Below are 56,556 nucleotides of genomic sequence, written 5' to 3' on the forward strand. Positions count from 1 at the left end.
CAGGCGGAAGATGTTATCCAGGATCTTGGCGTTGTTCGGCTCCTGCTCGAACTTCACCAGTTGGTTGTCGACGGTGTCCAGGCTCTCGCTGGTCTCCGTCAAAAACTCCCGCAACAGATCATCCATGAAAACAGGCCTTCATACAGGGAGGGCGCGCACGAGTTGCGACGCGCCATTTCGGAATGAGGCCAGCTTCACCGCAAAGCGTTTAATAATGGTTGAGTATGTGCAAAAGAACGGAACCAACAAAGAGATAAGGCGCTCCGGACAAGCCGAAGCGCCTCGTAAAGAATCGATTAACGTTTTGAGGACGGCGCGCGCGTTTACGAAGCGGTAACGATGATGGCTTCGCCTTCGGGCTTGAGCGTCACCGTCAGCCCGCAGGCCTGCGCCAGCAGCCGCGTATAATAAGGCTGGATCGCGTGCGCATCCGCAGCAGGCCCGCGCTCACCGCTCAGGAGCTCGGCGATGTTCTGCGGCAGGCGCGCATTGTGGCCTGTCGCGGTGATGCGGAAGCTCATCGTCTCGCCCTCGCCGATCGGATCGATCGTCAGCATGCCGCCGCGCGGAATCGTGTGCTGGGCGACGACCAGCATGTTGAGCAGCAGCTTGACGCGATTCTTCGGCAGCAGCAGGCGCGGCAGATTCCACGTGATCGAGCACTTGCCGTCCTCGATATGGCCCTTCGCCATGGTCTGGGCATCGCCGAGGTCGATCTGGGCGCCGGAGGAGCCGGCCGCGCCGAAGGCGAGACGGCAGAACTGGAGACGGGCGGAGGCCGTCTTGGCGCTCTTGCGAATCAGGTCGAGCGCGAATTCGCGGTCTTCCGGCTTGGGATCGTCGTCGAGCACTTCGAGCCCGTTGACGATGGCGCCGACGGGGCTGATGAGATCGTGGCAGACCCGCGAGCACAGCAGCGCGGCGAGTTCGAGCATATCGGGAGCAGTAGCGGTCGCGGGCGACGAGGCGTCAGACATAGAAAGGGGTCCTGGAGGGTTCCTGGAATTGCACGGCACTGGACGCCGCGAATCACGCATGCTTGACGGATGCTGCGGGTTCTAACATTCGCCAGCCTGTGGCAGCTAGCTTGCGATAGGTTTCGAAGCGGCCATAAAGCCCCCGGTCGAATCGACCGGGGCGAATCAACTGAGAGGGGCGAGAATTGCCGATGAATGAGGCATGCAGGTGAGGATCATCGAGGCCGAGGCCGCATCCCGATTGATGGAGCCGCTCACCGCATTGGTGGTCAAGGCAGGCCAAGCGATCCTTGCGGTCAACCGCGGGGCGATGCGGGTCGACGGCAAGCAGGACGGCTCGCCGGTGACCGAGGCCGATCTTGCCGCCGACCGCATCATCGCCGACGGCCTGGCGCAGCTTGCCGCCGACGTGCCGACGCTCTCGGAAGAGCGGACCCAGCTCGCCGCAGCGCCGTTTCACGGCAGTTTCTTCCTGATCGATCCGCTCGACGGCACCAAGGAGTTCGTCGCTGGCCGTGACGAGTTCACCGTCAATCTCGCCCTCATCACCCAAGGCGTGCCGCTGCTCGGCATCGTCAGCGCGCCCGCGCTCGGGCTGCTCTGGCGCGGCATCGTCGGCCGCGGCGCCGAGCGCGTGAGGTTCGATGGCACCACCATCGGTGCGGCGGAGCCGATCCGCACCCGGACGCTGCCGAAGCCGGGCGAGCCCTGGGTCGCGGCGGTCAGCCGCTCGCACGGCGATGCCAAGAGCGAGGCGTTCATCGACAGCCGGCCCAATGCGGTCAGAAAGACCTGCGGCTCGGCGGTCAAGTTCGGCCGGATCGCCGAAGGCAGCGCCGACATCTATCCCCGCTTCGGGCCCACCTGCGAATGGGATGTCGGGGCGGGCTGTGCGGTCGTGACCGCGGCCGGCGGCAAGGTGACCGACGACAAGGGCAATGACATCGTCTTCGGCCACCGCCAGGACACCGGCTTCATCATCCCGGCGTTCGTCGCCTGGGGCGACCCGCAGCAGGCGGTCGGCTGCTACTGACTGAGCTGCTGCTGCAGCGCCGGCCAGCGCTTACCGACCTCGTAGAGGAAGCGTTCCGGATTGGCGGCGAAGGCATCGCGGTTGTCTTCCCGGCTGAACAGATAAAGTCGCTGCGCCGAGATCACGTAGAAGCGGGGGTTGCCGGCAACGGTGACGCCCCGGGCGATGTCGGCGGGGTCATAGCCGCCGTATTGCGGTCCATAGATTTCGGGATGGGCCAGGAAAGAGGCCCGGTTGCCCTCGTTGCGGAAGCGCCAGACCGCGCCCCACAGGTTGGCCTCGAACTCGGCCGTGCCTTGCACAGCCGCGCCATCGACGAAATAGGCCACGGGGTCGAACCCCTCGATGGCGACGCCCGAGAAGCGGTTGACGACGATCCGCTCGGTGGTGGCCGCGCCTGCCGGCAACCAGGAGCAGGCCAGCCAGATGCCCGCCAGCAGGCCGACGAGCCGGCCGATCAAGGCAATTCCGGGGCGCAAAGGGCTATCTTCCTGCCGTTGTGCCGTCATAGTTGCTGCGGATAACATCCGAGTCGAGGGGACATCCGGCGCAACCTAGAGCCGTGCCTGTTGGCGTCAGGTTAAGGAAGCGACCGGGATCGATACCAGGGGTTCTTTTATGACTTTCGCATCACGCCTTGCTGCGGTCGCGCTCGCCGCGATGGTCGGCTGGATCGTGCCGGCCTCGGCCCAGCAGGCGCCGCCGCCCAATCTGCCGCCGCCGCAGCGGAGCCCGACGCCCAACACCTACGGGCCGGACGAGCTCGTGACCGCCGGTCACCGCTTCTTCGGCAACGTCTCGCGCGGGCTTGCCTCGATCATCGAGAAGGCGGTCAGCCAATGGGGCCTGCCGAACGGCTATATCCTGGGCGAGGAAGGCTCCGGCGCCTTCGTCGCCGGCCTGCGCTACGGCGAGGGCACGCTCTACACCAAGAACGCCGGCGACCTGCGCGTCTACTGGCAGGGTCCCTCGCTCGGCTTCGACTGGGGCGGCGACGGCGCGCGCACCATGACGCTGGTCTATAACCTGCCCGCCACCAACGCGATCTACCAGCGCTTCGCCGGGATCGACGGCTCGGCCTATATCATCGGCGGCTTCGGCATGACGGCGCTCACCGCCAACAACATCGTGCTGGTGCCGATCCGCTCGGGCCTCGGCCTGCGGCTGGGCGCCAATATCGGCTATCTCAAGTTCACGCCGCGCGCGACCTGGAACCCGTTCTAAAGCGCGGCTGCGCTTTAGATTCCTGTTTGAGCATGATCTTTCCGGAAAACCGCTGCGCACTTTTCCGGATCAGGCTCTAAGCTCCCTCCCCGGACAAGTTCAGGATTCACGTTAACGACAGGGCGGGGCTGGCTTTTTGCCGGCCCGCCATGCATTGTCGTTGGTAAATTTTTCCTTAGCTCTCGGAGTTCCGGCCCATGGTCGAACCGATCATGTACCTGGCGATCGGCTTCCTGCTTTCGATGCTGTGCGGGCTTGCCATCGTGCCGCTGGTGCATAATCGCGCGGTCCGCCTGACCACGCGCCGGCTCGAGGCCGCGACCCCGCTGTCGATGGCCGAGATCCAGGCCGACAAGGACCAGCTCCGCGCCGAATTCGCGATGTCCGCGCGCCGGCTCGAGATGAGCGTCGAGCAGCTCAAGAACAAGACCACGAGCCAGCTCGCCGAGCTCGGCAAGAAGAGCGACGCCATCAACCGCATGAAGATCGAGCTCGGCGAGAAGAACGCCACGATCTTCGCGCTGGAGGCACGCGAGAAGGCGGTGAAGGAGCAGCTCCGCGCCACCGAAGAGGAATTCAGCGCCAGGACCGCAGCCTTGCGCGAGGCCGAGATTGCGCTGAGCGACAAGCAGGGCGAGCTCGCCAAGATCAACTCCGAACTGTCCAACCGCTCGATGATGGCCGAGAGCCGCCAGGTCGAGCTGGTCGCGGTGCGTGCGCAGATCGAGGAATTGAAGAACCGCGTCGGCGATGCCGAGAAGGAGTTCGCCGCCACCCACGCGCGGCTGACGCATGAGCGCAGCGAATCCGAGACCGCCTCGCGCGAGCTCGGCGATGCCCGCGGCCGCGTCGAGAATCTGAGCCAGCGCGTCACCGACCTCGACCGCCAGCTCATCGTGCAGGTCAAAGAGGCCGAGATGCTCTCGGGCCGCGTCGCCGACCTCGAGGGACGGCTCTCGACGCAAGGCAAGCTGCTGGCCGAGCGCGACTACGAGAACAACCAGCTTCGCCAGGCCAACGAGGGAAATGAGCGCACCATCAAGGAGCTGCGCGTCGAGATCGCCGCGCTGAGCGGCGGCAAGTCCTCGGCGGCGTTCGAAGCTATCCGCGCCGAAAAGGCCGCGCTGGAGGAACAGCTCGGCACCGCCCGCGACGAGCGCGCCAAACTTCAGCGCGACATCAACGCGATCCAGCAGCAGGCGGAAAGCTCCTGGGCGACCGAGCGGATGGAGAATGCGCTGCTGCGCGAGCGCATCAACGACATCGCCGCCGAGGTGGCAAAGCTCGCGATGCAGCTCGAAGGCCCGAACTCGCCGATCGAGGCCTTGCTTGCGGCCGAAGCCGGCCAGCCGCCGAAGCCGGCGCCGCGCCCGGCCAACGACGCCGCGACCAATGGCACCCCGAACCTGCCCGAGGGCGGTGGAACACTCGCTGAGCGCATCCGCGCGCTCCAGGCCCACGCCTCCCGCGCCCGCCAGCAGGGCGCGTAAGCGGCCCGAAACGCGGCCTCGCGGCCGGATTGCCTGATTGGCCCAAGGTTTTCGCTCCCGTAAGCCACCGCGAAACTTGACACCTCGGGCCCGCACTTCTAAATCGCGGGCTCCAATGCACCGGCCGGCCGAAAGTCCGGCCGCCTGCATGATGGTCCCGGGCGCATAGCTCAGCGGGAGAGCGTTCCCTTCACACGGGAGAGGTCCAAGGTTCGATCCCTTGTGCGCCCACCATCCATCCTGAACCCCACCGGTTACGGACGATCATCGATGGCCTTTGGCTGCCTTTCGGGCCGGCTCGATCAAAAAAGTCGAAAACAACCCCATGCACAGTAGCCGACGTCAGTCGGATCAATGGGTTACGAATTTTCCGAATATGACTTGCTCCGTCGGGCAAAACAGGGGCATGATGGCATCGTCGGGGATGTCCCACTTGCTGTCATCGCGAGCCAACGGGTCCGCGCAACGCGCGGCCCGATGACAGGCTCCGCGAAGCAATCCAGAGTCCCTCCGCGCACAGATTCTGGATTGCTTCGTCGCTGCGCTCCTCGCAATGACGGAGCGACGGTCGTCGTGGTCGTGGCGATCTCCCAACGGCTTCTGGTGATGTCTTTACGCCCGGCCGCTCCTCGTGTGCACGATGATCGACAGCTTCTCTTCGGTCGCCTTGGCCAGCACAGTGCCAGTGGTGCGGCCAAGCTCCTTGGCGATTTGCGTGATCGGCACGGTCCCCGCGAGCGATCTCAGGCGCTCCAGTTCGCTTTCAGTCCACCCCTGCTTCCAGCGTGCCATTTTCTCCAATCCTGCGCGAAGCGCCCCACCGCCTCTACATACTGTGGTTGAAAACCCTTCGGTTTTCACCTGTTCCATTGAATTCATCCGCGGCACGCGGCGTTCCGTTTGCGGCATAGCTGGCACAAACTGCACTTGCCGGTGAATGACAATGTTCTCAGGATCGCAAGCGCTCTCTGTCGCCGGATGTCCTACCTCCAATAGCTCTGTTTGACGGTGGGGAGTGCAACGGCCCCGGCACCCTGATCGGCCCCCAGCCCCAGTGTCGGGGCCGCCGCTTGCTCTGGCGATGATGGCATTGCGATCCATCTGGCTTGCGTTGCGACCTGTAGCTTGCCCACGGCACGGGGGGCGGCCTCGAAAGCGCACAGCGAAGCAATTCAGAACCCCTCCGCGGAAAGATTCTGGATTGCTTCGTCGCTGCGCTCCTCGCAATGACGGAGCGAGAGGCGACCGCTTCAACCAGCCCGCTGCGGCCGCAAGGCCGCGTAGAGGCCGACGAGGGTGCCGATGGCGACGAGGCCTGCCGCCAGCAGCACCTGCAATTCGCCGTCGTCGGTGGCGCCGACGGATGACACGAGCCTGGTCACGATGACGAACAAAATGCCCACGGCGGCCGCGGCGCCGGCGCAGAGATAGGCGAGCTCGCGCGTCAGGTTGCGGCCGAGAAGTCCGAGAGCCGTAAAGTACATCGCGGACGCGTTGGGATGAACGAACAAGGCGACGCGCGCATAAGGGCCGTAGGCGTCGAACAGCGACTCGCACCGGCTCAGGGCCGCCTTCGAGGCGACCCGCTGCAGGAACGGTCTGAAGAAACGCGCCTGTCCGTAACTTAAGACTGCGCCGGCGATGATGGCGAGCCACGCCCCGATGAAAACGGGAGCATCCGCGGGCTTCGGATTGAGCGCGACGGACATCAGGACGAGGGCGGTGCCGGGAAAATAGCCGAAATACGGGAACACCGACTCCAGGAGCACGCAGAGGAACATGAAGGCCGGAAACCACCATGACCCGGTTGCACTCTGGACGACGGCGTTCAGGTCGAAGAGGTCAGCCTTGTACATGAGGAGGTACATGCACATGGCCAGTCCCGCCAGCGCGTAGAACGGCAGCGCTCCCGACAGAAATCGTCTCATCCAACCATCGATCCTTGTTTCGCGGACACGGAGACCATCGATATCAGGACAAGACAACGGAAACGCATGGCTGATGCTTTAGGCGAATGAGACCGCTCCTGTCGATAGCGCTCTTTGCCACGCAATCCTCAAAACACCGAGAGGATGGAGGCATGACACAAACAAGACATGGAGCAGCCCCGCGTCCTACTTGCCGCGGTAACGCAGCGCCTCGACCAGCAGCGAGAACGCCGGAGACGGTTGGCGCCGGCTCGCATAGTAGAGATGATATCCGGAGAATGGCGGGCACCAGTCCGAGAGCACACGGACAAGGCGGCCTTGTGACAGATAGGGCTGCACATGTCCCTCGGTGAGATAGGCAAGGCCCAGCCCCTTCAGCGCGCCCTCCAGCAGAAGCCCCGCGCTGTTGAACACGAGCTGGCCCTCCACCCGCACATTGAGCTCCCGCCCGTTCTTCTCGAATTCCCAGGCATAGAGACTGCCGCCATGCGTCGGCAGGCGCAGATTGAGGCAATTATGCTGGGTCAATTCCTGCGGCGTTTTCGGCCGCTTGCGTTCGGCGAAGTAGGACGGAGAGCCAACGACCGCCATCCGGAGATCGGGGCTGACGCGCACCGCGATCATGTCCTTGGCGACGAGCTCGCCGGGACGTATGCCGGCATCGACCTGCTGTGCGACGATATTGGTGAGCCCGTAGTCGATGATGATTTCGACGTTGATGTCGGGGTATTTGGGCAGGACCTTTCCGAGCGCCGGCAGCAGAATTTCGCTGGCGGCATATTCCGTCGCGGTCAGCCGAACGGTGCCTGCAGGTTTCTCGCGAAACTCGCCGAGGGCTGCGAGATCGTTGTCCATCTCGGTGAATTTGGGGCCGATGCTCTGGAACAACCGCTCGCCGGCCTGGGTGGGCGTGACGCTGCGCGTCGTTCGATTGAGCAGCCGGACACCGAGCCGCTCCTCCAGATTGCGGATGATCTGGCTCAGCGCAGACTGCGTCATGCCGAGCTTGGCGGCGGCGCGCGTAAAGTTGCGCTCCCGCGCGACGGCCAGGAAGGCCAGAAGGTCGCTCGCGTCGTCCCGGTGCATTGATTAGTGATCCTAATAAGCGCATTCGAAATCTATCATCTAATCACGGGTCAGCGAAGGTCCTAGGTTCGGGGCAGCCACTCAAGCGCGATGAGATCGAGATGAATCGTCATCGCGCTTGGGGTTGTTGTTTGAGCATGATCTTTTCGGAAAACCGCTACGCACTTTTCCGGATCATGCTTTGGGAGCCCTGACTCAGCATGCCGGTTACAGCCATGCAGCCCCTCGCCTCGCCTCGCGTCACGGCGACGTTGCTGCCGATCATGGCGGTGGTGTTCCTCGCCTTCCTCGTCATCGGCGTGGCGATGCCCGTGCTTCCGCTCCACGTCCACGACGGATTGAGATTCGGCACCTTCGTGGTCGGCCTGGTCGCCGGCAGCCAGTTCGCGGCATCCCTGGTGTCGCGGCCGTGGGCCGGTCACTTCTCGGATCGACGCGGAGCGAAGCGCGGTGTCATCGCCGGTCTCGTCACAGCCGCAGCGTCCGGGCTGCTGTACCTGCTCTCGCTCGACTTCACTGATGCCCCGCTGGCCTCGGTGACCATTCTGTTGCTGGGCCGTGGTCTGCTCGGCGCCGCCGAGAGCTTCATCATCACGGCCGCGGTCGGCTGGGGTCTGGCGCTCGTCGAGAGCGGCAACACCGGCAAGGTGATCGCCTGGGTCGGCTCGGCCATGTTCGCGGCCTTCGCCATCGGCGCGCCGGCGGGCGCCGCGCTCTACGCCGCCTACGGCTTTGCGGCGATCGCGCTCGCGACGATTGCGGCGCCGCTGCTGGCGCTGCTGTTCGTTGCGCAGCTTCCCGCGGTGGCGCCGGTGCAGCAGGTGCGCCTGTCGTTCGCCAAGGTGCTCGGCGCCGTCTGGGTGCCGGGCTTCGGATCGGCCCTCGGCAGCGTCGGCTTCGGCGCGGTGACGACATTCGTCACCTTGCTGTTCGCCAACCGGGGATGGGCCGATGGATGGCTGGCTTATACGGCCTATGCCGTCGCCTTCATCCTGGCGCGCGTGTTCTTCAGTCACCTCGCCGACACGATCGGCGGCGCCAGAGTTGCGCTTGTCTGTGCGTTGATCGAAGCCGCCGGACAGGCGCTGATCTGGCTCGCGACACGACCCGAGATGGCGCTGCTCGGCGCCGCACTCACTGGCTTCGGCTTCTCACTGATCTATCCCAGCTTCGGTGTGGAAGCAGTACGCCGCGTTCCCGCGCAGAGCCGCGGCCTCGCCATGGGCGCCTACACCGCCTTTCTCGACCTCGCCCAGGGGATCGCCAGCCCCGCGCTCGGATTGATCGCGACGGGCGCGAGGCTGAACCTGCTGTTTCTCGCGAGCGCCCTCACCGTGCTCTGCGCCGCACTGGTCGCCTGGTGGCTGCTCGCGCACCCGTTCACCCCCGAAGGACATCCGCAATGAGAGCACTCGCCTCCACCTTATTGTCGTTCTGGCTGGTCGCCGGCGGCCCGGCCGCTGCGGGCCCGACATCCGTCAAAGGAGCAAACCCCATGTCGACATCGGAAGACATCCGCGCCGTTGCGCCGGCGCTCGAAGCCTACGCGCAGAAATTCGTCATCGGCGATCTCTGGAAGCGATCTGGACTTTCGCCGCGAGACCGCAGCATCGTCACGGTCGCAGCGCTGATCGCGCGCAATCAGACCGTGGAGCTGCCGGACTATCTCGCCCGCTCACTCGACAACGGCGTGAAGCCGTCGGAGATCTCGGAGATCATCACGCACCTTGCCTTCTACACCGGCTGGGCCAACGCGATGAATGCGATCCCGGCTGCGCGCGACGTCTTCAGGAGCCGCAACATCGGGGCGGATCAGCTTCCGCCGGACTCAGCGCCGCAACTGCCGCTCGACGAAGCCGCGGAGAAGCAGCGGGCGACACGTGTCGGCGAGCAGTTCGGACAGATCACACCGAGCCTCGTCCAGTACACGACCGACGTGCTGTTCCGCGATCTCTGGCTGAGGCCGGCGCTGGCGCCGCGCGACCGCAGCCTCGTCACCGTGAGCGCGCTCATCGCGACCGGTCAGGTCGCGCAGATCACCTATCATTTGAACCGCGCGATGGATAACGGGTTGACGCGGGAGGAAGCCGGCGAGGTGCTCGGCCATCTCGCCTTCTACGCCGGCTGGCCCAACGCATTTTCTGCGGCGCCGGTCGTCAAGGACGTCATCGACAAGCGGCCGCGCTGAGACGTGCCGTGATCAGGCGCAGGGACGTCCTCACTGGCGGCAGCGCGGCCGCTGTCATCGGAATCCGCCGCGCGCAGGCACGCGCGCCGGAACCACAGGAGAGTCACATGGACATCGACATCAAGCGAAACGGATCGCGTCCGTCCCAAAAGGGATCGCAGGACTGGTTCACCGGGACGGTACGCGTCGATCCGCTGTTCCAGGCCCCTGAGCCTGCCCGGGTGGGGGCGGGCCAGGTCACCTTCGAGCCGGGCGCCCGCACCGCCTGGCACACCCATCCGCTCGGGCAGACGCTGATCGTCACCGCGGGATTGGGATGGGTTCAGCGGGACGGCGGACCGATCGAGGAGATCCGGCCCGGCGACGTCGTGTGGTTCCCGCCGGGGCTGAAGCACTGGCATGGCGCCTCGCCGACGACTGCGATGACCCATATCGCCATCCAGGAAGCCTCCGGCGGCAGGAACGTCGACTGGATGGAGAAAGTGAGCGACGAACAGTATCGGAAGTGATGCGCGCTCGCTGTAGAATGCGTTCCGAAACATCGGGAGAAGCAGCGCATGGCGATCATCTTCATCACCGGCAGCACCGACGGTCTCGGCCGCGCGGCGGCGCAATCGCTCGTCGATCGAGGTCATCGCGTGGTGCTGCACGCGCGATCCGCGGGCCGCGCCAAGGAGATCGGCGAATTCGCCTCGCGTGCCGGCGGAATCGTGGTCGGCGATCTCGGCAGTGCCGCGGATGTGAGGCGCATCGCGGACCAGGTCAACGCGATCGGACGGATGGATGCGATCATCCACAATGCCGGCGTCTATACGCGGCCGGGCCGCGGCGCGACGCCGGAAGGCCATGCCGAGACGCTGGCGATCAACACGCTTGCGCCGTACCTGCTGACGGCGCTGATCGAGCGGCCCGACCGGTTGGTGTATCTCAGCAGTGGATTGCACAGGGGTGGAGAGGGTTCGCTCGACGACCTCGATTGGACCAAGCGTCCCTGGGATTCGGGCAAGGCCTACGCGGAGAGCAAGCTGCACGCCGTCGCACTCGCTTTCGCGCTGGCAAGGCGCTGGCCCAAGGTCCTCTGCAACGCCGTCGATCCCGGCTGGGCACGCACGAAGATGGGTGGCTCCGGCGCGCCGGTCGATATCGACACGGGACAGCGGACCCAGACCTGGCTGGCCGCAAGCACGGATCCCGCCGCCTTGGTCAGCGGGCGCTACTGGCATCAGCTCCAGCAGCAGCAGCCGGCCAGCGAGGCGGCCGATCCGGAGTTTCAGGACAAGCTGATCGAGAAATTGCGTAGGCTGACCGGAGTGGAGCTGCCGCAGGTCTAGAGCGGAATGGCTTTAGGTGAAATCGAGTCTGGCTCACAGCAGCGCTCTCTCCGTTCCCTCCCCCCTTGTGGGGGAGGGACAGGGAGGGGGGTGCCGCACGGGGATTCTTTCCGTTCGGACGCTCGCTTTCGCTGCATCATCAACAACCAGCACCTTTTCCTGGGCTACCCCTCTCCCTAGCCCTCCCCCACAAGGGGGGAGGGAACGTACCTCCGCCGGCGCGCCGTCGAGGCTCATCCCATCGGGTCTTATGCAGGCAATGCGCACCACTCGCTACGCGATCGAGAGGATCTCGATCTCCTGCGCGCCTGAACCGACGACGTCGCCGACCGCTTTCCCCATCAACGACCGCGCGACCGGCGCGACGAACGAGATCGAGCCGGCTTTCGGATCGGCTTCGTCCTCGCCGACGATGCGATAGGTCTGCACGCGGCCGTCGGCGCGGCTGAAGGTGACCGTGCTGCCGAATGCGACCGTATCGTTTGACTCAGGCTTCGCAACGAGCTGCGCCGTGCGCAGCCGCTCGGTCAGATAGCGGGCGTCGCGCAAGGGCACGGCCGATTGCCGGCGCTTTTCGTTGGCGTCCTCGATGGCTTGCGCGACCTCATAGGCCTCGCGCGCCTCCTGGAGCTGCGATTGCAACGCCTGCAGGCCGGCTTCGGTCACGAGGTTCGGGTGCGGCGAGATCGGGCGATCCGGCAACAACGTCTCGGAGGCGGTCTCGGCGCTCTCTTCTTTGGTAAAGGCGACGCTCAACTCGAAAATCCCATCGAACTGTTGGGGGGCACCAGGCGTGCCTTCAGGCCGCGATCTCCTGACTGGGAACCGCGCCGGGCCGCCGCTGGTGATTTCTAGGACTATATCTCAAGTTCGACGAAACGACGGAGCTTGAACACGAGATCCGGCAGGGCCTGGCGGAACCGGGTCGCGTTCTGGAAGCTGGTCGAGAACGGCGCGAAGGTGATCATCGCGTTCCATTGCCGGTAGCCGTAGACCGTGACCGAGGCGCCGTTGGCCGGAAAATCCTCCAGCTTGCGCAGCTCGCCGAGCACGAGATCGGCAATGGCTTCCGCCGGCAGCAGCCGCTTGCCGTCCGGCGTCGTGGCGATTTTTGCAGGCTGTTGGACCGGCGGAGCTGCCGGCGCCGTGCTGGGCGCATCCACGCTCTTGAGCGGCGGCGCGTCCGGAGCGGGCGGCTCGATCGGTTCAAACCCCTTCGGCGGAGCGGTGGGCGGAACCTCCGCAAGCGGCGGCGGCGTGACGCTGTCCGCGCGCTTGTTGCCTCCCAGGATGCTACTGATCATGGCCACAAGGCCAGCATCCTTCGCGTCGTCACTCATTACTCCCCCCGGGCTTCGGCCTACTCTAGCACCGCTCACACAGACCGCCACAAGGGGTGTATCGCCCGATTCCGCGAGGCGAAAGTCCACTTTCGCCGGCACGGCGGCGCGACGCCTCGTCGTCGCGCCGGGCCGCCGCGCGATCTCTCACTGCTTCTCGAACGGAATATATCGCTGGTACTGCTTGGGCACCGAGCTGCGGTAGCGCGCCGGCACGGTACCGGTGTCGACGGAATGGTCGATCTCCTGCTGCCGCGTCATCTTCTTCTTCGCCGGCTTCTTCGATGCGCCCTTCTTGGAGTCGGATTGCTGGCCGGACGTGTCGGTGGTTGCGGCCGGCGCAGCCGTCGTTGTTGCCGGCGCGGCCGTAGTCGTTGCCGGCGCGGCCGTGGTCGTCGCCGGCGCAGCATTCGTCGTCGCGGGCGCCGCGGCTGGCGCGCCCTGAGCCAGCGCGAGCGGTGTCTGCATGAGAAGCGCCAGCGCTGCTGTCGCAGCCAGCAAATATGACCTTTGCATCAGAACCTCCAAAATGACCTGATCCGAATGAGATGAGCCTCGACGAGACGAAGACCTGATGAGACGAAGACTCGGCGTCCGGGATCGGCGCGTACAAGTCTGCGCAGGCTAGGCTCGAACCCGGTCGCCAACTGTGGCCGAGATCACATAGTTCGTCGCGGCCTGGCTCATCATAGGCGCATGTCGAACGCCGTGCCCAGCGCGGACACCAGGACGAGCACGACAAAGTGTCGGGCAAATCCCGGAACACGCACACTGAGCTGGTGTTCCACATCTTGCCTTCCTTGCATCCGTTCTCGACAGGAGACTGAAATGCGTCGCACGATCCTCACTCTCGCATCACTTGCGGCCCTGATGGCCGCAATCGCCCCGGCGGCCCAAGCCCACGCCGCAAACGACAGATATTGCCTGCAGGGGCGCATCTGGGGCTATCCCGGCAACTGCCAGTTCTCGAGCTATCAGCAATGTCAGGCGAGCGCCTCCGGCACGTCGGCCTATTGCGGCGTCAATCCGCGCTACGCGTACTCGCAGCAGCGCGACTACTGACGACGTTGTGGCGGCGTGCGCGTGAGTGCGCCGCCACACTTTTCGCGTGAAGACGATACGCTTCGCCGACAGCACGGCGAACCGAGACGACGCGAAGCGGCCTCTCCCCATCGATGACGAGAATGTTATCCGTCATCGCTTCGGGAAAAATTTGCAAAGCGCGGCCGCAGCTTGCGCAGGCGCCCTCCTCCGGAACAACGGCAATCGCGCACAGTGTGTGAAGCTGCGGCTTGTGGCGCCGGATTCCCTGATCTAGCTTCGCCTGCATATTCTGTTGCGAACAACTTTAGCTTTATTCGATTTCCAGCGCGATATTTCATGGAGGTGATTTCAATGAGCAACCGGCACGCTGTAATTCCGCGCGGATTGAATGTCCCGCGTTCCGCACTTTCCCAGGGCCGCTTCGGCCGCATGTTCCGCAAGCTTGCGCCGGCAAAATTCGGCGTGAACGCTTCCGACAATGTCGCTAACCTTTCGGCGCTCGCCGACAAGATGGTCGCCGGGTTCGATCCGCCGAAGGACGGACCGGACGCGGAGGAGAGCGGCATTCCCGCGCTCTACACCTATCTCGGCCAGTTCATCGATCATGACATCACCTTCGATCCCGTGAGCTCGCTGACCAAGCAGCAGGATCCCGACGGGCTCGTCGATTTCCGCACGCCGTCGTTTGACCTCGACAATCTCTACGGCCGCGGCCCGAACGACCAGCCCTACATGTATGACGGCATCAAGCTCCGCCTCGGCGAGACGCTGAGCGGCGCGGGCGTGCCCGACAGCAGCGACCTGCCGCGCTTCAAGGGGCGCGCGCTGATCGGCGATCCCCGCAACGATGAGAACAGCATCGTCTCGCAGTTCCAGGGGTTGATGCTGCGCTTCCACAACCGCATGGTCGACGACAATGACAGCCTGTCGTTCGACGAGGTGCAGCAGCGCGTCCGCTTCCACTATCAATACGTGGTGCTGAACGACTTCCTGCCGCGCATCGTCAACGCCGACGTGCTGAACTCGCTGAAGAACGCCGCGGGCAGCTATGACCGCAGCAAGCTCGCCTATTACCACTGGAAGACCTATCCGTTCATGCCGGTCGAATTCTCGGTCGCGGCCTACCGGCTCGGGCACTCCATGATCCGCCCCGGCTACCGGCTGAACGATGACGACAAGATGCTGCTGCAGATCTTCCCCGATCCCAGCAATCCCGACAAGAACGCGCTGACCGGCTTCCGCGCCATGGGCCCGGGGCGCGCGATCGACTGGGGCCGCTTCATCGATCTCGACACGCGCGCCTATGGCGTCGAGGACGATCCCAACAATCCCGACAACAAGCGGCGGCTGCAGTTCGCCTATCGCATCGATGCTTCGCTGGTGGATCCGCTGCGCAGGCTGCCGCCGGAGGTCGCGTCCAATCCGGCTTCGCTGGCGCTGCGCAATCTCGAGCGCGGCTGGCGGCTCGGCCTGCCCTCAGGCCAGGCCGTCGCCAGGGCGATGAACCTGACGCCTCTGGCCGACGCGGATATCGTCATCGGCAAGGCCGTCGACGAGCCCGGCAAGGGCGATCCGCAGACCAAGATCGCGACCATCGCGAACGGCGTGTTTGCCGACAATTGCCCGCTCTGGACCTACATCCTGGCCGAGGCCGCGCAGTTGAGGGCCGACGTCCCGATCCCCGTCACCGGCGGCCCCGGCACCGTCAAGACGCCGCAGCTCGGCCCCGTCGGCGGACGCATCGTTGCCGAGGTCTTCCTCGGCATGATGTTCGGCGACAATTCCTCCGTGCTGTCGCTCGACCCGCAATGGACGCCGGTGACCGGCTCCGGCTTCGCACTGAAGGACCTCGTCGCCTACGCGCTCGGCCAGGGCGATCCCCTGCACTGAGCTTGCGATCATCGACGATGCGAAGGCCGCCCACGCTCCCGGGCGGCCTTTTGCCGTGGCGTGCTCAGTGCGGCGTGCCTAATCCGCTCTCCGCAAGGCGCGCGGCGAACCAGAGCGACAGCGGCTGATCGACGACGCCGCTGACATAGACCTCCGACATCGTCACATGCTGCTTGTCCAGCACCAGCAGCACGCCGATCCAGAAGGGAAACCAGACATGCACGTCGGTGAGCGCCCTCAGCTTGTGCTGGTCGTGCTCGAGCGGCGTGTGATTGCTCGCCTTGCGGATTTCAACGGCGAGCAGGTTGTTCGGAATCTCGCGCTGATGCACGACGACATCGGGATAGATCGACTTGCCGAGATGATCGTCGGTCGAGATGATGGTGCCGTGTGGCAGATGCAGCGTGCGCTCGCCGAGCCGGTCGTAATTGCAATCGACGGCCCAGCCCGGGAACTGCGGCTCAAGATAGACGGCGAAGCGGTGCGTGACCGCGCGCTCGCCGATGTCCTTCTCGAACAGGAATCCTTCGTGGGCGTAGAAGTCCCGGAGCGCCGCGATCACCTTGTTCAGCTCGGTCTGCATCGTGCCTCCCGACCATATCGGCGCTCCGTTGTTTGCGCGCCCCTTACATCTGGACTTCGATCAGCCGCGGCCCCGGCTCGGCGACGGCTTCGGCCAGCGCCTTGTTGAACTCGTCGGCATTGGTGACGGCGCGGCCGGGCACGCCCATGCCCTTGGCCAGCGCGACGAAATCCAGCGTCGGACGGTCGAGGCGGAGCATGTCGTTGGCACGCTGGCCGGGCTCGCCGGCGCCGACATTGTCGAACTCGCCGCGCAGGATCTGGTAGATGCGGTTGGCGAACACGATGGTGACGATGTTGAGATTCTCGCGGGCCTGCGTCCACAGCGACTGGATCGTGTACATCGCGCTGCCGTCGCCGACCATGGTGAGGACCTTGCGGTCGGGGCAGGCGATCGCCGCGCCGATCGAGAGCGGGGTCGAGAAACCGATCGAGCCGCCCATGTTCTGCAGCCAGTCGTGCGGCGCTGCCGCGGCCGTCGGCGGGAAGAAGCCGCGGCCGGTGGTGAGGGACTCGTCCACCATGATCGCGTTCTCGGGAATCGCACAGGCGATCGCCTGCGCGATCGAGGCGAAGGTGAGCGCGCCGGTCGGCTTGACCAGTTCCTGCAGCGCCTGCGGTTTGACGTCCTTGGCGCTGGCCTTCACGGCGCCGGCGAGCGCTTCCAGCGCTGCGACCGAGTTCTCGCCCCAGGAGGTCATGCGATGGACGTCGCAGCCCTCGGGCTTGAGCATGCTCGGCTTGTTCGGATAGGCGAAGAACGCCACGGGATCGTCGGACTCGACCAGCACGATGTGACGGAACTTCGCCAGCATCGGCAGCGCGTTCTCGATCACGTAATGGATGCGGTCGATCGAGTAGCGGCCGCGGCCGCGCGCCATTTTCGGGCGGAAGGTCGGACCCATCACGGTGCAGCCGGTCTTGGCGGCGATGCGCTCGGCCAGCGCCAGGCCATGCTCGCTCAGCGCGCTGCCGGTCATCAGCAGCAGCGTGCCTTCGCCGTCGCCGTGCAGGATCCTGGCGGCCCGCTCGACCGCCTGCGGCGAGTAGCTGGCGCGCTGCTGCTCGGCCGGGACCTCGGCAATGCCGTCGGCCTCGTTCCAGGCGGTGTCGGCGGGCAGGATCAGGGTCGCGATCTGCCCCGGCGCGCTCTTGGCAGCGGCAATCGCCGCGGCGCCGTCGGCGGCAACCGATTTGGAATTCGGCGAGGTCCGGACCCAGGACGACATCGGCCGGGCCAGGCCCTCGATGTCGGAGGTCAGCGGCGCGTTGTAATCGATGTGGTAGACGGCATGCTGGCCGACGATGTTGACGATGCCGGAATTGGCCTTCTTGGCGTTGTGCAGATTGGCAAGGCCGTTGGCGAGGCCGGGGCCGAGATGCAGCAGGGTCGAGGCCGGCGTACCCTTCATGCGGTAATAGCCGTCGGCAGCGCCCGTCACCACGCCCTCGAACAGGCCGAGCACGCAGCGCATGCCGGGCACGCGGTCGAGTGCTGCGACAAAATGCATCTCGGAGGTGCCCGGGTTGGAGAAGCAAATGTCCACCCCGCCCTTGACCATCGTCCGCACCAGGCTTTCCGCACCGTTCATTCTGTCTGCTCCCGCAACCGGCGATTTCCAGTGATCCGTCCGATCAATCATTGTTCGCCGCCTCGGTCAAAGCAATAGCGGCCATCGCGGCCCTGCCCCGCAGGGCGATGCACCGGTTTGGATAACGCTTTCCAGCAAATTGGCGCGGTTGCCGATTTGGTAACGGCAATCGTTAAGCATGGCGTCCCTCACGGGGCCGTGGCTTGCGGAACGCCCGCAAATATGGCCTGTGGCTTCATTGAAGAGATTTTTTGCTGGGGGAAACAATGATCCGGTTTTTTGCCGCACCGATTGCCGCCATCGCGCTCCTGACCGCCACGGCCGGCGGCGCCTTCGCCGAGGAGTTCGACTCCCGCGACATCATGGGCGGCGGTCCGAACTTCTTCCGCGGCGGCTCCAGCCCGATCCCCCGCACCACCGTCATGTACAACGGTAATTACGCCCCCGGCACGATCGTGGTGAACACCTCCGAGCGCCGGCTGTATCTGGTGCTCCAGAACGGCCAGGCGCTGCGCTACGGCATCGGCGTCGGCCGCGACGGCTTCCGCTGGGGCGGGGTGCACAAGATCACCGCCAAGAAGGAATGGCCGGATTGGACGCCGCCCTCGCAGATGCTGGCCCGCCGGCCCGACCTGCCGCGCCACATGAAGGGCGGCATCGAGAATCCGCTCGGCGCGCGCGCGATGTATCTGGGCTCGACGCTGTATCGCATCCACGGCTCCAACGAGCCGGAGACGATCGGCCAGGCGGTTTCGTCCGGCTGCTTCCGCATGACCAATGAAGACGTCAGCGACCTCTATGGCCGCGTCGGGGTCGGCACCACCGTGGTGGTGCTCAACAACTAAGTCCACGCAAGCTTCCGTAGGGTGGGCAAAGCCGCAGGCGTGCCCACCATCCGTCAGCGATCATGGAAAAATCGTGGGCACGCCGCTTCGCGCCTTTGCCCACGCTACGGCACCTGAAAGTGGCAGGAACCCGCAGGGCGCGTGAATATGCGGACTTGTGTACGCGGCGCGAATACGGCAGCGTTGCGTAACGATGAGCGCATTCAATCCGCCCTCGGCTGTTGTCCGCTTCGCCCTGCTGGGGTTCGCCGCGCTCACATGTGTGCCTGACACCGCTACCATCGCGGTGGCGGGCGAGTTGCCCGCGATCGCCTCGCGTCAGCGCGCCGAGAAGAAGAGCTTTACCGACGGCGAGATTGTCGAGGGCTTCTTCAAGACCGCCTTCGGCGCCGAATACCATCTCGCCGGCCGCGTCGATCGCATCCGCAAATTCGACGGGCCGGTGCGCGTGTTCGCCGAGAGCGACCGCGCCGACCGCAAGACGCAACTGGCAAAGGTCGTCGCCGACATCGCCGCACGCGTGCAGCATCTCGACATCGCCATGACCACGACCAGCGAGGCCGCGAATGTGCGGGTCAAGCTGGTGCGCGACCGCGACCTGTTCCGCACCATCGCGAGCTTCTACGGCGTGGACAAGGCGCGCGAGATCCGCACCTCGCTCGATCCGCAATGCCTGTCCGGCTTCCGCAAGAACGACAATTTCGAGATCGAGCATTCCGACGTCATCCTCACCGTCGACAATGGCGACTTCACCTTCCTGGACTGCGCCTATGAGGAGCTGCTGCAATCGCTCGGGCCCATCAACGACACCACGAGCGTGCCGTGGACGATGTTCAACGACAACGTCTCGATGGGCTATTTCGACGTCTACGACCAGTACATCCTCAACCTGCTCTACGACCCCCGCATCAAGCCCGGCATGACCGTGCCGGAGGTCAAGGCCGTGCTGCCCGCCGTGCTCGCGGATGTCCGGGCGTGGGTGAAGCGGGTGAATGATCTGAAGGATTAGGTGATCCGTCATCCTGAGGTGCGAGCTGCGCGGTGCGAAGCACCGTGCAGGAAGCCTCGAAGGATGGGCGGCCGAGATGCAGCCGGGCCGTCGTCCCTCGAGGCCTCCGCTTCGCTCCGGCACCTCAGGATGACGGTGATATATTTTCGCGCGTTGCTTCCACCGCTCCCATCGCCCCATCCTACCCCACGAGATCGGCGACGGTGCTCGCGGCCTTCAGCCCGGTGCCGGTGAGGACCGCAACCGTGGTCTCGTTCGCCTTGATGGCGCCGCTGGCAGAAAGTTTCTCCAACGCCGCGGCCGCGCTGGCGCTGGTCGGCTCGGCGAACAGGCCTTGCCGTGCGAGACGCCGCAGGGCGGCGACGATCTCGTCCTCGGTGAGCGCGACGGTGCCGCCGCCGCTCTCGCGCAAGGCGGCGATGATCTCGCGCAGGCGCAGCGGGGCCTTGATCGCGGTGCCCTCGGCAATGGTCTTGCTCACCTCGCGCGCGACAGGCGTGTCGACGCCGGCCTTGAAGCTGGCATCGATCGGCGAACAGTTCAGCGGCTGCGCGGCGAACAGGCGCGGCAGCTTTGCGATCTGCCCGGCCTTCAACAGCACGCGGAAGCCGAAGGCGCAGCCGAGCAGGCTGCTGCCGGCGCCGACGGGAACGATGACGTTGTCGGGCGCGCGAAAACCGAGATCTTCCCAGATCTCATAGGCGAACGATTTGGTGCCTTCGAGGAAGAACGGCTGCCAATTGTGGCTGGCATAGAACGTCTGGCTCGACTGGCGGATGGCCTCGGCCTCCGACTCCTCGCGCGGCCCCTCGACGAGCTGCACTTCGGCGCCGTAAGCGCGGACCTGCGCGATCTTGGCCGGCGAGGTCGAGGCCGGCGCCAGGATCTTCACGCGCATGCCGCCGGAAGCGCCAAGCCCTGCCATGGACGAGCCGCCATTGCCGGACGAGTCCTCCAGAATGGCGTTGACGCCGATCTGTCGGAGGAACGACAGCATCACCGCCGAACCGCGGTCCTTGAAGCTGCCGGTCGGGTTGAACCATTCGAGCTTGAAGAACGGGCGCAGGTCGCCCCAACCCTGCTGCACCAGCGGCGTGCAGCCCACACCGAGCGAAATCGGATCCTTGATCTCGACCGGCAGCGCCGCCCGGTAGCGCCAGAGCGATCGCGTACGGCTGTCGATGTCCTCACGCGAGATCCCGGCCCCCGGCGTCACCAGCAGCGGCGTGCGCTCGTCCGAGCACCAGCGCGGCTGGTCGAGCGGATAGAGCTTTCCATTGCGGGGGTCGATGTAGCTGGCGGCAGGCATTGGCGTTCTCCGGGGCGATCCGCCCGATATGTCCGAATCTGCAGCTTTTATCCAGTCGCCTGTTTCGGGGCAGCTGGAAGCCCCCCTTCAAAAATTCAAATGATTACATAGATATAAGGCACGTTTTGGCGCCGTTCGCCCATCCGGACGAGCGGAGAAGGCGGCCACTGGCCCCGCCGCACGATTAACTTGTCTGTCGTGCCTCGCCGCTACAATATGTTGGATTGAGCTTGCGTCGCCGGCGTTCGGCATTGGCTGTGCAGGTGAGCCAGGCCCGTCCGAGCGGCGGGCCGTTGGCTTTTTGGGAGCCTGGACATGAGCCGCGCGAACCGTACCGACCACATCCGCCTCACCTCCCATCCGGAGCCGGGCCGGAAGGCCGCCTTCCCGATCCATTGGGGCGCCGCGGATGCCCGCGCCCGCGGACCGATCATCGGCACGGTATCCCGCGCCGGGGATCGCAACGTGATCGGCAGCCATGGCGGCTCCTATGCGATGTACCGCGCCCTCGCCGTCTCCGCCGGCGCGCTCGATCCCATCAGGCGTCCCGATCTCACCAACACCTTCCCGGCCGCGACCATCGGCCCGTTCGAGCAGTGGCGCGATCCCGCAAAGATCGTCGCCCTCGATCCCTGGGGGCACCTGGTCGCGGAGAATTTCGGCAAGGACATCGCCGAGGGCGTCGATATCCGCCCGAGCATCGCGGTGACGCGCGCGCGGCTCGACCTGCCGGAGATCCGCGAAGCGCTGGCCGCCAAGCGGCTGCGCGCGGACGGCGAGGTCGTGCATGCCAATGGCAGCGTCTCCGTGGTGAAGATCGCGATCGATCCGGTCTGGTATCTGCCCGGCCTTGCCGAGCGGTTCGGGACCAGCGAAACCGAGCTGCGCCGCACGCTGTTCGAGCAGACCGCCGGCATGTTCCCCGAGCTCGTCACGCGCCCGGACCTGAAGGTGTTTTTGCCGCCGATCGGCGGCACCACCGTCTACATGTTCGGCGATGTGACAAAACTGCCGGACCATCGCACCAAGATCACCTGCCGCGTGCATGACGAGTGCAACGGCTCCGACGTGTTCGGCTCCGACATCTGCACCTGCCGGCCCTATCTCATCCACGGCATCGAGGAATCCGCGCGCGGTGCGCAGGAGGGCGGGCTCGGGCTCGTCGTATATAACCGCAAGGAAGGCCGCGCGCTCGGCGAGGTCACCAAATTCCTGGTCTACAACGCGCGCAAGCGCCAGGAGGACGGTGACGCCGCCGCCGCCTATTTCGAGCGCACCGAATGCGTCGCCGGTGTCCAGGATGCGCGCTTCCAGCAGCTCATGCCGGATACGATCCACTGGCTGGGCCTGAAGCGCATCGACCGCTTCCTGTCGATGAGCGACATGAAATACGACGCGCTGACCTCGCAGGGCATCGACATCGTGGAACGCGTGCCGATCCCACCGGAGCTGATCCCGGCCGACGCCTATGTCGAGATCGCCGCGAAGAAGGCCGCCGGCTACTACTCGACCGACATCGCGCCGGAGAAGGACGTCGATGGCGTGGTCGGGCGCTCGCTGGAAAAATACTGATTACGCGATGGCGGACGCTTTGGAACAACAGGCCCGCTCCCTGCTCAGTGCAGGAGCGGTTCGCGCGCGTGCCGGCGAAATGCTTCAGATCGGCCTTGCCGGCGGGCTCAGCCATTTCACCATCGATCTCGATCGCATGGATGGCGTTGCCGATGCCGTGCTCGCGGTGACGCGAAAGGCCTATCCGACGCTGGACGTTCCCTTCCACGCGCGGTGGCGGCATTTTGTCTTCGGCGGTGTCGATCGCTGGGCGCGGCTGGCGGATGCTGCATCGTGGTCTGATCGCGCGGCGCGGGCGCGCGCGGAGTTCGACCTTGCCATCGTCAGCGTGCTGCTCGATGCCGGCGCGGGTGCTGCCTGGCGCTACCATGATGCAGTGTCGGGACAGGGCATCGGCCGATCCGAGGGGCTTGCGATCGCGAGCCTCGACATGTTCGCCGGCGGCCTCTTCTCAGCCGATACGCGCGCGCCGTTCAGAGCGGATGGGAGTGTGCTTGCAAACCTGCCGCTCGCCGCCCTCACCTCCGCGTTTCAAGTCAGCGACGCCAATCCGCTGCTCGGCCTCGAGGGACGCACCGATCTGCTGCGGCGCCTGGGCAAGCAGGTCGCAGCGCGCCCCGAGATTTTCGGCCTGCTCGATACGCCTCGGCCGGGCGGCTTGTTCGATCATATCGCAGCGCAAGCTGTAGGCGGCGCGATTCCCGCGCCCGCCATCCTGTCCGCGGTGCTGAACCAGCTCGGACCGATCTGGCCGTCGCGGCTCGAGCTCGCAGGCGTCCCGCTCGGCGATTGCTGGCGCCATCCCGCGCTCAAGGCCAACGATGCGACCGCAGGCCTCGTGCCACTGCACAAGCTGTCGCAATGGCTGAGCTATTCGCTGATCGAGCCGCTGCAGCGCGCAGGATTCGAGGTCGCCGACATCGACGGCCTGACCGGGCTTGCCGAATATCGCAATGGCGGCCTGTTCGTCGATCACGAGGTGCTGCGCCTGCGCGACACTGCTGATGCCGAACGCGCGCATGCGGTGGATTCGCTGCTCGTCGTCGAGTGGCGCGCGCTCACCGTTGCGCTGCTGGATCGCGTCGCCGAACGCGTTCGCGCCAAGCTCGGCCGCACGCCCGAGAGCTTGCCGCTCGCCAGCATCCTGGAAGGCGGCACCTGGGCCGCCGGCCGCGCCATTGCGTTTGCGCGCCGTCCCGATGGCTCACCGCCGCTCAAAGTGATCAGCGACGGCACTGTGTTTTAAACCCTCTCCCCTTGTGGGAGAGGGTGGCTTCGCGAAAGCGAAGCCGGGTGAGGGGTATGTCTCCGCGGACGCATCTCTCATTGGAGTTTGCTGAAACTTACCCCTCATCCGGCGCTTCGCGCCACCTTCTCCCACAGGGGGAGAAGGGAAGAAGCAAGAGCATCCGATCATGGAAGGCGTCACGATCGTCGATCATCCGCTGGTGCAGCACAAGCTGACGCTGGTGCGCGACAAATCCATCTCGACCAAGTCGTTCCGCGAGCTGATCAAGGAGATCGGCATGCTGCTCTGCTACGAGGTGACGCGCGATCTGCCGCTCGCCGACACCGTGATCGAGACGCCGCTGGCGACGATGCACTCGGCCAAGATCGCCGGCAAGAAGCTGGTGTTCGTGCCGATGCTGCGCGCCGGCACCACCTTCGTCGACGGCATGATGGATCTGGTGCCGACCGCACGCGTCGCCCATATCGGGCTCTACCGCGAGCCCCAGAGCTTTGCCGCGGTCGAGTATTTCTTCAAATCGCCGTCCGATCTCAGCGAGCGACTCGCGATCGTGGTGACGCCTGTGGTCGCGACAGCCAACACGGCCGTCGCCGCGATCGACCGCCTGAAGGAGCGCGGCGCCAGGGACATTCGGCTGGCGTGCCTGATTGCTGCGCCGGAAGGACTCGAGCGGCTGCGCGGATTGCATCCTGATGTCCCGATCTGGACGGCCGCGGTCGACGAAGGCCTCGACGAGAACGGCTTTATCCTGCCGGGCCTCGGTGACGCCGGCGACCGCGCCTACGGAACGCGATAAGCAGGAAGGTCAGATCTTCCCGCTGCCGCAAACCCCCTTCAGCGCCTGCCATTCCGTATCCGTCAGCAGCGGCGGGCCGCTTGGGGGGCGATCCTCCTTCGTCATGCGCGCGAGACGATCCTCGGTCAGCGGATGGCTGGCGAGGATGGTGAAGCCGCTGCCGCCTTCCTTGCCGGTGATGCGGAACATCAGCTCGGCCGCGGGTTTTGGCGAGCGGCCAAGCTTGTGCATGATGTCGATGGCAAACGTATCGGCGGCCGTCTCGGCCTCACGTGAATAGGAGGCCTCGACCACGCTGCGCGAGGCGAAGATCACGGCGGATGAGCCGGTGACGTCGCCGAACAAGAGGCCGATCAGGAACGAGGTGCCGCCGTTGTAGATCAGGCTCCGCATGTTGTCGTGATGCTTGAGATGGCCGAGCTCGTGGGCGAGGACGCCGGCGAGCTCGTCGGGGGTTTCGGCCTTCTCGATCAGGCCCTTCAGCACGTACACCTTGCCACCGGGCAGCGCGAACGCATTCGGCACCGCGGTCGGCAGCACGCCCGCGGTCATGGCATCGTCGTCGAGGCCGGCGGCATCGCGCAGGCGGTTGACCAGTTTCGTGAACGCAGCTTTCCCGGCGGGGTCATCGCACACGCGGCGGCCGAAGATGGTCTTGACCTGGACTTCCGACGCATCGCCGATGCGCTGCTCGATCGGCTTCGGCACCAGCGGCGCGAGGCGGTCGGCCGCAAGCGGCACGCCGAACAGCACGACGCCGACGATCGAGACGGCGGCCGCCACCGACCAGCCGACGATCTTTGCGATACCGCGACGCGTGGTCTGGTGTTCGTCGAGACGGGTGCAGCGTGCGGTCACTTCCGCGGCCAGCGCGACGTCACGGATCTCGAGCCGCGCCAGCGGCGGCGCGGAGGTCGAGGCGAGACGGAGCACACCGGCCGGGCTGTCGGCGCGGCGGATATCGTCATACGCCCAACTCACGGGCGCCCCGCCCTCCTCGGCGATTTCGAGCGCATCAGCGAGTGTCAGCGTCACTTGCCGCCGGCGGCTCGACACGCCGTCGAAGAAGATCGTCGGCTTTGCGGCCTCTGCCGCCGCCTCGACAGATGTGTCAGTCACGACCTAGAACCCTGCGACATCGAGTCCATCGGCAAAGCCTTCGCCAAGCGCGCTGGCGAGATCACCACGTCCCTGCACGTCCGCCGCCGCGCCGATATCGTGCACCTCGAGCGTTTCGAGCGCCTTCACCCAGATATCGTGCTGGAGATACATGCGCATGACGACGTTCAGTGCAAGCGCCAGGGCAAGATAGCCGATCACCATCATCACCAGAAGCGGGATGCTCCGCACGATCGCGTCGGGGCCCGTGGCCGGCACGCCGGCCGCCGCGAGCAGGCCGGCCGCACCGGCGATGTAAAGCCCGAACAGGACGCTGAGCAGGATCCACCAGCCGATCACTTTCCAGTAAAGGCCGTAGAACGCGTTGTGCGGCAACTCCGAGGACATGCTGACGCCGCCGATGCGGATGCCGTTGAGCCACCAGCGCCATTCGCGCGCCTTGAACTCGGCATAGAAGAACGGGGCGAGCGGGAAGATGACCAGCGCGACCGGGCTGAGCAGCCACAGCCACCAGCCGCGCTTGAAGAACTCCCAGCCGTCGCCTGCGAAATCGCCGCGCAAATCACCGTAATAAGTGTGCTGCATCTTGTAACGTTCGAGTGAGGCCGCGCGCCACGGCAGCGCCAGGCCGAGGGTCAGGAACACGAGCAGGCCCCACGCCATCGCGCGGAACGAATAGGCCCAGCCCGAGCCGTCCATCCAGAACCGGACGCCGCGCCAGACCGTGCGCGTCAGGCGATAGCGCCGCGCGCGAAAGATCGCGAACTGGCCGAAGGCGTAGAAGCTGATGAACAGCGGCGTCGAGGCAAAGCCCTGCCAGCGTTCGAACTCGATGCCGACGAGGAAGTAGGCCAGATAGATCGGCACCAGGATGGCGAGCGCGAACAGGAAGCCGATCAGCAGTTCCTTGCCGCGGCCGGTATATTCGGCGGCATCGCCGTCGATGGCGGTGTTCGACCAGAGATGACGCCTGATGTCGGTGACCAGCCAGAACCGGTAGAAGCCGAACGTGACCAGCTCCAGCATGGCACCCTTGGTGACCATCTTGCGGAACACGGTGCGATTGCCGGTGAATTCGACCCGCGTCGGCGGCAGCGGCGGGGGTAAGGGTTCGGAGCCGATGGGGGCCCATTGCATGTCGTTCACGGCGGCAACCTCGGGATGCTGACCTGATCCGATCAAACTATAGATCAGAGGTTAGTCGATCCCCAAGATGGGCGGGTTCGATTCACCTCGATTTCGATCGATTTCTCGCAGGATTCCAGGCGCAAGGGCGTGCTGGAGGTCACGCTTTCCCGTAGCCCGGATGGAGCGCAGCGCAATCCGGGAGTCGGGCCGCCACTGCCACTGCCCCGGATTACGCTTCGCTCCATCCGGGCTACGAACCGCAACCTGTCTTGTGGCAAAACTGTCGCTTGCTCCGAAGCACGTAACGCGTTGTAATTGTAGTCCAATACCGCAGCGCAGAATATCAAAACAATCGCGCGCGTTCGTCAGGGAGAGCGGTCATGCACGGGACCATCGAGAACGCGGCCAAGCTCGACGCATTGCGCGAGCGCGCATCATCACTACCGCTGGAGCAGTTCGATCCCGGCGACCCCGAGTTGTTCAGGACCGATACGTTCTGGCCCTATTTCGATCGCCTGCGCCGCGAAGATCCCGTGCACTATTGCAAGGACTCGATGTTCGGACCGTACTGGTCGGTGACGCGCTACAACGACATCATGGAGATCGAGACCAACCATTCGGTGTTCTCCTCGGCCTCCTCGCTCGGCGGCATCACCATCCGCGACATCGACCCGGACCTGCGCCGCGAGAGCTTCATCTCGATGGATCCGCCGCGCCACGCGGCGCAGCGCAAGACCGTGGCGCCGATGTTCACGCCGACGCATCTGGACAATCTCGCCCTCAACATCCGCAAGCGCTCGGCCGAGTGCCTGGACAATCTGCCGCGCGGCGAGGAGTTCGACTGGGTCGACCAGGTCTCGATCGAGCTGACCACGCAGATGCTGGCGGTGCTGTTCGACTTTCCCTGGGAGGATCGCCGCAAGCTGACGCGCTGGTCCGACATCGCCACCACCATTCCCGGCACCGGGGGCCTGGTCGCGACCGAGGACGAGCGCCAGGTCGAGCTGACGGAATGCGCGCAGTATTTCGCGCGCCTGTGGAAGGAGCGCATCGAACAGCCGCCGAAGAGCGATCTGCTCTCGATGATGGCGCATGGCGCCGCCACGCGCGACATGGATGCCAAGAACTTTCTCGGCAATCTCATCCTTTTGATCGTCGGCGGCAACGACACCACCCGCAACACGATGTCGGGATCGCTGCTCGCGCTGAGCCAGCATCCGGAGCAATATCGCAAGCTGCGCGAAAACCCCGCGCTGCTCGACAGTTTCGTGCCGGAAGTGATCCGCTGGCAGACGCCGCTGGCGCATATGCGGCGCACCGCGCTTGCCGATTTCGAGTTCCGTGGCAAGCAGATCAAGAAGGGTGACAAGGTCGTGATGTGGTACGTCTCGGGCAACCGCGACGAGGAAGCGATCGAGAAACCTTACGATTTCATCATCGATCGCGCCCGCCCGCGCACGCACCTCTCCTTCGGCTTCGGCATCCACCGCTGCGTCGGGTTGCGGCTTGCCGAACTCCAGCTCAAGATTATCTGGGAAGAGATCCTCAGGCGCTTCGACCATATCGACGTGGTCGGCGAACCCAAGCGGGTCTATTCGAGTTTCGTCAAGGGTCTTGAAACCTTGCCGGTCAAGATTGCGGCGTGAAGCAACGCCACACTGGAGTCACCGCCATGAACATCCAAGCGCCGCCGAAAGTGGACAAGGCGGAACGCATGCGCAGGGCCCGCGAGGAGGCCTATGCGACGCCGCTGGCGCAATTCCACCCGGGCGCGCCGAGGCTGTTCCAGGACGACACGCTGTGGCCGTGGTTCGAGCGGCTGCGCAAGGAAGAGCCGGTGCATTACTGCACCAACGCGCCGATCGATCCGTACTGGTCGGTGGTGAAATACAACGACATCATGCATGTCGACACCAATCACGGCCTCTTCTCCTCGGACTCCACGCTCGGCGGCATCGGCATCCGCGACGTGCCCGAGGGGTACGACTGGCCGAGCTTCATCGCGATGGACCAGCCCAGGCATTCGTCGCAGCGCAAGACGGTGTCGCCGATGTTCACGCCGACGCATCTGGACGAGCTGGCCAAGCTGATCCGGCAGCGCTCGCAGACCGTGCTCGACAATCTGCCGCGCAACGAGACCTTCAATTTCGTCGAGCGCGTCTCGATCGAGCTGACGACGCAGATGCTGGCGACCCTGTTCGATTTTCCCTGGGAGGAACGCCGCAAGCTGACGCGCTGGTCGGATGTCGCGACCGCGCTGCCCAAGAGCGGCATCGTCGCCTCCGCCGAAGAGCGCCGCCGCGAGATGGACGAGTGCTACGCCTATATGTCGAAGCTGTGGAACGAGCGCGTCAACTCGGCGCCGCGCAACGATTTGCTGTCGCTGATGGCGCATAACGACGCCACGCGCTTCATGGACCCCGACAATCTCATGGGCAACATCATCCTGCTCATCGTCGGCGGCAACGACACCACGCGCAACACCATGACCGGCTCGGTGCTGGCGCTGAACGAGAACCCGGACCAGTACGACAGACTGCGCGCCAATCCGGAGCTGATCGATTCCATGGTGCCGGAAGTGATCCGGTGGCAGACGCCGCTGGCGCATATGCGGCGCACGGCGCTTGCCGACACCGAGATCGGCGGCAAGCATATCAAGAAGGGCGACCGCGTCGTGATGTGGTACGTCTCCGGCAACCGCGACGAGGAGATGTTCGAGAAGCCTGATGATTTCATCATCGACCGCCCGCGCCCGCGCACCCATCTCTCCTTCGGCTTCGGCATCCATCGCTGCGTCGGCATGCGCCTCGCCGAGCTGCAGCTGCGGATCGTCTGGGAGGAGATGCTGAAGCGCTTCGACCGCATCGAGGTGGTGGGCGAGCCCAAGCGGATCTATTCGAGCTTCATCAAGGGATATGAGTCGCTGCCGGTGAGGATACCGGGGTAACGGCTCTATCCTCCGTCATTGCGAGGAGCCCTTGCGACGAAGCAATCCAGACTATCACCGCGGAGGGATTCCTGGATTGCTTCGCTACGCTCGCAATGACGAGGTCCGGGGTGCATAGGTGCGCCACATTCGCGGCGGTGAATGCTGCGAACACCCCAGCTATAAAATTCCGGCATGACAGCTCGCTCAAGATGCGAAGGGCCGACAGCAGCCTCGTGTCCTAAATCCCCTGAGAGCCCAGTGCCGGCCGTCAGGCGAGGCGGATGTCCCACACGCCTTCCTTGCGGCAGGCGGCGACCTCCTCGCGCAACAGGGTCGTGACGGCCAGCGAGGCCGTCGAGGCCGGGCGGTCGATCGGAGAGGCGAAAATGAGCTCGCGCGTCATCGGCTTCGAGACTGCGGTGGTTTCCAGCCGCCCGTCCGCGACCTCGCCGTGAACCGACGAGGGCGGCAGCAGCGCGAAGCCGAGGCCCTCCTCGACCAGGCTCGTGAGCACGCGAAACGAGTCCGCTTCGAGCTGGACGTTGAGCTTGATCTTGCGCTGGGCGGCGGCGTGCTCGATCAGCGCACGGAGGCCGTGGGAGTGACTGGGCAAGACCAGACGCTGCCGCAGCAGCCAGCCGATATCGACGTTCTTCTTGCGTGCCAGACCGCAGCCGCGTGGACCGACCGCGACGATGTTGTCGCGGCCGAGGCTCTCGACATTGAGATGCAGATCGGCGGAGCGGCCGTAGAGGATGGCGAGATCCATCTCGCCGCGATGCAGCCATTCGACCAGGTGGCCGCTATAGCTCTCGACGATGCGCAGCGAAATGCCGGGAAATTTTTCGACGCAGCGCCGCGCGAAGCGCGCCGACAGCACGCAGCTCACGGTCGGAACCAGCCCGAGCACGACCTGGCCGGACGGCGGCCCCTGCGCCGACTGGATGTCGTCGCGGATCTGGTCGATTTGCCGCACGATGCCGGAGGTGCGCGCCAAGAGCAGCCGGCCCGCCTCGGTCAGCACCATGCCGCGCCCGTTGCGGGTGAACAGCTCGGTGCGCAGTTCGTGTTCCAAGAGCTTGATCTGCCTGGAGAGCGCCGGCTGCGCCACGCGCAACGTGTCGGACGCCTTGGACAGGGTGCCGAGCTCCGCCACGCAACTGAAGGTCCTGAGCTGCCGGAAATCCATGCTTGCCAATCCTGGAAGGCTACTTCATACGCTATAGCAAATGAGCATAGGGGGCTGGCGATGTTTTCACAACGCCAGAGGATCGGCCGGCGTTATCTTAACTGCCGCTAGATACGGGAAACGCCATGATTGAAGAACACCACACCGAAGATCACGCCGACATCCGCGAAGCCGTCGCAAAGCTCTGCGCGCAGTTTCCCGGCGAATACTGGCGCAAGCTCGATCGCGAGATGGCCTACCCCAAGGCCTTCGTCGATGCGCTGACGCAGGCCGGTTACCTCTCGGTGCTGATCCCGGAAGAGTATGGCGGCGCAGGCTTGAAGCTCTCCGCCGCAGCGGCGATCCTCGAAGAGATCCAGCGCGCCGGCTGCAACGGCGGCGGCTGCCACGCCCAGATGTACACGATGGGCACCGTGTTGCGGCACGGCAATGCCGAGCAGAAGGCAAAGTACCTGCCGAAGATCGCGAGCGGCGAGTTGCGCCTGCAGGCCTTCGGCGTCACCGAGCCGACCAGCGGCACAGACACGTCGTCGCTGAAGACGTTTGCGCGCAAGGAAGGCAACAACAGCTACGTCGTCAACGGCCAGAAGATCTGGACCAGCCGCGCCGAGCATTCCGATCTGATGGTGCTGCTGGCGCGCACCACGCCGAAGGAGCAGGTCAAGAAGCGCACGGATGGCCTGTCCGTGTTCATCGTCGACATGCGCGAGGCCAAGAACAACGGCCTCGAGATCCGCCCGATCCGCACCATGATGAACCACGCCACCACCGAAGTGTTCTTTACCGACATGAAGGTGCCGGCGGAGAATCTGATCGGCGAGGAAGGCAAGGGCTTTCGCTACATCCTCTCCGGCATGAATGCCGAGCGTATTTTGATCGCGGCCGAATGCGTCGGCGACGCCAAATGGTTCATTGCCAAGGCCACCAACTATGCCAAGGAGCGCGTGGTGTTCGGCCGTCCCATCGGCCAGAACCAGGGCATTCAGTTCCCGATCGCCAAGGCCTACGCCTCGATGCGCGCGGCCGAATTGATGGTGAAGGAAGCGACGCGCAAATACGAAGCCGGGCTCGACTGTGGCGCGGAGGCCAACATGGCGAAGATGCTGGCGGCCGATGCGTCGTGGGAAGCGGCGAATGCCTGCATCCAGACCCATGGCGGCTTCGGCTTCGCCGAGGAATACGACGTCGAGCGCAAATTCCGCGAGACGCGGCTCTATCAGGTCGCGCCGATCTCGACCAATCTCGTGCTGTCCTTCGTCGCCGAGCACGTGCTCGGCATGCCCCGCTCGTACTGAGGCCGCCATCATGGGAGCACTTGACGGGATCAGGGTGATTGCGGTCGAGCAGGCGGTGGCGGCGCCGTTCTGCTCTTCGCGCCTGGCGGATGCCGGCGCGGAGGTGATCAAGATCGAGCGGCCCGAAGGCGATTTCGCCCGCGGCTATGACGCGGCGGCCAAAGGACAGAGCAGCTATTTCGTCTGGCTCAACCGCGGTAAGCAGTCGGCGGTGGTCGATCTCGCCACCAAGGAAGGCTGCGCCGAGCTCGAGAAGCTGATCGCCAGCGCCGACGTGCTGATCCAGAACCTCAAGCCAGGCTCGATGGACAAGCTCGGCTTCTCGCGCGAGCGCTTGCTGAAGGACTATCCGAAGCTGATCTCGTGCACGATCACCGGCTATGGCGACGAAGGCCCCTACGCCCACCGCAAGGCCTATGACCTCCTGATCCAGGCCGAGAGTGGCCTCGCGTCCATCACCGGCAATCCCGATGGCGCCTCACGCGTCGGCATGTCGATCGTTGATGTCGCGACCGGCGCCACCGCGCATGCGGCGATTTTGGAGGCGCTGATCGGGCGCGGGCGCACCGGCAAGGGCGCCGACATCCGCATCTCCATGTTCGACGTGATGGCGGATTGGTGCACCGTGCCGCTGCTCAACTCCGAAGCCGGCAATCCACCCAAGCGCATGGGCCTGCGCCATCCCTCGATCGCGCCCTATGGCGTGTTCACCTCGAAGGACGGCAAGGACATCCTGATCTCGATCCAGAGCGAGCGCGAGTGGAAGACGCTCTGCGTCAAGGTGCTGGACCAGCCGGATCTGCCCGCCGATCCCCGCGTCGCCAACATGGTCGAGCGGGTGCGCAACCGCGATTTCACCGACAAGACGGTGGCGGATATCTTCGGCAAGATGACGCGCGACGAGTTGCTCAAGCGGCTGTCCGACGCCGACATCGCCTTCGCCGAGGTCAACACCATGGCCGACCTCACCAACCATCCGCATCTGCGCCGCATCGAGGTCGACACGCCGAACGGCCGCGTGAGCTATCCCGCGCCGGCGCCGATCATCCTCGGCGAGACCCGCGCTTACGGCGCGGTGCCTGCCATCGGCGAAAAGCCGCAATCCAAGAAGTAACAGAGCGAGGCGTCATGACCGAGAAGCTCGACATCGATCATTTGCGGCAATGGATCGGCCGCAGCACCGAGGCCACCGACATCGTCACCGCGCAGCTCGTGAAGGGTCTGCGCGCGACGCTGTTCCAGGAGGTAGGCGAGCCCAAGACGGGCGACGCTGCGCCGTTCACGGTGCACTGGTGCCTGGCGCAGCCGGTGTTTCCGATGTCCATGCTGGGGCCCGACGGTCACCCGACCCGCGGCGGCTTCCTGCCGCCGGTGCCGCTGCCGCGCCGGATGTGGGCCGGCGGCGAGATCGAGTTCCTGCAGCCACTGCAGGTCGGCGATGAATCGACGCGCACCTCGCGCATCGCCGACGTGCAGGTGAAGACGGGATCGACCGGCACGCTGTGCTTCGTCTCGGTCGAGCACAGCATCTCCTCGCCGCGGGGCACCGCCATCCGCGAGCGCCAGGACATCGTCTATCGCGAGATGACGAGCAGCGCGCCAGTGACCGCCAAGGCCCCGCCTCCGCCGCCGAAGACGCAGCATCGCGAGACGCATATGTCCGATCCGGTGCTGCTGTTTCGCTATTCCGCGCTGACCTTCAACGGCCACCGCATCCATTACGACCGCGACTATGTCACCAAGGTCGAGGGCTATCCGGGCCTGATCTTCCACGGCCCCCTGCAGGCTGCGCTCATCATCGAGATGGCGGCGAAGCTTCACGACCGCAAGGCGCCGAAGAAGTTCACCTATCGTGGCGTGCAGCCGTTGTTCGAGGGCACGGAATTCTCGATCAACGCCAACGAGACCGAGGCGGGCATGGAGCTGTGGACCGCGAATGCGGAGGGGCAGCCGACGATGAAGGGGACGGCGGTGTGGTAGTGCTCCCTCCTCGTCATTGCGAGGAGGGAAGCGACGAAGCAATCCAGACTGTCACCGCGGCGGCAGTCTGGATTGCTTCGCTTCGCTCGCAATGACGGCGGGGTGACTACCTTCGATAAACAACAGGGGACGGAAACCAATGTCCAAGAACGGCAAGACCGGCAGCAAGTCCGTCACCGTCAAGCAGGCGACGCTCGACCTGCTGCGTTCCTTCGGCATCGACAGGGTGTTCGGCAATCCCGGCTCGACCGAGCTGCCGTTCCTGAGCGACTGGCCCGACGACATCGACTACGTGCTGGCGCTGCAGGAAGCCTCCGCCGTCGGCATGGCCGATGGTTACGCGCAGGCGACGCGCAATGCCGGCTTCGTCAATCTGCATTCGGCGGCCGGCGTCGGCAACGCGCTCGGCAACATCTACACCGCGCACCGCAATCAGACGCCGCTGGTCATTACCGCGGGCCAGCAGGCGCGCTCGATCCTGCCGCTGCAGGCATTCCTCTATGCCGAGCGCGCCTCCGAATTCCCGCGGCCTTACGTCAAATTCAGCGTCGAGCCGGCCCGGCCCGAGGACGTGCCCGCCGCGATCGCACGGGCCTATTACACCGCGATGCAGCCGCCGTGCGGGCCGACCTTCGTGTCGATCCCGATCGACGATTGGGCTCATGCTTGCGCGCCAGTCGCGGCGCGCAAGGTGAGCCGCGAGATCGGTCCCGAGCCTGACGCAATGAAGGCGCTGGTGGCCGCGCTCGGCTCGGCAAAGCACCCTGCCCTCGTCGTCGGCCCCGGCGTCGACCGCGCCGGCGCGGTGGAGCTGATGGTACGCGTCGCCGAGAAGGCCAAGGCCAGCGTCTGGGTCAGCCCGTTCTCGGCGCGCTGCTCGTTCCCCGAGCGGCATCCGCAATTCGCGGGCTTTTTGCACGCCTCACCGGCGCAACTCTCCGACGCGCTGCGCGAGCACGATCTCGTCGTGGTCATCGGCGCGCCCGTGTTCACCTTCCACGTCGAAGGCCATGCCGCGATCTTCGACGGCGGCGCGACGATCTTCCAGATCACTGACGATGCGGATGCAGCCGCGGTGACGCCATCAGGCACCAGCATCATAGCGACCATGAAGCCCGCGCTGAGCCTGCTGCTCGACATGCTCCCCGAGAGCAAGCGCGCCACGCCAAAGGGCCGCGCGCTGCCGCCGGCGCCGCAGGCCGCCGATCCGCTGCCGGTCGAATTCCTGCTGCATTCGCTGTCGCAGGCGATGCCGGATGGTAGCTCGCTGGTCGAGGAAGTGCCGTCGCACAGGCCGGCGATGCAGAAGTTTTTGCCGATGCGCGGTCAGGACAGTTTTTACACCATGGCAAGCGGCGGCCTCGGCTACTCGCTGCCCGCTGCCGTCGGCATGGCGCTCGGCAAGCCGAAGCAGCGTACAGTCTGCCTGATCGGCGACGGCTCGGCGATGTACTCGATCCAGGCGCTGTGGACCGCCGCGCAACGAAAGCTGCCGCTCACCATCGTCGTCATCAACAATTCCGGCTACGGCGCGATGCGGTCGTTCAGCCAGGTGATGCAGGTGCGCAACGTGCCCGGGCTCGAGCTGCCGGGGATCGATTTCGTGCGGCTCGCCGAAGGCATGGGCTGCCATGCGGTGCGGGTGAGCAAGGCGGCGGAGCTTGGCGACGCCCTGAAGCGCGGGATGGCGCATGAGGGCGCGAGCCTCGTCGAGGTCGTCGTGGATTCGGCGGTGCCGGTGCTGTACGGGCAGAAGCATTGACGGTGCCGTAGCCCGGATGAGCGCAGCGATATCCGGGGTGCTGAGTCCCGGATGTCGCTTCGCTCATCCGGGCTACGTCATCACGACGCCAGGAATCCCCCGTCAGCCGCCAGCACATGCCCGACGACATAGGATGACGCGTCGGACGAGAGCCACACCACGGCCTCCGCCACCTCCTCCGGGCTTCCCATCCGCCGCAGCGGCAGGCCTGCGCTCACCGTTGCGATATCGCCGACGCCGGCACGCAGCATCATGTCGGTGACGACACGGCCGGGCGCGATAGCGTTGATGCGGATGCCGCGCGGGGCGTTCTCCATCGCCGCCGAGCGCGTCAGCGAGATCGCGGCGGCCTTCGAGGCCGAGTAGAGCGAGAAACCGGGATTGGGATTGCGCACGCCGCTGACGGAGGCATTGACGACGATGCTGCCGCGCCCCTGCGCCAGCATCGCCGGCAATTGATGGCGCAGGCACAGGAACAGCGCGCGGACATTGGTGTCGAATACGTTGTCGTAGATGTCGGTGCCCTGCTCCTCCAGCGGCGCGCGGCGCTCCTGGAAGCCGGCATTGTTGAAGGCGACATCGAGCCGGCCGCAGCGTTCAATGGTCGTACGGATCAATCGCGCGACGTCGTCCTCTTTCGTGATGTCGGTCTTGACCGGGATGGCTTCCGGGCCGAGCTCGCGGCACGCCAGGGCGGTCGCCTCGATCTCGGCCTCGCGCCGGCCCGCGACGAGAACCGCCTCCGCGCGCTCAGACGCCATCCGCAACGCCGTGGCGCGGCCGATGCCGCTGCCGCCGCCTGTGACGAGGCAGACCTTGCCTCTCATCCGCTCGCCGGTCGGCAAAGTTCCGCTCATGGCCCACTCCAAAACGCTTGCGCGCGCTGTTGCGCGCATTTAGTTGTATGATACAACTATATGCCGGGAGTCAAGATGTGGCTGAACTCGCGCTGATCGACGACATCCGTGCCGCCTCGCGGCTGATGGTGCGCGAGCTCGGCTTCATGGATGCGACGGTGGCGGCCTCGGACTATCCGCCCTCGGCCGTGCACACGATCCTGGAGATCGGCATCCGCGGGCCGCTGACATCAGGCGAACTCGGCGATTTCCTGCGGCTGGAGAAATCCAGCGTCAGTCGCCTGGTGCGCAAGCTGATCGATTGCGGCGAGCTGCGCGAGATGCCGGATGAGGCGGATGCCCGCAGCAAGCTGCTCTCGCTGACGGCAAAAGGCCGCCGCACGCTGGAGGCGCTGCATGCGTTCGGCCGACAGCAGGTGCGCGGCGCGCTGGCGGCGCTGACCGAGGCAGAGCAGCGCACGGTGCGCGAGGGGATGATGCTCTATGCGCGGGCGTTGCGGGCGAGCCGGGTGGAGGATAGGGCGTCGGCATGAGGTGTCGTAGCCCGGATGGAGCGAAGCGCAATCCGGGGTTATTGCCGCATGCTATATCGGCCCCGGATTTCGCTTCGCTCCATCCGGGCTACGAGACCGCGATCGCGGCGACAGCGTCGGCTACTTCCCGAACTCCTCCCGCATCTTCGCCTGGATCTTGGCCATCCCGCCGATCCAGCGGTCGTAATTCTCGGTCTTCTTGCGCATGTAGCCGATCACTTGCGGATGCGGCAGGATCAAAAACGTCTCCTGCTCGAGGCCGGCGAGCACGTCCTTGGCGACCTGCTCGGGTGTGAGATCGCCGTCGCCGGATTGCGGGCCCTTGGGGATCGAGCGCAGCATGTTGGTATCGACGCCCTGCGGGCAGAGGATCGAGACCTTGATATTGTCAGCCTTGTGCGAGATCGCGAGGTTTTCGGCAAAGCCCACCGCCGCATGCTTGGTCGTCGAATAGGCGGGGCTGCCGACCTGCGACAGCAGGCCCGCGGCCGAAATGGTGTTGAGGAAATAACCGCCGCCGCGCGCCTTCATGCGGGGGATGAGGTGCCGCGCCGCATAGACATGGGCCATGACGTGGATCGCCCAGCTGCGCTGCCACGGCTCGTCGGAGGCGCCGCCCGCATTCACCGACATCGGATCGAAGCCGCCGCCGATGCCGGCATTGGAGCAGAACAATTCGATCGGGCCGAACTGCCGCTCGGTCTCCTCGATGACGTGAGCAATGTCCTTTTCCTGCGCGACGTCGCATTTGAAGGCCGCGCCATCGACCATAGCGGCAACGGCCCGCGCATTGGCGGCGTCCATGTCGGCGACGACGACCTTGGCCGCGCCCGCCTTGTGAAAGGCCTCGCACAGCGCCTTGCCGATGCCGTTTGCGCCGCCCGTGACGACCACGACCTTGCCGGTCACCTGCATGCGACGTCTCCTCTCTTTTTGTACAGCGCTTCGCGTGTACGCCGCTCAGCTTATGCCGCTGCGCGGAACATGCTCAGCTCAACACGAGGTCGAGCACCGCGGTATAATGGCATGCCGCGCCGGCCAAGACAAAGCCGTGCCAGATCGCATTCTGGAAGCGCAACCGCCGCCAGGCGTGGAAGATCACGCCAAAGCTGTAGAGCAGGCCGCCGGCAATGATGAAGCCCAGCACCAGCGCCGGCAGCGCCCTGACCACGGCGTCGTAGAGCATCACGCCGCTCCAGCCCATCGCAAGATAGATGCCGACCGCGACGCGGTCGAACCGGCCGGGATAGAACAGCTTCAGCACGATGCCCAGGATGGCGACGCACCAGACGCCGCCAAGCAGCACCAGCGCGAACACGCTGTCCTTCACCTCCAGGATGAACGGGGTGTAGGTCGCGGCGATCAAGAGATAGATCGCGGAATGATCGAACCGCCGCAGCAGCCACTTGGCCGGCGAGATCGGCCAGAGATTATAGGTCGCCGACAGCACCAGCATCGAGAGCAGCCCGGCGACATAGATCGAGACGCCGACGATGTTGGTGGCATCGGCATAGATCGCGGTCAGCACCACCAGCACGGTCGCGGCGATGATGCCGGAGAGCACGCCGATGGCGTGGACTACACCGTCGGCGATCAGCTCGGCGCGGTCGTAATTCCAGCCGATCGCGTCGGCCGCGGCGTGGACGGAGGTCGAGGCGAGCTGTTTCAATTGGAAGACGGTCATGGCAATCCGCAAAGGCTGAGGCAATGCCCTCTTGTATCGGTCTTTCGGGACCGGCGCGTCGTTCAAACGGCTGATTTGCCGACAAAGGCGGTGGAAGTATGAAGCTTGATTTTCCTCACGCAATTGCCACTTTTGTGAACGGCTACACTGTTCCGCCCCGCCCCCGAGATCATTCACGTTCATATGGCATTCAGCTTTCAGGATATGGTCGAAGAGGCGCGCCTGTCGGCCCGGGCGCTGATCGACTATGGCGAGCATTTCTTCAATCCGACGGTGCGGCTTGGTGTCACCGGCCTGTCGCGCGCCGGTAAGACCGTATTCATCACTGCACTGATCCACGGGCTGACGCGCGGCGGCCGGTTTCCGGTGTTCGAGGCCTATGCATCGGGCCGGATCGCGCGGGCGCATCTGGCGCCGCAGCCTGACGACGCCGTGCCGCGTTTTGCCTATGAGAACCATCTGCGCGCATTGATCGAGGAGCGGCGCTGGCCGAACTCGACGGTCGATATCAGCGAGCTGCGCCTCGTCATCGACTACCAGCGCCCGAACGGCGCCGACCGCACGCTGACGCTCGATATCGTCGACTATCCCGGCGAATGGCTGCTCGACCTGCCGCTGTTGCAAAAGAGTTTTGAGCAATGGTCCGCCGAGAGCCTTGCGCTGTCGCGCGAGGCGCCGCGCGCGCATCTGGCCACGGACTGGCACGCACATCTCGCAACGCTCAAGCCCGAGGCGCGCGAGGACGAGCAGGCCACGCTCACGGCTGCAAAGCTCTTCACAGACTACTTGCGCGCCTGCCGCGACGAACGGTTCGCGATGAGCCTGCTGCCGCCCGGCCGCTTCCTGATGCCGGGCAATCTCGCCGATACCCCGGCGCTGACCTTTGCACCGCTCGACGTGCCCGCAGACCGGCAGGCGCCCGAGGGATCGCTGTGGGCGATGATGGTGCGCCGCTATGAAGCCTACAAGGACATGGTGGTGCGGCCGTTCTTCCGCGATCACTTCGCCCGGCTCGATCGCCAGATCGTGCTGGCCGATGCGCTCGCCGCATTCAACTCCGGCCCCGAGGCGCTGCACGATCTCGAAGCCGCGCTGGCCGGCATTCTCGATTGCTTCAACATCGGCCGCAGCACCTTGCTCTCCAACCTGTTCCGGCCGCGCATCGACCGCATCCTGTTCGCGGCGACCAAGGCGGACCATCTGCATCACTCCAGCCACGACCGGCTCGAGGCCGTGCTGCGCCGCGCGGTCACGCGCGCCGTAGCGCGTGCGGAAAACACCGGCGCGGAGATCGACGTCGTCGCGCTCGCCGCGGTGCGCGCCACGCGCGAGGCGCAGGTCTCGCATGGCCGCGACAAATTGCCGTCGATCCTGGGAACGCCGGCCGCCGGCGAAAGCGCCAATGGCGAGTTCTTTGACGGCAACACGGAGGTTGCGACATTTCCCGGCGATTTGCCGCTCGACCCCGAGCCACTGTTCAACGGCATCGATGCGTTCCGCGGCCTCTCGACGCAGATTGCCGAGAAAAGCGATTTCCGCTTCCTACGCTTCCGTCCACCCAGGCTCGAACGCGAGGGCACGAACGAGCCCACTCTGCCACATATCCGCCTCGACCGTGCCTTGCAGTTCCTGATCGGAGACAAGCTCGCATGAACGACCGATCCCAGCCGCGGCGACCGGCGACGTTCCGGCTCGACGATCCCGGCGTCGTCGTCACCGAAGCCGACGAGACCAGCCGTCTCAGCCGCGCCACCATCCAGATCACGCCGGAGCACGATCCTCAGGCGCTGCCGGTGCCGATTGATCCCGCGCGCACTGCGCGGCGCGGCTTTCCCTGGGGCACGCTGTTCTGGTCGGGCCTTGCTGGGCTGACGCTGCTCGGCACCGGGCTTGGCGTCGTGCATCTCATCGAAGATCTGTTTGCACGCAGCGAAACGCTCGGCTTTGTCGGCGTTGCCTTCGCCTTCGTCACCGCACTGGCGCTCGCGGTGGTGATCGGGCGCGAGGCCTTTGGCTTGGCGCGCCTTGCGACCATCGAGAAGCTGCATCAGCGCGCGGCCGCCGTCCTTGCCAGCGATGACCGCAAGGAAAGCCGCGTCATCGTGCAGGACCTGCTCAAGATCGCGCATCAGAACCCGCAGCTCGCGCGTGCCCGCGCCACGCTGGAGAGCCACACCGGCGAGATCATCGACGGCGCCGATATGATCCGCCTCGCCGAGCGCGAGCTGATGTCGCCGCTGGACGCGGAAGCGCGGCGGCTGGTGTCCTCAGCCGCACAAAAAGTCTCGATCGTCACGGCGGTGAGCCCGCGCGCGGCGATCGACGTGCTGTTCGTGTTCGTCGCCGCGCTGCGCCTGATCCGCCAGCTCGCTTATCTCTATGGCGGCCGCCCCGGCGCGCTCGGCATGATCCGCCTGCTCCGCCACGTCGTCGCCCATCTCGCCATCACCGGCGGCATGGCCGCGAGCGACAGCCTGGTGCAGCAGATGCTGGGCCATGGCATCGCGGCAAAGCTGTCGCAGCGGCTCGGTGAAGGCGTGCTGAACGGGCTGCTGACGGCGCGGCTCGGATTGGCCGCGATCGACGTCACAAGGCCGCTGCCGTTCGCCGCCCTGCCGCCGCCAAAACTGTCGGACCTCGCGACGGATCTGCTGCGGAAGAAAGACGACGAGGAGTAGCTCGTTGCGCTAGCCGCGCGCTCGCTGCACCCTCTCCCCTTGTGGGAGAGGGTGGCTCGCCGCAAAGCGGCGAGACCGGTGAGGGGTATCCCTCCGCGAATACAGATCTATCCGTATGGATAGAGACCCCTCATCCGGCGCCATAGCCGAAGCTCCGCTTCGGCGTTCCTAAGAACGGCGGCCGCAGGCCGCCTATGCCACCTTCTCCCACAAGGGGAGAAGGGAAGAGGCCACGCTAGGCGAGCGAACCCGCTTCAAATTCCCCGGCCAGCACCCGCCACTGAAACAACGGCGAATCCTTCGGCGGTGACAGCTCCGGCGTCCACCCATCGAGCTTCTCAATCACATAGGTATCCGTCAGCACGCCGCGCCAGCGGCGTTCGACCTGGCCGAGTTGCTCGCGCTTCGCGGGGATGCTGTCCCACAGCGATGAGCGATTGTCGGGCTCGCGGCCGACATAGATGCCGGCGTGGCCCTTGACCTTGTCCATGCCGGGATCGCGAAAATCCTGGAAGCGGCCGCGCTCGTTGATCTCGATCACGGGCACGCGGCCGCGGAACAGCCAGCGCATCATGGCGTAGGTGCGGTAGTCCGTGGTCGCGATCCAGGTTGCGCCGGTCTCGTCGAGCGCGGCCTGCGCGCGCGCGGCGACCTGCTCATAGCCGGCCTCGGCGCCGACCGGATCGATCTTGCCGAGCAGATTCCAGGGCGCGACGACGTAATAGAGGAACACGATGACGACGAAGGCGATACCCGAGATAACAGCCGTCTTCAGCCAGAACAGGCTCGAGCGGATCAGCCACGCCGGCCATTTTTCGCGCGACAGCATCACGAGGTTCACCGCGGCAGCGGCAAAGCCGACCGGCCACATGAACATCGGCCAGGTGTCGCCGACCCGGAGCGTCAACGACTTGAACAGGAAATAGAGGAACGGCACCAGCACCGCGGTCGACAGCAGGATCGCGACCGGCTCACGCGTGCGATAGCCGCGCCATGCGGTGATCGCGAGGCCCGTGAGCACCACCGGCAGCATCACGAAACCGACCAGGCCGAATTGCAGGCCGATGTAATCGCCGATCGTGCGCAGCGAGATGCCGTAATTGGCGGTGGCGCGCACGCCCTGGAAACGGAACGAGGCCCAGTCGTGCTGCGCGTTCCAGATCAGCACCGGCGAGAACACAGCGATGGCGACCAGCACCGCGAGCCAAGGATACGGGCTGCGCAGCCAGCGCCAGCGCCAATCCGGCACCAGCAGGAAGGCGGCCACCGCCGGCGCGAACATGATCGCGGTGAATTTCGACAGCATCGATAGCCCGGCGAACAAGCCGGCCGCGAGCCACCAGCGGCCGTCGTCGCTCTGCGCCAGCCGCACCAGCGACCACATCATCGCCACCGCAAACGGGATCATGGCGACGTCGGGCGCAACCTTGGCCATCAACAGGCCGTAATAAAGCGCGGCCTCCGGCATCAGCACCGCGAACAAGATCGCGCGGGCATCATGGGTGAGGCGACGGACGATGTCGGCGAGCAGCAACTGCGTGACCAGCATCGCGACGATGCCGCCGAAGCGGACGCCGAGCGGCGTGTCGCCGAAGATCGCGGTGCCAAAGCGGATGAACCAGGCGATCATCGGGGGATGGTCGAGGAAGCTCAGCGCGCCCTCCTTCGACCAGGTCCAGTAATAGGCCTCGTCGGTGCGCAGCTCGATGGCCGAGGCGTAGACGATGCGCAGCGCGGTCATCGCGGCGATGACGAGCACGGCGATGATGAGGGGCCGGCGCGCGGCGCCGCCGGGGTGCATGGTGATGTCAGGGGCTGTCGTCACGGCCGCGCTTTTCGCCAACCTGGGAGGGGGAGTCAATGCGGGGAAGAGGCCACAACTGCCGGTGTCGTCCCCGGGGCGCGGCGCAGTCGCGAGCCCGGGACCCATAACCACAGGGAGGGGTTGCCGCCCCACCTGATAACTCCGAGTCTTCGCCAAACGTCTCCCTGTGGTTATGGCGACGAGCGCAAGCGCTCGCGCGGGGGTCCCGGATCTGCGCTCCGCTTCGCTGCGCTTGTCCGGGACGACGGCGGAGAGATGTGGGCGCCTTTGCCCACCCTACGGTTCTGTAACCTTGCTACGGTTTCGTAACCTTGCCGCGCATGTGATCGGGCAAACTGTCCGCGGGCGGAATTAAACGCTAGGCTGGCTGTTCTCCTTCATGAACTGATACAAGCGAATCATGGCGACCGCTCCTGCACACGTGCCCGAACTCGTCCGTGCCACCAGCGTGCGGCAGGTGCGGCTGGTCTGCGGAATCATCCTGTTCTCCTACGTGGTCAGCCATTTCCTCAACCATGCGCTCGGCAACATCTCGGTCGATGCCATGGAGGTCGGGGTCTACTACCACACGGCGTTCTGGCAGTTCCTTCCCGTTGCGATCGTGTTCTACACGGCCGCGCTGACCCATATGGGGCTCGGCATCTACGCGCTGTATCAGCGCCGGCAGTTTCGCTGGAAGACGATCGAGCCGCTCCAGCTCGTGCTGGGCTTGAGCATCCCCGCGCTCGTCATGGCGCATGTGATCGGCGTGCGGCTCGGCCTGACGCTGTACGGGCACCAGAAGCTCTATCCGCAGGAACTCTATCTGTTCTTCTCGTCGAACCGCATCTGGACGATGACGGTCCTGCTGACCATCGCCTGGATCCACGGCTGCATCGGCATCTATTTCTGGCTTCGCCTGAAACCGTTCTTCGCGCGCGCCGCGCCCTATCTGCTCGCAGCCGCCGTGCTGATCCCGACGCTGGCGCTGCTCGGCGTCTACCAGGGCGGCCGCAGCGTCATGGTCGAGGCCGACGACGGCGAATGGCGCACGCACAATCTCACCCGCCGCCAGCTGGGCACGGCCGCCGAGGCCGAGACGCTCGACCGCATCACCGGCGGCCTCACCATCGGATATTTCGGACTGCTGGGACTCGCGCTGGCGGCGCGCGGCGTGCGTGCCTTGCGCGAGCGGCGCGGCGGCATGATCGCGCTGTCCTACGGCAACGGCAAGACGGTGCGCGTGCCCAAGGGTCTTTCGGTGCTGGAAGCAAGCCTGCGTCACAATCTTCCGCATGCCAGCGTGTGCGGCGGCCGCGCCCGCTGCTCGACCTGCCGCATCCGCATCATCGGCGATCATGCTGCACTGCCCGAGCCGTCGCAGCGTGAGGCCTTCGTGCTCGCCCGCGTCGGCACCGCCGATCCCTCGATCCGGCTGGCGTGTCAGTTGCGGCCGGACTGCGACCTCTCCTTCTTCCAGCTCTTCACCCCGCACACGCATTCGGCCGACGGGCAGACCTCGACATCGACCAGGATCGGCCAGGAGCGCTATCTCGTCAGCCTGTTCGTGGACATGCGCGGCTCGACGCAGCTCGCCGAGAAGCGGCTGCCGTTCGACACCGTCTTCATCGTCAACCGCTTCCTCGGCGCGGTCTCGCAAGCCGTGATCGAGCATGGCGGACAGCCGAACCAGTTCGTCGGCGACGGCATGCTGGCGCTGTTCGGGCTGTCAGCCGATCCGCAAACCGCCTGCCGGCAGGCCCTGAAAGCCGCGACCAGCATCGCCACGCATATCGACGAGCTCAACGAGCTCCTCAGTCATGATCTGCGCGAGCCGATCCGCTTCGGCATCGGCATTCACGGCGGCGAGGTCATCATCGGCGACATCGGCTATCGCGATCACATTGTGTTCACCGCGCTCGGCGATGCCGTGAACGTCGCCGCCCGCCTCCAGGACATGACCAAGACGCTCGTCTGCGAAGCCATCGTCTCGGAGGAAGTCCGCCGCACCGCCGGCCTTGCCGACGATGCACTGCCGCAACAGGAAGTCGCGATCCGCGGCCGCGACGAGCCGATGGCGGTGCGCGTGGTTGCAGACACGCGGAAGCTGTCGGCGCTGGTTGATCGCGGCGAGCGCGTCGCGGCTTGATCTCTCCCCACCTCTCCCCGCAAGCGGGGCGAGAGAGCGCACCGTCGCCGCGGCCGCAACCCAATCTCGTTACGAGCGTAACACCGGCTTGCTGCAACGCAGCGGCATGGGCTTGCTGCGAAAGCACGAATTGACTTCATCCAAATGGTTGAGACAGATGGACGCGGGATCGCGGTGATGACCGCTGGTTCAACGAAAAGCTCCGGGAGGAGACCCATGTTCGATCGACGCGACCTGCTCAAAGGAGCGGGGCTTGCCGCCATGGCGGCCACACTGAATTCCACCAAGGCGCTGGCCCTCGACACCGTCACGCTACCCTTCGCCAATGGCGAACGGCCGCTGGTGAAATATCCGCAGAAGCGGCCGCTCATTGGGCTCACCAGCCGGCCGCCGCAGTTGGAGACGCCATTCGCGGTGTTCAGCGACGGGCCGATCACTGCGAATAACGCGTTCTTCGTGCGCTACCACCTGTCCGACCTGCCCTACAATCTCGACCCCGACAAGTTCACGCTCGAGGTCAAGGGCAAGGTCGACAAGCCGCTGAAGTTGTCGCTCAAGGACATCAAGAAGATGAAGGCGACCGAGATCGTCGCCGTCAATCAATGCTCCGGCAACAGCCGCGGTTTCTCGGAGCCGCGCGTTGCCGGCGGCCAGCTCGCCAACGGCGCCATGGGCTGCGCGCGCTGGCGCGGCGTGCCGCTGAAGGCCGTGCTGGAGATGGCCGGCGTGCAGGCGGGTGCCAAGCAGGTCACGTTCAACGGTATGGACGGCCCGGCCAGCGACAAGACGCCCGACTTCGTCAAGGCGCTCGATCTCGATCACGCCACCGACGGCGAGGTGATGCTGGCCTACGGCATGAACGGCGAGGATCTGCCGTTCCTCAACGGCTTCCCGCTGCGGCTGGTCGTGCCCGGCTATTACGGCACCTACTGGCTCAAGCATCTCAACGAGATCACCGTCATCGACAGCGTCTATGACGGCTTCTGGATGAAGTCGGCCTATCGCATCCCCGACACCCCGAACAACGCGATCGAGCCGGGCACGACGCCGAAGGCGACGATCCCGATCAACCGCTTCACCATCCGCTCGTTCATCACCAGCGTCGCCGACGGCGCCAAGCTGAAGGCGGGCAGCACGACGCTGCGCGGCATCGCCTTCGACGGCGGCAAGGGCATCAAGGAGGTCCAGGTCTCCTCCGACGGCGGCAAGACCTGGATCAATGCCAATCTCGGCAAGGATCTCGGCAAATACGCATTCCGCGAATGGAAGCTGCCGGTGAAGCTCGCGGCGGGCCAGGTCGAGCTGAAGGTCCGCGCTACCGGCAATGGCGGCGAGACGCAGCCGGACACGCCGCGCTGGAACCCGGCGGGTTATTTGCGCAACGTCGTCGAAACCGTCCGCGTCAGCGTGGCCTGAGGGAGAATGATCATGCAGCGCACCGTTCTCCTCGCCGCCTCACTCACGCTCGCCGCCCTGGTGGTGTCGGCCCTTGCAGCGCCGGTCAACTACAAGACCCCCGATGAAGTCGCGACGTTCAAGCCCGGGCCCAATCTCGAGGTCGTGCAGGGCAATTGCACCGCCTGCCACTCGTCCGACTACGTCGCCACGCAGCCGCCGATGAAGGACAGGAAAGGCTTCTGGCAGGCCGAGGTGACCAAGATGATCAAGGTCTATGGCGCACCGATCGACGATGCCGACGTCGGCAAGATCGTCGATTATCTGGCCACGACGTATTGACGGAGGACGCGCGGCATGCCGGTCATTTGACCGCGAAACGGGCAAAACCGGCAAAAACGCCGCGAAGTTGAGCGGAATTCGGCGAAAGGCTGATGTGGTTTGAGCTACCAAGCCCGCCACATTCCGCGTATCCTGTTAGGACCGAACCGGCCGGTTGGCGGGGATTGGCGGTTCGAGATCTTGGAGGAAGACCCGCGGAGAAGTCGTGATGGCTAAAGGTACGGTCAAGTGGTTCAACCCGACGAAGGGTTATGGATTTATCCAGCCTGCGTCGGGCGGCAAGGATGTGTTCGTGCATATCTCGGCGGTGCAGAAGGCCGGTCTGTCGACCCTCAACGAGGGACAGACGGTTGAGTACGAAGAGATCGCAAACCGGGGCAAGACCTCCGCAGAAAACCTCAAAGTATAAGCCCGTCAGCGTTTCGCTGCCTCCCGGATCATCTCCGGGAGCGAGGCCAAGAAAATTTAGAAGACGGCCAGTGCATTCGACGACAGGCGTTGCGATTGCACAAGGATGGCTATTTTTCCCGTGAAGGCCGCTGATTCAACGCCACCAGCAATGACAATCGCGACCGCACTTCCCTAGCCCACCGGCAACGGTGCGTCGCGCTTGATCTCTTCCATCACCGCATAGGTCCGCGTCTCGCGCACACCCGGCATCGACAGCAGGGTCTCGCCGAGGAAGCGTCGATAGGCGGTCATGTCCGCAAGCCGCGCCTTCACCAGATAATCGAATCCGCCTGCAACCATGTGACACTCCAGCACCTCGGGCGCGAGTTTCACAGCGCGTGCGAAGCGCTCGAAATTGTCGGGCGTGGTCTTGTCGAGCAGCACCTCGACGAACACCAAGAGACCGAGGCCGAGCCGGTGCGGATTGAGCCGCGCGCCGTAGCCTTCGACGAAGCCCTCCCGCTGCAGGCGCTTCAGCCGCTCGCCAATCGAGGTCGGGGACAGGCCGATGCGTTCGGCGAGCTCGACATTGGCGATTCGGCCGTCTTCCTGCAAAATCGAGAGGATTTTCCGGTCGATTCGATCGAGTTCCATATTTTATCTGGCCATATTGATATCTACCTTCATTTTCTAACGCGAAATCGCTAACTTGTCTATCGAACTACGGTCATGCGGGCCTTACCCTGGATTTCAGCCACAGGACACGCCATGCCAGAGATCCCGCCGCCCTTCACCGCCCCCTACGCCCCCGATGATGCCGAGATCGCCGCGCTTCTGTTGCCGGCGTCGCATCTGGCCCCGCCGCAGGAGGCGCGAATCGACCGCACCGCGACGCGGCTGATCGAGGCGATCCGCAAGCACGACGACCGGCTCGGCGGCGTCGAGGACATGCTGCGGGAGTTCGCGCTCTCGACCAAGGAAGGTTTGGCATTGATGGTGCTGGCCGAGGCGCTGCTGCGGGTGCCGGACGCGCGCACCGCCGACCAGTTCATCGAGGACAAGCTCGGCGAGGGCGACTTCATCCATCACGAGACCAAGTCCACCGCGTTCCTGGTCAACGCCTCCGCCTGGGCGCTCGGCCTGTCGGCGCGGGTGATCCAGCCCGGCGAGACGCCCGACGGCACCATCGGCCGGCTGGTGAAGCGGCTCGGCGCGCCCGCGGTGCGCACCGCGACGCGCCAGGCGATGCGGCTGATGGGCAATCATTTCGTGCTGGGCGAGACCATCGAGCAGGCGCTGGAACGGGGCAAGCCGCGCGCGGGCCAGAAGCCGCGCTATTCCTTCGACATGCTCGGCGAAGGTGCGCGCACGGCGGCCGACGCCAGGCGCTATTTCGACGCCTATGCCAGTGCCATTGAGACCATCGGCAAGGCGGCAGGCCCGCATCCCCTCCCCGACCGGCCCGGCATCTCCGTCAAGCTCTCGGCGCTGCATCCGCGCTTCGAGGCGATCAGCCGCGACCGCGTGATGACCGAGCTGGTGCCGCTGCTGCTGGACCTCGCGCAGCGTGCCAAGGCGCATGATTTGAACTTCACCGTCGATGCCGAGGAGGCCGACCGGCTGGAGCTGTCGCTCGACGTGATCGCGGCAACGCTCGCCGATCCCTCGCTTGCAGGCTGGGACGGATTTGGCCTGGCGATCCAGGCCTATCAGAAGCGCGCCAGCGCCGTGATCGACTATGTCGATACGCTGGCCCGCGCGCATGACCGCAAGCTGATGGTCCGGCTGGTCAAGGGCGCCTATTGGGACACCGAGATCAAGCGTGCGCAGGAGCGCGGGCTCGACGGCTATCCCGTGTTCACGCGCAAGGCGATGACGGATCTGAACTACGTCGCCTGCGCGTCAAAACTCCTCAGCCTGCGGCCGCGCATCTTCCCGCAATTCGCCACCCACAACGCGCTGACGGTCGCGACTGTGCTGGAGCTTGCGCACGGGAGCGGCGGCTTCGAATTCCAGCGCCTGCACGGCATGGGCGAAGCGCTCTACGAGCAGCTCGCCAAGGATCATCCCGAGATTGCCTACCGCACCTATGCGCCGGTCGGCAGCCATCGCGATCTGCTCGCCTATCTGGTGCGGCGGCTCTTGGAGAACGGCGCCAACTCGTCCTTCGTGGCGCAGGCCGCCGATTATCGCGTGCCGGTCCCGGCGCTGTTGCAGCGACCGGCGGATGCCATCGTCCGGCCGCAGGCGGCAGCGCATCCCAAGATTCCGCTGCCGGGCGATCTGTTCGGACCGGAGCGGCACAATTCGCATGGCGTCGAGTTCGGCGCGCGTGCCGCGCTCGGCCAGTTGCTCGCCGACGTCAAGGCCGGGACATCCGGCCTCAAGCCCATCACCGATGCAACGCCGGAACAGGCCAATGCGGCAGTGACTTCTGCGCGCGCCGGCTTTTTCGCCTGGAGCCGGACGCCGGCGGCCGCGCGCGCGGCGGCGCTGGAGCAGGCCGCGCATCTGCTCGAGAACCGCGGCGCGCAGTTCCTCGCGCTGCTGCAAAGCGAGGGCGGCAAGACGCTCGACGATGCGCTGTCGGAGCTGCGCGAGGCCGCCGACTTCTGCCGCTACTATGCCGCGCAAGGGCGCAAGCAGTTCGGCGTCGATGTCGCCATGCCGGGCCCGACCGGCGAGAGCAATGCGCTCGCCATGCGCGGCCGCGGCGTGTTCGTCGCGATCTCGCCGTGGAATTTTCCGCTGGCGATCTTCCTCGGCCAGGTCACGGCGGCGCTGATGGCCGGCAACAGCGTGGTGGCAAAGCCCGCCGAGCAGACCCCGCGCATCGCGCGCGAAGCGGTGGCCCTGCTGCACGAGGCCGGCATTCCCGAAAGCGCGCTGCATCTCGTCGCCGGCGACGGCCGCATCGGCGCGATGCTGACCGCGCATGCCGACATCGCCGGCGTCGTCTTCACCGGCTCGACCGAGGTCGCGCGGGCGATCAACCGGACGCTCGCCGCCAAGAACGGGCCGATCGTGCCGCTGATCGCCGAGACCGGCGGCATCAACGCGATGATCGCCGATGCCACCGCGCTGCCCGAGCAGGTCGCCGACGACGTCGTGACCTCCGCGTTCCGCTCCGCCGGCCAGCGTTGCTCGGCGCTGCGGCTGCTATTCGTGCAGGAGGACGTCGCCGATCGCATGATCGAGATGATCGCGGGCGCGGCGCGCGAGCTGAAAATCGGCGATCCCTCGGATGTCGCAACCCATGTCGGCCCGGTGATCGACCAGGAAGCCAAGCAGCGGCTCGATGCGCATATCGCGCGGATGAAGACGGAAGCGCGGCTGCACTTCGCCGGCACCGCGCCGGAAGGCTGCTTCGTCGCGCCGCATATCTTCGAGCTCAGGGACGCCGGCCAGCTCACCGAGGAGGTGTTCGGCCCGATCCTCCACGTCGTGCGCTACCGCGCCGAAAACCTCGAGCGCGTCCTGCAGGCGATCGAGCGCACCGGCTACGGGCTCACGCTCGGCGTCCATTCCCGCATCGATGACACGATCGAAGCCATCATCGACCGCGTCCAGGTCGGCAACATCTACGTCAACCGCAACATGATCGGCGCCGTGGTCGGCGTGCAGCCGTTCGGCGGCAACGGTCTGTCTGGAACCGGCCCCAAGGCCGGCGGCCCGCACTACCTCGCGCGCTTTGCGACCGAGCAGACCGTGACGATCAACACCGCGGCAGCGGGCGGCAATGCGGCATTGCTCGCGGGGGAGGAATGAGGCGGCAACTTTACTCCCTCGCCGTCACCCTGAGGTGGCCGCGCAGCGGCCCTCGAAGGGCGACGGCCCCGCTGCAGCCGGGCCGCTCATCCTTCGAGGCTCCGCATGGGCCGCGTTGCGTCCCATGCCTCGCACCTCCAGCGACAACCGCGCCGCGGTTGCGCGGGGATGACGGATTACCGCCCTGCGCCCGGCGCCGTTGCATCCCGGCAGAACATCGGTCTAATGCTCCCATGACTTGGCCCGCGCCAATTCCAGCGCGCGGGAAACAACAAGAGCGAGGGAGCAACGCCGCGATGGAAAAGGGCATTTTTGCAGGGCTCAAGGTTCTGGACTGCGCGAGCTTCATCGCTGCGCCCGCGGCTGCCACCGTGCTGTCGGATTTCGGCGCCGACGTCATCAAGATCGAGCCGCCCGGTGCCGGCGATCCCTACCGCAATCTGCCCAACATTCCAGGCTATCCGGGCAGTGAGCACAATTACGCGTGGCTGCTGGAAGCCCGCAATAAAAAGAGCATCGCGCTCGACCTCTCAAAGCCCGAGGCGCAGGCCGTGCTCTACAAGCTGGTGGAGGAGGCCGACGTCTTCATCACCAACATGCCGCCGCCGGTGCGCACCAAGCTCGGCATCACCTATGACCACCTCGCCCATCTCAACGACCGGCTGATCTACGCCTCCTTCACCGGCTACGGCGAAAAGGGCGAGGAAGCCAACAAGCCCGGCTTCGACAGCAATGCCTATTGGGCGCGCTCCGGCCTGATGGACCTCGTCCGCGCCGACACCCACACCACGCCGGCCCGTTCGGTCGCCGGCATGGGCGACCATCCCTGCGCCATGGCGTTCTACGGCGCGATCGTCACCGCGCTGTATCAGCGCGAGAAGACCGGCAAGGGCTCGCATGTCGCCTCCAATTTGATGGCGAACGGGGTATGGGCGGCGAGCGTGCTGGCGCAGGCCAAGCTGTGCGGCGCCAAATTCGCCGAGCGACGGCCCCGCGAGCGCGCGCTCAACGCCGTCGCCAACCATTATCAGTGCAAGGACGGCCGCTGGCTGATCCTGTCGCTGCTGAGCGAGGAGAAGCAGTTTCCGACGCTGGCCAAGTGCCTCGGACGCGAAGACCTCATCACCGATCCGCGCTTCGCCACCAAGCCCGACCGCCACGCCCGCTCGGTGGAGCTGATCAAGATTTTCGATGAGATCTTTGCCACCAGGGACCTCGCCGAATGGCGCAAGATCCTCGACGGCAACGGCCTCGTGTTCGGCATCGTCGGCATCCTCGACGACATCCCCAACGACAAGCAGATGCTCGACAACGAGGTGCTGGTGCCGTTCGAGAACGACACCATGCTCACCATCTCCAGCCCGATCTGGATCGACGGCGCCAAAAAAGTCCAGCCGCGCAAGCCGCCCGCCGTCGGCGAGCACAGTGACGAGATTTTGCGCGGCGCGGGATACGACGAGAAGGCGATCAAGCAGCTGCGGTCGTCGGGGGCTTTGGGGTAAGGCCCCCCGCCGGGCAATACGGCCGCTTCGGCGCCGAGACGGAGGCGGAAAAATTCGAGCTGCTGCGCTGGCTGTTCTGGGACAACCACAAGCTCACCGGCTACATGGCGACCTATCGCTTCATGCGAGCCTTCGCCGAGAAAAACGACCCGCAGGTGCTGAAGCATTTTCGCCGGCGGCTCGACGACTTCCTCGGCATTCTCGACGGCCATCTCCAGCGCAATGCTTTTGCGATCGGCAGCAAGCCGACGGTCGCCGATATCTCGATGATGGCCTATCTGCACTATCCGAGCGACGAGCACGGTTTTGATTTCGCCGCGAGCCATCCCGCCGTCCACGCCTGGCTCGGCCGCATGGCCGCCCTGCCCGGCTGGAAGCCGGCTTATGAGCTCTTGCCCGGCAAGCGGATGACGAACCACGCGAAGTGAGGTGCTCTCTCTTCTCCCTCTCCCCGTTCTTACGGGGGCACGACGAGCTACGCTCGCGCTGAGAGGGTTGGGGTGAGGGGCCTCTCTCCACACGAGAGATCGTCGAGAGACCTGTACCCCCTCACCCGGATGGCATCTTCGATGCAATCCGACCTCTCCCCGCAAGCGGGGCGAGGTGAACCCGCAGCTCGCTCCGCGCTTCAATTAGCAGCTCGTTCCGCGCTTTCAATTGGAAAAGTTTGCGCAGCTACCTCAGCGCCAGCCAGCCGAGCGTGAACAGGATGCCGCCGACGATCACGACCACCGCGACCGCCCAGGTGCTGACGCGGATGCTGCCGGTGACCTGCTTGGCTTCCTCATTGCGCGCGATCTCGCGATTGCGCTCCTTGTTGGCTTCGCTCGTGTCCGTCATGGGCTACCCAAATCGGCTTTCTTGCGCATGATCTGATCGGAAAACCGCACCACACTTTTCCGGATCATGCGCTAACGCGTCTTGATGAAGCACATGCCGATGCGGCTCGAGGCCGCGGCGGCCTGACAGGTCAGACCTTTTGCACAGCTCCATGACGTAAAACTCCTGTCCGGCGTTCCCGATCCCGCATTTTGCAGGGAACAATGCGCGCCCCAGCCGTCCTGATATTCGGTGCCGGCGAGTTCGGCGCTTCCCCGGGTCTGCGGCCGGCTGGCAAATCCGCGTGAGAAATCAGGGCGCTTGCCCGCGGCGAACGCGGTCAGGATGTCGCGGCGGCGGACCTGGTCGCCGAAGAAATGCGGCGAGGCCGGCACGATGGTCGAATTGGACGGCTTGTCCGCCAGCCAGTCGACGCCGGGGAAATGGAAGCCGCCGATGCCGCGGGTCTGGTGGCAGCCGGCGCAGGTGACATCGTTGAGGCGGCGCTGGAAGCCCGCGACCGAGCGGATGTTCTGCATGTCGCCGCGCGCGGCCGCCTGCTTCAACGCGCCGACCACGTTGTCGTCGGTGAAGACGGGCTCGTCGTTGCCTTCCCCTTGCATCATGCCGAACTCCGGCTGCAATGCCGAGGCATCGAGGCCGGCAGGCGTCGGCACCACCGCGGCTTTGGCCAGGAACTTCTCCGGAATCAGCACCGTGCCGCGATCGAACTCACGCAGATTTTCCGGCGCAAGCAGCCAATCCCTAAAATCGCGCCGGAGGGCGTCGTCCGCGACAATCCGGTCGCGATCGATCTGGTTCTCCAGCGTCGACTCCCCGAAGGTCTTGGTCGCGGCATTGTACTTGAACACCTTGAGCAGATAGTCGGAGCGGAAGTCGTGCAGCGCCGATTTCGGCGCGATCGACACCTGGATGTTGGTCTCAATGCGGTCGAGCATCGCATCGGAGCTGCTGCCGATCAGCCCCAGCCAGTCGCCATTGTCGAGCCAGCGCCGCGCGACCTCGGCGCAGGTGACCGGCTTGCCATTCGCATCGCTCTGGCGTGCATCCCGCGCCTTCATCACCAGATTGAACGTCATCGGCAGACGCGTCGCGGTCTTGCCGCCATCCGGCTTGTTCTCGAAACGCGCCAGACGGTAGATCAGCCGGATCTCGCCGCAGGACTCTTCCGACACATAGGCGCGGTCCATGCGGTTGACGATGCCGGCGAGCACGAAGCGCGTGTCGGGCGATTTCAGATTGGCGCGGTCGAACAGCTGCACGTCAAAGCCTTCGCCGACGCCGATGGTCTCGGTCGGATAGGCCGCCTTCTGCCTGATGACGTAACGGTCGAACTCCGCATCGATCGCGGGCGGGATGTCCTTGAGTTGCGGCAGGGACGAGAACAGCAGATCGGTCGTCAGGGGAGCATTCGCGCTGCGCTCCGGCCATAGCAGGCGCGGGATCGTGAGCGTGTCGTTCTGGTCGAGCTTGCGCAGCAGATCGGGATCGACGATCGCGGTGCCGCGCGTCAGGGCCGCGCTCTCGGCTGCGAACAGCGAGACAGTGCCGCCCAGCAAGACGGCGGCAGCAATGAGAATTCGCAACGCGCGGCTCATGCCTTCAGTAACACCGCGTGAGCCGGCCTATTCAAGTCAAAAGGCGCCTCACATGGTGGTGAAGCGCCTTCTTGAAGATCGGATATCAGCCGCTCAGGCTCTAGCGCGCCGTGATCAGGCCCTTGCTGGTGACGACCACCCAGCGGCCGTCCTGGCGGCGGATCGCATCGACGCGGCCGACGCCGGGGATGGGGTCGCCGGCATAGACCTCATAGAGGCCGTCGCGGCCCTCGATCAGTGCGCCGCCATTGGCGACGTCGCGCAGCCTCCAGCCCTCGAGCGTCGGCAGGCGGCCGACCTCGGTCTTGGGCGCCGCGAGTGCTGGAGCAGGAGCTGCGGCAGCGGTCGCAACCTGGGTCGGCGCGATCGAGCCCGTGGTTTCCTTGGGCGCGGCGGCGGCGGCCTGCGCCGGGGCGGCGGGCGACGTGGCGCGGAGCTTGTCGACGGTCTCGGACAGCTTTGCGATCTTGGCCATCGGCTCGGCCTGCGCCTTCTCGAGCTTGTCGAGCCGGTCGTTGGCGCGGTTGAACTGGCTGAGGCCGGTCTTGGAGGTGTGCTCGACATTCGCCTTGAGCGCGACGACGTCGGCATCGATCCGGGCCACCGAGGATTCCAGCGCGCTGGTGTCGGCGACCTGTGCCGGCGCGGGGGCCGGGGCTGCGAAATGCATCATGCCGGCGGTCGCGAGCGCGCCGCTGATGGCGCCGACGCCGGCGGCAATCGCCACCACCGCGGCCATCGCCGACAGGCGGCGCTTGTTGCCAGTCTCGCGCACTTCGTCCGCCTTCACATGGGGAGCGAACTCTTCGCGATCCCAGGAGCGCTCCGAGGGAGCCATGACGATGAGCTTGCCGGGCTTCGGCTCGGGCTTGGTCTCGGCTTTTGGCTCAGCTTTGGCTTCGAACTTCGGCACCTCGATCCGCGGCGGCTCGATCTTGGGAGCTTCGCCCTTGGGGGCCTCGGCCTTCACCGGATCGGCTTTGGGCAGTGTCTCATGGTCGGGGGCAATCGAGGGGGCCTCGATGCCGGCAGCCTCGACAGCCTGCGGCGCGGTCGCGGCGGCGTCGACGCTGTTATCCTGGGCAGCCTGCTCAGCCATTGGTTCGCTCACAGTTCAAATACTCCACGC

General features: G+C 65.5%; 51 protein-coding genes, 1 tRNA gene and 1 pseudogene. 31 read left to right on the plus strand and 22 right to left on the minus strand.

Annotated features, from left to right (window positions below; translation table 11 throughout):
- Positions 1-323: 323 nt before the first annotated feature.
- Positions 324-977 (minus strand): histidine phosphotransferase ChpT, encoded by a 654-nt coding sequence (chpT, locus tag RAD16_RS38650; protein WP_458163112.1) that lies wholly within the window; start codon positions 975-977, stop codon positions 324-326.
- Between the two features lie 202 nt (positions 978-1,179).
- Between chpT and RAD16_RS38655 the strand changes: the two genes are divergently transcribed.
- On the plus strand, positions 1,180-2,010 hold the full coding sequence (locus RAD16_RS38655) for a 3'(2'),5'-bisphosphate nucleotidase CysQ family protein (RefSeq protein WP_458163113.1): 831 nt from the start codon (positions 1,180-1,182) through the stop codon (positions 2,008-2,010).
- On the opposite strand, the gene RAD16_RS38660 is transcribed toward RAD16_RS38655, so the two are convergent.
- Positions 2,004-2,489: a YHS domain-containing (seleno)protein gene (locus RAD16_RS38660; RefSeq protein WP_458163157.1), complete on the minus strand. Its 486-nt coding sequence runs from the start codon at positions 2,487-2,489 to the stop codon at positions 2,004-2,006. The two genes, RAD16_RS38655 and RAD16_RS38660, sit on opposite strands and share 7 nt — an antisense overlap.
- A 139-nt stretch (positions 2,490-2,628) precedes the next feature.
- On the opposite strand from RAD16_RS38660, the gene RAD16_RS38665 reads away from it, so the two are divergent.
- From RAD16_RS38665 to RAD16_RS38675, 3 genes are all read left to right on the plus strand, one after another.
- Complete coding sequence (locus tag RAD16_RS38665) at positions 2,629-3,234, plus strand: DUF1134 domain-containing protein (RefSeq protein WP_458163114.1); 606 nt, start codon at positions 2,629-2,631, stop codon at positions 3,232-3,234.
- Positions 3,235-3,431: 197 nt separating this feature from the next.
- Complete coding sequence (locus tag RAD16_RS38670) at positions 3,432-4,724, plus strand: hypothetical protein (RefSeq protein WP_458163115.1); 1,293 nt, start codon at positions 3,432-3,434, stop codon at positions 4,722-4,724.
- 159 nt (positions 4,725-4,883) lie between these two features.
- Positions 4,884-4,958, plus strand: a tRNA-Val gene (locus RAD16_RS38675).
- Between the two features lie 378 nt (positions 4,959-5,336).
- Here the strand turns inward: RAD16_RS38675 and RAD16_RS38680 are convergent.
- The 3 genes from RAD16_RS38680 to RAD16_RS38690 form a co-directional block, all read right to left on the minus strand.
- Positions 5,337-5,594, minus strand: a complete 258-nt coding sequence (locus RAD16_RS38680; protein WP_458163116.1) for a hypothetical protein — start codon at positions 5,592-5,594, stop codon at positions 5,337-5,339.
- Between the two features lie 380 nt (positions 5,595-5,974).
- The gene (locus tag RAD16_RS38685) at positions 5,975-6,652 is read right to left on the minus strand and encodes a hypothetical protein (RefSeq protein WP_458163117.1); all 678 of its coding nucleotides are present in this window, start codon (positions 6,650-6,652) and stop codon (positions 5,975-5,977) included.
- 186 nt (positions 6,653-6,838) lie between these two features.
- Positions 6,839-7,738 (minus strand): LysR family transcriptional regulator, encoded by a 900-nt coding sequence (locus RAD16_RS38690; RefSeq protein ID WP_458163118.1) that lies wholly within the window; start codon positions 7,736-7,738, stop codon positions 6,839-6,841.
- A gap of 200 nt (positions 7,739-7,938) precedes the next feature.
- Here RAD16_RS38690 and RAD16_RS38695 point away from each other — a divergent pair, with 200 nt between their 5' ends.
- The 4 genes from RAD16_RS38695 to RAD16_RS38710 all read left to right on the plus strand — a co-directional run bounded on the left by RAD16_RS38695 (position 7,939) and on the right by RAD16_RS38710 (position 11,257).
- Positions 7,939-9,144 (plus strand): arabinose transporter, encoded by a 1,206-nt coding sequence (locus RAD16_RS38695; protein ID WP_458163119.1) that lies wholly within the window; start codon positions 7,939-7,941, stop codon positions 9,142-9,144.
- Complete coding sequence (locus tag RAD16_RS38700) at positions 9,141-9,926, plus strand: carboxymuconolactone decarboxylase family protein (protein ID WP_458163120.1); 786 nt, start codon at positions 9,141-9,143, stop codon at positions 9,924-9,926. Before RAD16_RS38695 ends, RAD16_RS38700 begins: the two co-directional genes overlap by 4 nt.
- A 113-nt stretch (positions 9,927-10,039) precedes the next feature.
- Entirely contained in the window at positions 10,040-10,435 is a 396-nt protein-coding gene (locus RAD16_RS38705) for a (R)-mandelonitrile lyase (RefSeq protein WP_458163158.1), read from the plus strand.
- Positions 10,436-10,483: 48 nt separating this feature from the next.
- Complete coding sequence (locus tag RAD16_RS38710; protein WP_458163121.1) at positions 10,484-11,257, plus strand: SDR family NAD(P)-dependent oxidoreductase; 774 nt, start codon at positions 10,484-10,486, stop codon at positions 11,255-11,257.
- A gap of 273 nt (positions 11,258-11,530) precedes the next feature.
- Here the strand turns inward: RAD16_RS38710 and greA are convergent, their stop codons facing one another.
- The 3 genes from greA to RAD16_RS38725 all read right to left on the minus strand — a co-directional run bounded on the left by greA (position 11,531) and on the right by RAD16_RS38725 (position 13,113).
- Positions 11,531-12,013: a transcription elongation factor GreA gene (gene greA / locus RAD16_RS38715; protein WP_458163122.1), complete on the minus strand. Its 483-nt coding sequence runs from the start codon at positions 12,011-12,013 to the stop codon at positions 11,531-11,533.
- A gap of 101 nt (positions 12,014-12,114) precedes the next feature.
- Complete coding sequence (locus RAD16_RS38720; RefSeq protein WP_458163123.1) at positions 12,115-12,597, minus strand: hypothetical protein; 483 nt, start codon at positions 12,595-12,597, stop codon at positions 12,115-12,117.
- A 147-nt stretch (positions 12,598-12,744) separates the two neighbouring features.
- On the minus strand, positions 12,745-13,113 hold the full coding sequence (locus RAD16_RS38725; RefSeq protein WP_458163124.1) for a hypothetical protein: 369 nt from the start codon (positions 13,111-13,113) through the stop codon (positions 12,745-12,747).
- Positions 13,114-13,425: 312 nt separating this feature from the next.
- On the opposite strand from RAD16_RS38725, the gene RAD16_RS38730 reads away from it, so the two are divergent.
- The gene (locus RAD16_RS38730; RefSeq protein WP_458163125.1) at positions 13,426-13,659 is read left to right on the plus strand and encodes a DUF3551 domain-containing protein; all 234 of its coding nucleotides are present in this window, start codon (positions 13,426-13,428) and stop codon (positions 13,657-13,659) included.
- A 333-nt stretch (positions 13,660-13,992) separates the two neighbouring features.
- Positions 13,993-15,531, plus strand: coding sequence for a peroxidase family protein (locus RAD16_RS38735; RefSeq protein WP_458163126.1), 1,539 nt, complete (start codon positions 13,993-13,995; stop codon positions 15,529-15,531).
- A 64-nt stretch (positions 15,532-15,595) separates the two neighbouring features.
- Here RAD16_RS38735 and RAD16_RS38740 read toward each other — a convergent pair whose 3' ends face one another.
- Both RAD16_RS38740 and RAD16_RS38745 read right to left on the minus strand, forming a co-directional pair.
- Positions 15,596-16,114, minus strand: coding sequence for a hypothetical protein (locus RAD16_RS38740; protein WP_458163127.1), 519 nt, complete (start codon positions 16,112-16,114; stop codon positions 15,596-15,598).
- Positions 16,115-16,157: 43 nt separating this feature from the next.
- Positions 16,158-17,705, minus strand: coding sequence for an acetolactate synthase large subunit (locus RAD16_RS38745; RefSeq protein ID WP_458163128.1), 1,548 nt, complete (start codon positions 17,703-17,705; stop codon positions 16,158-16,160).
- 266 nt (positions 17,706-17,971) lie between these two features.
- On the opposite strand from RAD16_RS38745, the gene RAD16_RS38750 reads away from it, so the two are divergent.
- Both RAD16_RS38750 and RAD16_RS38755 read left to right on the plus strand, forming a co-directional pair.
- On the plus strand, positions 17,972-18,550 hold the full coding sequence (locus RAD16_RS38750; protein WP_458163129.1) for a L,D-transpeptidase: 579 nt from the start codon (positions 17,972-17,974) through the stop codon (positions 18,548-18,550).
- A 193-nt stretch (positions 18,551-18,743) separates the two neighbouring features.
- On the plus strand, positions 18,744-19,559 hold the full coding sequence (locus tag RAD16_RS38755; RefSeq protein ID WP_458163130.1) for a DUF2927 domain-containing protein: 816 nt from the start codon (positions 18,744-18,746) through the stop codon (positions 19,557-19,559).
- A gap of 181 nt (positions 19,560-19,740) precedes the next feature.
- On the opposite strand, the gene RAD16_RS38760 is transcribed toward RAD16_RS38755, so the two are convergent.
- Positions 19,741-20,868 (minus strand): threonine synthase, encoded by a 1,128-nt coding sequence (locus RAD16_RS38760; protein ID WP_458163131.1) that lies wholly within the window; start codon positions 20,866-20,868, stop codon positions 19,741-19,743.
- A 315-nt stretch (positions 20,869-21,183) separates the two neighbouring features.
- Between RAD16_RS38760 and RAD16_RS38765 the strand changes: the two genes are divergently transcribed.
- The 3 genes from RAD16_RS38765 to upp all read left to right on the plus strand — a co-directional run bounded on the left by RAD16_RS38765 (position 21,184) and on the right by upp (position 24,485).
- Positions 21,184-22,440, plus strand: coding sequence for a GTP cyclohydrolase II (locus RAD16_RS38765; protein ID WP_458163132.1), 1,257 nt, complete (start codon positions 21,184-21,186; stop codon positions 22,438-22,440).
- A gap of 7 nt (positions 22,441-22,447) precedes the next feature.
- Positions 22,448-23,686, plus strand: a complete 1,239-nt coding sequence (locus RAD16_RS38770) for a URC4/urg3 family protein (RefSeq protein WP_458163133.1) — start codon at positions 22,448-22,450, stop codon at positions 23,684-23,686.
- A gap of 169 nt (positions 23,687-23,855) precedes the next feature.
- Positions 23,856-24,485 (plus strand): uracil phosphoribosyltransferase, encoded by a 630-nt coding sequence (gene upp, locus RAD16_RS38775; protein ID WP_458163134.1) that lies wholly within the window; start codon positions 23,856-23,858, stop codon positions 24,483-24,485.
- A 9-nt stretch (positions 24,486-24,494) separates the two neighbouring features.
- Here the strand turns inward: upp and RAD16_RS38780 are convergent, their stop codons facing one another.
- Together RAD16_RS38780 and RAD16_RS38785 are read right to left on the minus strand one after the other, a co-directional pair.
- Positions 24,495-25,604, minus strand: coding sequence for a M48 family metallopeptidase (locus RAD16_RS38780; RefSeq protein WP_458163135.1), 1,110 nt, complete (start codon positions 25,602-25,604; stop codon positions 24,495-24,497).
- Positions 25,605-25,607: 3 nt separating this feature from the next.
- Entirely contained in the window at positions 25,608-26,750 is a 1,143-nt protein-coding gene (locus RAD16_RS38785; protein WP_458163136.1) for a YjgN family protein, read from the minus strand.
- A 362-nt stretch (positions 26,751-27,112) separates the two neighbouring features.
- On the opposite strand from RAD16_RS38785, the gene RAD16_RS38790 reads away from it, so the two are divergent.
- Both RAD16_RS38790 and RAD16_RS38795 read left to right on the plus strand, forming a co-directional pair.
- Positions 27,113-28,378, plus strand: a complete 1,266-nt coding sequence (locus tag RAD16_RS38790; protein WP_458163137.1) for a cytochrome P450 — start codon at positions 27,113-27,115, stop codon at positions 28,376-28,378.
- Positions 28,379-28,404: 26 nt separating this feature from the next.
- On the plus strand, positions 28,405-29,679 hold the full coding sequence (locus RAD16_RS38795; protein WP_458163138.1) for a cytochrome P450: 1,275 nt from the start codon (positions 28,405-28,407) through the stop codon (positions 29,677-29,679).
- A gap of 250 nt (positions 29,680-29,929) precedes the next feature.
- Here RAD16_RS38795 and RAD16_RS38800 read toward each other — a convergent pair whose 3' ends face one another.
- Entirely contained in the window at positions 29,930-30,850 is a 921-nt protein-coding gene (locus tag RAD16_RS38800; RefSeq protein ID WP_458163139.1) for a LysR substrate-binding domain-containing protein, read from the minus strand.
- 125 nt (positions 30,851-30,975) lie between these two features.
- Between RAD16_RS38800 and RAD16_RS38805 the strand changes: the two genes are divergently transcribed.
- From RAD16_RS38805 to mdlC, 4 genes are all read left to right on the plus strand, one after another.
- Positions 30,976-32,145, plus strand: coding sequence for an acyl-CoA dehydrogenase family protein (locus RAD16_RS38805; protein WP_458163140.1), 1,170 nt, complete (start codon positions 30,976-30,978; stop codon positions 32,143-32,145).
- 10 nt (positions 32,146-32,155) lie between these two features.
- Complete coding sequence (locus tag RAD16_RS38810; protein ID WP_458163141.1) at positions 32,156-33,259, plus strand: CaiB/BaiF CoA transferase family protein; 1,104 nt, start codon at positions 32,156-32,158, stop codon at positions 33,257-33,259.
- Positions 33,260-33,273: 14 nt separating this feature from the next.
- Positions 33,274-34,125 carry an FAS1-like dehydratase domain-containing protein gene (locus tag RAD16_RS38815; RefSeq protein ID WP_458163142.1) on the plus strand — a complete coding sequence of 284 codons (852 nt, stop codon included), beginning with the start codon at positions 33,274-33,276 and terminating at the stop codon, positions 34,123-34,125.
- A 139-nt stretch (positions 34,126-34,264) separates the two neighbouring features.
- Positions 34,265-35,887, plus strand: a complete 1,623-nt coding sequence (mdlC, locus tag RAD16_RS38820; RefSeq protein ID WP_458163143.1) for a benzoylformate decarboxylase — start codon at positions 34,265-34,267, stop codon at positions 35,885-35,887.
- A gap of 80 nt (positions 35,888-35,967) precedes the next feature.
- Here mdlC and RAD16_RS38825 read toward each other — a convergent pair whose 3' ends face one another.
- The gene (locus RAD16_RS38825) at positions 35,968-36,744 is read right to left on the minus strand and encodes an SDR family NAD(P)-dependent oxidoreductase (RefSeq protein ID WP_458163144.1); all 777 of its coding nucleotides are present in this window, start codon (positions 36,742-36,744) and stop codon (positions 35,968-35,970) included.
- A gap of 77 nt (positions 36,745-36,821) precedes the next feature.
- Between RAD16_RS38825 and RAD16_RS38830 the strand changes: the two genes are divergently transcribed.
- Entirely contained in the window at positions 36,822-37,277 is a 456-nt protein-coding gene (locus tag RAD16_RS38830; RefSeq protein ID WP_458163145.1) for a MarR family winged helix-turn-helix transcriptional regulator, read from the plus strand.
- A 120-nt stretch (positions 37,278-37,397) separates the two neighbouring features.
- Here RAD16_RS38830 and RAD16_RS38835 read toward each other — a convergent pair whose 3' ends face one another.
- Together RAD16_RS38835 and trhA are read right to left on the minus strand one after the other, a co-directional pair.
- Positions 37,398-38,192, minus strand: coding sequence for an SDR family oxidoreductase (locus RAD16_RS38835; protein WP_458163146.1), 795 nt, complete (start codon positions 38,190-38,192; stop codon positions 37,398-37,400).
- Between the two features lie 73 nt (positions 38,193-38,265).
- Complete coding sequence (gene trhA, locus RAD16_RS38840; RefSeq protein ID WP_458163147.1) at positions 38,266-38,961, minus strand: PAQR family membrane homeostasis protein TrhA; 696 nt, start codon at positions 38,959-38,961, stop codon at positions 38,266-38,268.
- A 183-nt stretch (positions 38,962-39,144) separates the two neighbouring features.
- Here trhA and RAD16_RS38845 point away from each other — a divergent pair, with 183 nt between their 5' ends.
- Positions 39,145-40,614, plus strand: a complete 1,470-nt coding sequence (locus RAD16_RS38845) for a YcjX family protein (RefSeq protein ID WP_458163148.1) — start codon at positions 39,145-39,147, stop codon at positions 40,612-40,614.
- Positions 40,611-41,639, plus strand: a complete 1,029-nt coding sequence (locus tag RAD16_RS38850; protein ID WP_458163149.1) for a YcjF family protein — start codon at positions 40,611-40,613, stop codon at positions 41,637-41,639. The genes RAD16_RS38845 and RAD16_RS38850 overlap by 4 nt, the downstream gene beginning before the upstream one ends.
- Before the next feature lie 235 nt (positions 41,640-41,874).
- On the opposite strand, the gene RAD16_RS38855 is transcribed toward RAD16_RS38850, so the two are convergent.
- Positions 41,875-43,440, minus strand: coding sequence for a glycosyltransferase family 39 protein (locus RAD16_RS38855; RefSeq protein WP_458163159.1), 1,566 nt, complete (start codon positions 43,438-43,440; stop codon positions 41,875-41,877).
- A gap of 424 nt (positions 43,441-43,864) precedes the next feature.
- Here RAD16_RS38855 and RAD16_RS38860 point away from each other — a divergent pair, with 424 nt between their 5' ends.
- From RAD16_RS38860 to RAD16_RS38875, 4 genes are all read left to right on the plus strand, one after another.
- On the plus strand, positions 43,865-45,592 hold the full coding sequence (locus RAD16_RS38860) for an adenylate/guanylate cyclase domain-containing protein (RefSeq protein WP_458163150.1): 1,728 nt from the start codon (positions 43,865-43,867) through the stop codon (positions 45,590-45,592).
- 216 nt (positions 45,593-45,808) lie between these two features.
- Positions 45,809-47,008, plus strand: coding sequence for a SorA family sulfite dehydrogenase catalytic subunit (sorA, locus tag RAD16_RS38865; protein WP_458163151.1), 1,200 nt, complete (start codon positions 45,809-45,811; stop codon positions 47,006-47,008).
- 12 nt (positions 47,009-47,020) lie between these two features.
- The gene (gene sorB / locus RAD16_RS38870) at positions 47,021-47,329 is read left to right on the plus strand and encodes a SorB family sulfite dehydrogenase c-type cytochrome subunit (RefSeq protein WP_458163152.1); all 309 of its coding nucleotides are present in this window, start codon (positions 47,021-47,023) and stop codon (positions 47,327-47,329) included.
- Between the two features lie 208 nt (positions 47,330-47,537).
- Positions 47,538-47,738, plus strand: coding sequence for a cold-shock protein (locus RAD16_RS38875; protein ID WP_008563500.1), 201 nt, complete (start codon positions 47,538-47,540; stop codon positions 47,736-47,738).
- A 173-nt stretch (positions 47,739-47,911) separates the two neighbouring features.
- Here the strand turns inward: RAD16_RS38875 and RAD16_RS38880 are convergent, their stop codons facing one another.
- The gene (locus RAD16_RS38880) at positions 47,912-48,373 is read right to left on the minus strand and encodes an Lrp/AsnC ligand binding domain-containing protein (RefSeq protein WP_018643717.1); all 462 of its coding nucleotides are present in this window, start codon (positions 48,371-48,373) and stop codon (positions 47,912-47,914) included.
- A 114-nt stretch (positions 48,374-48,487) separates the two neighbouring features.
- Between RAD16_RS38880 and putA the strand changes: the two genes are divergently transcribed.
- From putA to RAD16_RS38895, 3 genes and pseudogenes are all read left to right on the plus strand, one after another.
- Complete coding sequence (gene putA, locus RAD16_RS38885; RefSeq protein ID WP_458163153.1) at positions 48,488-51,487, plus strand: bifunctional proline dehydrogenase/L-glutamate gamma-semialdehyde dehydrogenase PutA; 3,000 nt, start codon at positions 48,488-48,490, stop codon at positions 51,485-51,487.
- A 296-nt stretch (positions 51,488-51,783) separates the two neighbouring features.
- Positions 51,784-52,989, plus strand: coding sequence for a CaiB/BaiF CoA transferase family protein (locus tag RAD16_RS38890; RefSeq protein WP_458163154.1), 1,206 nt, complete (start codon positions 51,784-51,786; stop codon positions 52,987-52,989).
- An 8-nt stretch (positions 52,990-52,997) separates the two neighbouring features.
- Positions 52,998-53,417, plus strand: a pseudogene (locus tag RAD16_RS38895) (glutathione S-transferase family protein); the annotation flags it as partial.
- Positions 53,418-53,664: 247 nt separating this feature from the next.
- On the opposite strand, the gene RAD16_RS38900 reads toward RAD16_RS38895, so the two are convergent.
- From RAD16_RS38900 to RAD16_RS38910, 3 genes are all read right to left on the minus strand, one after another.
- Positions 53,665-53,829, minus strand: coding sequence for a hypothetical protein (locus tag RAD16_RS38900; RefSeq protein ID WP_370986189.1), 165 nt, complete (start codon positions 53,827-53,829; stop codon positions 53,665-53,667).
- A 71-nt stretch (positions 53,830-53,900) separates the two neighbouring features.
- On the minus strand, positions 53,901-55,427 hold the full coding sequence (locus RAD16_RS38905; protein WP_458163155.1) for a hypothetical protein: 1,527 nt from the start codon (positions 55,425-55,427) through the stop codon (positions 53,901-53,903).
- Between the two features lie 100 nt (positions 55,428-55,527).
- Positions 55,528-56,526 carry a hypothetical protein gene (locus RAD16_RS38910; RefSeq protein ID WP_458163156.1) on the minus strand — a complete coding sequence of 333 codons (999 nt, stop codon included), beginning with the start codon at positions 56,524-56,526 and terminating at the stop codon, positions 55,528-55,530.
- Positions 56,527-56,556: the final 30 nt, after the last annotated feature.

This window comes from Bradyrhizobium sp. 18BD, from assembly GCF_054185225.1.

Excerpts from the sequence above, each read along its gene's own strand:
- trhA (WP_458163147.1), bottom strand. The coding sequence starts at position 38,961 with ATGACCGTCTTCCAATTGAAACAGCTCGCCTCGACCTCCGTCCACGCC.
- upp (WP_458163134.1), top strand. The coding sequence starts at position 23,856 with ATGGAAGGCGTCACGATCGTCGATCATCCGCTGGTGCAGCACAAGCTG.
- RAD16_RS38835 (WP_458163146.1), bottom strand. The coding sequence starts at position 38,192 with ATGCAGGTGACCGGCAAGGTCGTGGTCGTCACGGGCGGCGCAAACGGC.
- RAD16_RS38815 (WP_458163142.1), top strand. The coding sequence starts at position 33,274 with ATGACCGAGAAGCTCGACATCGATCATTTGCGGCAATGGATCGGCCGC.
- RAD16_RS38690 (WP_458163118.1), bottom strand. The coding sequence starts at position 7,738 with ATGCACCGGGACGACGCGAGCGACCTTCTGGCCTTCCTGGCCGTCGCG.
- sorB (WP_458163152.1), top strand. The coding sequence starts at position 47,021 with ATGCAGCGCACCGTTCTCCTCGCCGCCTCACTCACGCTCGCCGCCCTG.
- RAD16_RS38810 (WP_458163141.1), top strand. The coding sequence starts at position 32,156 with ATGGGAGCACTTGACGGGATCAGGGTGATTGCGGTCGAGCAGGCGGTG.
- RAD16_RS38755 (WP_458163130.1), top strand. The coding sequence starts at position 18,744 with ATGAGCGCATTCAATCCGCCCTCGGCTGTTGTCCGCTTCGCCCTGCTG.
- RAD16_RS38890 (WP_458163154.1), top strand. The coding sequence starts at position 51,784 with ATGGAAAAGGGCATTTTTGCAGGGCTCAAGGTTCTGGACTGCGCGAGC.
- RAD16_RS38800 (WP_458163139.1), bottom strand. The coding sequence starts at position 30,850 with ATGGATTTCCGGCAGCTCAGGACCTTCAGTTGCGTGGCGGAGCTCGGC.
- RAD16_RS38720 (WP_458163123.1), bottom strand. The coding sequence starts at position 12,597 with ATGAGTGACGACGCGAAGGATGCTGGCCTTGTGGCCATGATCAGTAGC.
- RAD16_RS38855 (WP_458163159.1), bottom strand. The coding sequence starts at position 43,440 with ATGCACCCCGGCGGCGCCGCGCGCCGGCCCCTCATCATCGCCGTGCTC.
- RAD16_RS38740 (WP_458163127.1), bottom strand. The coding sequence starts at position 16,114 with ATGCAGACCGAGCTGAACAAGGTGATCGCGGCGCTCCGGGACTTCTAC.
- RAD16_RS38905 (WP_458163155.1), bottom strand. The coding sequence starts at position 55,427 with ATGAGCCGCGCGTTGCGAATTCTCATTGCTGCCGCCGTCTTGCTGGGC.
- putA (WP_458163153.1), top strand. The coding sequence starts at position 48,488 with ATGCCAGAGATCCCGCCGCCCTTCACCGCCCCCTACGCCCCCGATGAT.
- RAD16_RS38745 (WP_458163128.1), bottom strand. The coding sequence starts at position 17,705 with ATGAACGGTGCGGAAAGCCTGGTGCGGACGATGGTCAAGGGCGGGGTG.
- RAD16_RS38880 (WP_018643717.1), bottom strand. The coding sequence starts at position 48,373 with ATGGAACTCGATCGAATCGACCGGAAAATCCTCTCGATTTTGCAGGAA.
- RAD16_RS38825 (WP_458163144.1), bottom strand. The coding sequence starts at position 36,744 with ATGAGCGGAACTTTGCCGACCGGCGAGCGGATGAGAGGCAAGGTCTGC.
- RAD16_RS38790 (WP_458163137.1), top strand. The coding sequence starts at position 27,113 with ATGCACGGGACCATCGAGAACGCGGCCAAGCTCGACGCATTGCGCGAG.
- RAD16_RS38710 (WP_458163121.1), top strand. The coding sequence starts at position 10,484 with ATGGCGATCATCTTCATCACCGGCAGCACCGACGGTCTCGGCCGCGCG.
- RAD16_RS38845 (WP_458163148.1), top strand. The coding sequence starts at position 39,145 with ATGGCATTCAGCTTTCAGGATATGGTCGAAGAGGCGCGCCTGTCGGCC.
- RAD16_RS38750 (WP_458163129.1), top strand. The coding sequence starts at position 17,972 with ATGATCCGGTTTTTTGCCGCACCGATTGCCGCCATCGCGCTCCTGACC.
- RAD16_RS38700 (WP_458163120.1), top strand. The coding sequence starts at position 9,141 with ATGAGAGCACTCGCCTCCACCTTATTGTCGTTCTGGCTGGTCGCCGGC.
- RAD16_RS38695 (WP_458163119.1), top strand. The coding sequence starts at position 7,939 with ATGCCGGTTACAGCCATGCAGCCCCTCGCCTCGCCTCGCGTCACGGCG.
- RAD16_RS38805 (WP_458163140.1), top strand. The coding sequence starts at position 30,976 with ATGATTGAAGAACACCACACCGAAGATCACGCCGACATCCGCGAAGCC.
- RAD16_RS38860 (WP_458163150.1), top strand. The coding sequence starts at position 43,865 with ATGGCGACCGCTCCTGCACACGTGCCCGAACTCGTCCGTGCCACCAGC.
- RAD16_RS38850 (WP_458163149.1), top strand. The coding sequence starts at position 40,611 with ATGAACGACCGATCCCAGCCGCGGCGACCGGCGACGTTCCGGCTCGAC.
- RAD16_RS38900 (WP_370986189.1), bottom strand. The coding sequence starts at position 53,829 with ATGACGGACACGAGCGAAGCCAACAAGGAGCGCAATCGCGAGATCGCG.
- RAD16_RS38730 (WP_458163125.1), top strand. The coding sequence starts at position 13,426 with ATGCGTCGCACGATCCTCACTCTCGCATCACTTGCGGCCCTGATGGCC.
- RAD16_RS38735 (WP_458163126.1), top strand. The coding sequence starts at position 13,993 with ATGAGCAACCGGCACGCTGTAATTCCGCGCGGATTGAATGTCCCGCGT.
- RAD16_RS38665 (WP_458163114.1), top strand. The coding sequence starts at position 2,629 with ATGACTTTCGCATCACGCCTTGCTGCGGTCGCGCTCGCCGCGATGGTC.
- RAD16_RS38910 (WP_458163156.1), bottom strand. The coding sequence starts at position 56,526 with ATGGCTGAGCAGGCTGCCCAGGATAACAGCGTCGACGCCGCCGCGACC.
- RAD16_RS38655 (WP_458163113.1), top strand. The coding sequence starts at position 1,180 with ATGCAGGTGAGGATCATCGAGGCCGAGGCCGCATCCCGATTGATGGAG.
- RAD16_RS38795 (WP_458163138.1), top strand. The coding sequence starts at position 28,405 with ATGAACATCCAAGCGCCGCCGAAAGTGGACAAGGCGGAACGCATGCGC.
- RAD16_RS38770 (WP_458163133.1), top strand. The coding sequence starts at position 22,448 with ATGGCGGACGCTTTGGAACAACAGGCCCGCTCCCTGCTCAGTGCAGGA.
- RAD16_RS38680 (WP_458163116.1), bottom strand. The coding sequence starts at position 5,594 with ATGGAACAGGTGAAAACCGAAGGGTTTTCAACCACAGTATGTAGAGGC.
- RAD16_RS38725 (WP_458163124.1), bottom strand. The coding sequence starts at position 13,113 with ATGCAAAGGTCATATTTGCTGGCTGCGACAGCAGCGCTGGCGCTTCTC.
- RAD16_RS38670 (WP_458163115.1), top strand. The coding sequence starts at position 3,432 with ATGGTCGAACCGATCATGTACCTGGCGATCGGCTTCCTGCTTTCGATG.
- RAD16_RS38760 (WP_458163131.1), bottom strand. The coding sequence starts at position 20,868 with ATGCCTGCCGCCAGCTACATCGACCCCCGCAATGGAAAGCTCTATCCG.
- RAD16_RS38765 (WP_458163132.1), top strand. The coding sequence starts at position 21,184 with ATGAGCCGCGCGAACCGTACCGACCACATCCGCCTCACCTCCCATCCG.
- RAD16_RS38685 (WP_458163117.1), bottom strand. The coding sequence starts at position 6,652 with ATGAGACGATTTCTGTCGGGAGCGCTGCCGTTCTACGCGCTGGCGGGA.
- chpT (WP_458163112.1), bottom strand. The coding sequence starts at position 977 with ATGTCTGACGCCTCGTCGCCCGCGACCGCTACTGCTCCCGATATGCTC.
- sorA (WP_458163151.1), top strand. The coding sequence starts at position 45,809 with ATGTTCGATCGACGCGACCTGCTCAAAGGAGCGGGGCTTGCCGCCATG.
- mdlC (WP_458163143.1), top strand. The coding sequence starts at position 34,265 with ATGTCCAAGAACGGCAAGACCGGCAGCAAGTCCGTCACCGTCAAGCAG.
- RAD16_RS38875 (WP_008563500.1), top strand. The coding sequence starts at position 47,538 with ATGGCTAAAGGTACGGTCAAGTGGTTCAACCCGACGAAGGGTTATGGA.